The sequence below is a fragment of the Cupriavidus sp. 10L43_2 genome, assembly GCF_056395265.1.
Genome location: NZ_JBFTJE010000005.1, coordinates 280,711 through 335,997, shown reverse-complemented (window position 1 = coordinate 335,997; position 55,287 = coordinate 280,711). Strand labels below are relative to the sequence as shown.

52 protein-coding genes and 1 tRNA gene (2 of these 53 cut by a window edge) are annotated in these 55,287 nt (G+C 67.2%); 27 read left to right on the top strand and 26 right to left on the bottom strand.

Annotation, left to right across the window (positions count from 1 at the left end; translation table 11 throughout):
• Positions 1-1,672 carry the 5' portion of an MFS transporter gene (locus AC1DEL_RS10245; protein ID WP_477125551.1) on the bottom strand. 239 nt of this gene lie to the left of the window's left edge, so 1,672 of the gene's 1,911 nt are visible here — the first part of the coding sequence; it begins with the start codon at positions 1,670-1,672; its stop codon lies off the left edge, out of view.
• A gap of 155 nt (positions 1,673-1,827) precedes the next feature.
• Entirely contained in the window at positions 1,828-2,274 is a 447-nt protein-coding gene (locus AC1DEL_RS10240; protein WP_092292758.1) for a CBS domain-containing protein, read from the bottom strand.
• 223 nt (positions 2,275-2,497) lie between these two features.
• Here AC1DEL_RS10240 and AC1DEL_RS10235 point away from each other — a divergent pair, with 223 nt between their 5' ends.
• Genes AC1DEL_RS10235 through AC1DEL_RS10225 form a run of 3 tightly spaced genes read left to right on the top strand, consistent with a single transcriptional unit; the run spans position 2,498 to position 4,977 of the window.
• Positions 2,498-3,799 carry an O-acetylhomoserine aminocarboxypropyltransferase gene (locus AC1DEL_RS10235; protein WP_477125552.1) on the top strand — a complete coding sequence of 434 codons (1,302 nt, stop codon included), beginning with the start codon at positions 2,498-2,500 and terminating at the stop codon, positions 3,797-3,799.
• Positions 3,799-4,623, top strand: coding sequence for an alpha/beta fold hydrolase (locus AC1DEL_RS10230; protein WP_441592136.1), 825 nt, complete (start codon positions 3,799-3,801; stop codon positions 4,621-4,623). The genes AC1DEL_RS10235 and AC1DEL_RS10230 overlap by 1 nt, the downstream gene beginning before the upstream one ends.
• A gap of 36 nt (positions 4,624-4,659) precedes the next feature.
• A complete protein-coding gene (locus AC1DEL_RS10225) occupies positions 4,660-4,977 on the top strand; it encodes an Mpo1-like protein (protein WP_477125553.1) in 318 nt (105 codons plus the stop codon).
• 24 nt (positions 4,978-5,001) lie between these two features.
• Here AC1DEL_RS10225 and AC1DEL_RS10220 read toward each other — a convergent pair whose 3' ends face one another.
• The gene (locus tag AC1DEL_RS10220) at positions 5,002-6,384 is read right to left on the bottom strand and encodes a YihY family inner membrane protein (protein ID WP_092292750.1); all 1,383 of its coding nucleotides are present in this window, start codon (positions 6,382-6,384) and stop codon (positions 5,002-5,004) included.
• A 118-nt stretch (positions 6,385-6,502) separates the two neighbouring features.
• Here AC1DEL_RS10220 and wrbA point away from each other — a divergent pair, with 118 nt between their 5' ends.
• From wrbA to AC1DEL_RS10205, 3 genes are read left to right on the top strand one after another with little or no spacing between them, the layout of a single operon-like run.
• A complete protein-coding gene (gene wrbA / locus AC1DEL_RS10215) occupies positions 6,503-7,111 on the top strand; it encodes an NAD(P)H:quinone oxidoreductase (RefSeq protein WP_255370744.1) in 609 nt (202 codons plus the stop codon).
• On the top strand, positions 7,108-7,545 hold the full coding sequence (locus AC1DEL_RS10210; protein WP_441592133.1) for a DUF2069 domain-containing protein: 438 nt from the start codon (positions 7,108-7,110) through the stop codon (positions 7,543-7,545). The genes wrbA and AC1DEL_RS10210 overlap by 4 nt, the downstream gene beginning before the upstream one ends.
• Positions 7,542-8,975, top strand: coding sequence for an FAD-binding oxidoreductase (locus AC1DEL_RS10205; RefSeq protein ID WP_477104997.1), 1,434 nt, complete (start codon positions 7,542-7,544; stop codon positions 8,973-8,975). The genes AC1DEL_RS10210 and AC1DEL_RS10205 overlap by 4 nt, the downstream gene beginning before the upstream one ends.
• Here the strand turns inward: AC1DEL_RS10205 and AC1DEL_RS10200 are convergent.
• The 9 genes from AC1DEL_RS10200 to AC1DEL_RS10160 form a co-directional block, all read right to left on the bottom strand.
• A complete protein-coding gene (locus tag AC1DEL_RS10200) occupies positions 8,949-9,344 on the bottom strand; it encodes an ArsR family transcriptional regulator (RefSeq protein ID WP_441592131.1) in 396 nt (131 codons plus the stop codon). The two genes, AC1DEL_RS10205 and AC1DEL_RS10200, sit on opposite strands and share 27 nt — an antisense overlap.
• Positions 9,341-10,783: an aminotransferase-like domain-containing protein gene (locus AC1DEL_RS10195; protein ID WP_092292742.1), complete on the bottom strand. Its 1,443-nt coding sequence runs from the start codon at positions 10,781-10,783 to the stop codon at positions 9,341-9,343. Before AC1DEL_RS10195 ends, AC1DEL_RS10200 begins: the two co-directional genes overlap by 4 nt.
• A gap of 58 nt (positions 10,784-10,841) precedes the next feature.
• The gene (gene fdhD, locus AC1DEL_RS10190) at positions 10,842-11,729 is read right to left on the bottom strand and encodes a formate dehydrogenase accessory sulfurtransferase FdhD (RefSeq protein WP_092292740.1); all 888 of its coding nucleotides are present in this window, start codon (positions 11,727-11,729) and stop codon (positions 10,842-10,844) included.
• Positions 11,726-14,062 carry an FdhF/YdeP family oxidoreductase gene (locus AC1DEL_RS10185; protein WP_441592127.1) on the bottom strand — a complete coding sequence of 779 codons (2,337 nt, stop codon included), beginning with the start codon at positions 14,060-14,062 and terminating at the stop codon, positions 11,726-11,728. The genes fdhD and AC1DEL_RS10185 overlap by 4 nt, the downstream gene beginning before the upstream one ends.
• A gap of 226 nt (positions 14,063-14,288) precedes the next feature.
• A complete protein-coding gene (locus AC1DEL_RS10180; protein ID WP_477106771.1) occupies positions 14,289-15,227 on the bottom strand; it encodes an amino acid ABC transporter substrate-binding protein in 939 nt (312 codons plus the stop codon).
• A gap of 4 nt (positions 15,228-15,231) precedes the next feature.
• Positions 15,232-16,557 carry a dicarboxylate/amino acid:cation symporter gene (locus tag AC1DEL_RS10175; protein ID WP_092292734.1) on the bottom strand — a complete coding sequence of 442 codons (1,326 nt, stop codon included), beginning with the start codon at positions 16,555-16,557 and terminating at the stop codon, positions 15,232-15,234.
• 128 nt (positions 16,558-16,685) lie between these two features.
• On the bottom strand, positions 16,686-19,817 hold the full coding sequence (locus AC1DEL_RS10170; protein WP_477125554.1) for an amino acid adenylation domain-containing protein: 3,132 nt from the start codon (positions 19,815-19,817) through the stop codon (positions 16,686-16,688).
• Positions 19,818-19,937: 120 nt separating this feature from the next.
• Positions 19,938-20,852, bottom strand: a complete 915-nt coding sequence (locus tag AC1DEL_RS10165; protein WP_092292730.1) for a YihY/virulence factor BrkB family protein — start codon at positions 20,850-20,852, stop codon at positions 19,938-19,940.
• Between the two features lie 21 nt (positions 20,853-20,873).
• A complete protein-coding gene (locus tag AC1DEL_RS10160) occupies positions 20,874-21,137 on the bottom strand; it encodes a hypothetical protein (protein ID WP_092292728.1) in 264 nt (87 codons plus the stop codon).
• A gap of 177 nt (positions 21,138-21,314) precedes the next feature.
• Here AC1DEL_RS10160 and AC1DEL_RS10155 point away from each other — a divergent pair, with 177 nt between their 5' ends.
• Positions 21,315-22,388, top strand: a complete 1,074-nt coding sequence (locus AC1DEL_RS10155; RefSeq protein ID WP_477125555.1) for an HAD family hydrolase — start codon at positions 21,315-21,317, stop codon at positions 22,386-22,388.
• A 12-nt stretch (positions 22,389-22,400) separates the two neighbouring features.
• Here the strand turns inward: AC1DEL_RS10155 and AC1DEL_RS10150 are convergent, their stop codons facing one another.
• Entirely contained in the window at positions 22,401-23,534 is a 1,134-nt protein-coding gene (locus tag AC1DEL_RS10150) for a citrate/2-methylcitrate synthase (RefSeq protein ID WP_092292726.1), read from the bottom strand.
• A gap of 108 nt (positions 23,535-23,642) precedes the next feature.
• Between AC1DEL_RS10150 and AC1DEL_RS10145 the strand changes: the two genes are divergently transcribed.
• The 5 genes from AC1DEL_RS10145 to AC1DEL_RS10125 all read left to right on the top strand — a co-directional run bounded on the left by AC1DEL_RS10145 (position 23,643) and on the right by AC1DEL_RS10125 (position 28,480).
• A complete protein-coding gene (locus AC1DEL_RS10145) occupies positions 23,643-24,596 on the top strand; it encodes a 2-hydroxyacid dehydrogenase (RefSeq protein WP_477125556.1) in 954 nt (317 codons plus the stop codon).
• Between the two features lie 9 nt (positions 24,597-24,605).
• Positions 24,606-25,289, top strand: a complete 684-nt coding sequence (locus AC1DEL_RS10140; RefSeq protein ID WP_441643813.1) for a fumarylacetoacetate hydrolase family protein — start codon at positions 24,606-24,608, stop codon at positions 25,287-25,289.
• Positions 25,290-25,325: 36 nt separating this feature from the next.
• The gene (locus tag AC1DEL_RS10135) at positions 25,326-26,084 is read left to right on the top strand and encodes an SDR family oxidoreductase (RefSeq protein WP_477125557.1); all 759 of its coding nucleotides are present in this window, start codon (positions 25,326-25,328) and stop codon (positions 26,082-26,084) included.
• Positions 26,085-26,131: 47 nt separating this feature from the next.
• On the top strand, positions 26,132-27,121 hold the full coding sequence (locus tag AC1DEL_RS10130; RefSeq protein ID WP_092292718.1) for a Bug family tripartite tricarboxylate transporter substrate binding protein: 990 nt from the start codon (positions 26,132-26,134) through the stop codon (positions 27,119-27,121).
• A 144-nt stretch (positions 27,122-27,265) separates the two neighbouring features.
• Positions 27,266-28,480 (top strand): hypothetical protein, encoded by a 1,215-nt coding sequence (locus AC1DEL_RS10125; protein ID WP_477125558.1) that lies wholly within the window; start codon positions 27,266-27,268, stop codon positions 28,478-28,480.
• Between the two features lie 64 nt (positions 28,481-28,544).
• Here AC1DEL_RS10125 and AC1DEL_RS10120 read toward each other — a convergent pair whose 3' ends face one another.
• Positions 28,545-29,144, bottom strand: a complete 600-nt coding sequence (locus tag AC1DEL_RS10120; protein ID WP_092292714.1) for a helix-turn-helix transcriptional regulator — start codon at positions 29,142-29,144, stop codon at positions 28,545-28,547.
• A 78-nt stretch (positions 29,145-29,222) separates the two neighbouring features.
• Between AC1DEL_RS10120 and AC1DEL_RS10115 the strand changes: the two genes are divergently transcribed.
• On the top strand, positions 29,223-29,408 hold the full coding sequence (locus tag AC1DEL_RS10115; RefSeq protein ID WP_092292712.1) for a hypothetical protein: 186 nt from the start codon (positions 29,223-29,225) through the stop codon (positions 29,406-29,408).
• Positions 29,409-29,463: 55 nt separating this feature from the next.
• A complete protein-coding gene (tolA, locus tag AC1DEL_RS10110; protein WP_477112968.1) occupies positions 29,464-30,228 on the top strand; it encodes a cell envelope integrity protein TolA in 765 nt (254 codons plus the stop codon).
• A gap of 54 nt (positions 30,229-30,282) precedes the next feature.
• Here the strand turns inward: tolA and AC1DEL_RS10105 are convergent, their stop codons facing one another.
• Together AC1DEL_RS10105 and prpR are read right to left on the bottom strand one after the other, a co-directional pair.
• Positions 30,283-30,798, bottom strand: a complete 516-nt coding sequence (locus AC1DEL_RS10105) for a metal-dependent hydrolase (protein WP_092292708.1) — start codon at positions 30,796-30,798, stop codon at positions 30,283-30,285.
• Positions 30,799-30,899: 101 nt separating this feature from the next.
• Positions 30,900-32,846 carry a propionate catabolism operon regulatory protein PrpR gene (gene prpR, locus AC1DEL_RS10100; protein ID WP_477125559.1) on the bottom strand — a complete coding sequence of 649 codons (1,947 nt, stop codon included), beginning with the start codon at positions 32,844-32,846 and terminating at the stop codon, positions 30,900-30,902.
• A gap of 219 nt (positions 32,847-33,065) precedes the next feature.
• Between prpR and AC1DEL_RS10095 the strand changes: the two genes are divergently transcribed.
• From AC1DEL_RS10095 to AC1DEL_RS10075, 5 genes are all read left to right on the top strand, one after another.
• Complete coding sequence (locus AC1DEL_RS10095) at positions 33,066-34,265, top strand: CaiB/BaiF CoA transferase family protein (protein ID WP_092292704.1); 1,200 nt, start codon at positions 33,066-33,068, stop codon at positions 34,263-34,265.
• Positions 34,262-35,206: a hydroxymethylglutaryl-CoA lyase gene (locus tag AC1DEL_RS10090; RefSeq protein WP_441592108.1), complete on the top strand. Its 945-nt coding sequence runs from the start codon at positions 34,262-34,264 to the stop codon at positions 35,204-35,206. The genes AC1DEL_RS10095 and AC1DEL_RS10090 overlap by 4 nt, the downstream gene beginning before the upstream one ends.
• A 62-nt stretch (positions 35,207-35,268) precedes the next feature.
• A complete protein-coding gene (locus AC1DEL_RS10085) occupies positions 35,269-36,234 on the top strand; it encodes a Bug family tripartite tricarboxylate transporter substrate binding protein (RefSeq protein ID WP_092292700.1) in 966 nt (321 codons plus the stop codon).
• 9 nt (positions 36,235-36,243) lie between these two features.
• Positions 36,244-37,038: an SDR family oxidoreductase gene (locus AC1DEL_RS10080; protein WP_477125560.1), complete on the top strand. Its 795-nt coding sequence runs from the start codon at positions 36,244-36,246 to the stop codon at positions 37,036-37,038.
• A gap of 93 nt (positions 37,039-37,131) precedes the next feature.
• Positions 37,132-38,115, top strand: a complete 984-nt coding sequence (locus tag AC1DEL_RS10075; RefSeq protein WP_477125561.1) for a Bug family tripartite tricarboxylate transporter substrate binding protein — start codon at positions 37,132-37,134, stop codon at positions 38,113-38,115.
• Between the two features lie 12 nt (positions 38,116-38,127).
• Here the strand turns inward: AC1DEL_RS10075 and AC1DEL_RS10070 are convergent, their stop codons facing one another.
• The 7 genes from AC1DEL_RS10070 to cysS all read right to left on the bottom strand — a co-directional run bounded on the left by AC1DEL_RS10070 (position 38,128) and on the right by cysS (position 45,197).
• Complete coding sequence (locus AC1DEL_RS10070) at positions 38,128-38,685, bottom strand: J domain-containing protein (RefSeq protein WP_477105002.1); 558 nt, start codon at positions 38,683-38,685, stop codon at positions 38,128-38,130.
• A 231-nt stretch (positions 38,686-38,916) separates the two neighbouring features.
• Positions 38,917-39,010, bottom strand: a tRNA-Ser gene (locus tag AC1DEL_RS10065).
• A 138-nt stretch (positions 39,011-39,148) separates the two neighbouring features.
• Positions 39,149-40,399: an aspartate kinase gene (locus AC1DEL_RS10060; RefSeq protein WP_092292692.1), complete on the bottom strand. Its 1,251-nt coding sequence runs from the start codon at positions 40,397-40,399 to the stop codon at positions 39,149-39,151.
• A gap of 103 nt (positions 40,400-40,502) precedes the next feature.
• Positions 40,503-41,960, bottom strand: coding sequence for a tRNA lysidine(34) synthetase TilS (gene tilS / locus AC1DEL_RS10055; protein ID WP_441592103.1), 1,458 nt, complete (start codon positions 41,958-41,960; stop codon positions 40,503-40,505).
• Entirely contained in the window at positions 41,926-42,897 is a 972-nt protein-coding gene (locus tag AC1DEL_RS10050) for an acetyl-CoA carboxylase carboxyltransferase subunit alpha (RefSeq protein WP_092292690.1), read from the bottom strand. The genes tilS and AC1DEL_RS10050 overlap by 35 nt, the downstream gene beginning before the upstream one ends.
• 135 nt (positions 42,898-43,032) lie before the next feature.
• On the bottom strand, positions 43,033-43,812 hold the full coding sequence (locus AC1DEL_RS10045) for a DNA-3-methyladenine glycosylase family protein (protein WP_092292688.1): 780 nt from the start codon (positions 43,810-43,812) through the stop codon (positions 43,033-43,035).
• Positions 43,809-45,197 carry a cysteine--tRNA ligase gene (gene cysS / locus AC1DEL_RS10040; RefSeq protein ID WP_092292686.1) on the bottom strand — a complete coding sequence of 463 codons (1,389 nt, stop codon included), beginning with the start codon at positions 45,195-45,197 and terminating at the stop codon, positions 43,809-43,811. The genes AC1DEL_RS10045 and cysS overlap by 4 nt, the downstream gene beginning before the upstream one ends.
• A gap of 178 nt (positions 45,198-45,375) precedes the next feature.
• Between cysS and AC1DEL_RS10035 the strand changes: the two genes are divergently transcribed.
• From AC1DEL_RS10035 to AC1DEL_RS10020, 4 genes are all read left to right on the top strand, one after another.
• Positions 45,376-46,038 carry a tetratricopeptide repeat protein gene (locus AC1DEL_RS10035; RefSeq protein ID WP_441592099.1) on the top strand — a complete coding sequence of 221 codons (663 nt, stop codon included), beginning with the start codon at positions 45,376-45,378 and terminating at the stop codon, positions 46,036-46,038.
• 96 nt (positions 46,039-46,134) lie between these two features.
• Positions 46,135-46,737, top strand: coding sequence for a peptidylprolyl isomerase (locus AC1DEL_RS10030; protein ID WP_092292683.1), 603 nt, complete (start codon positions 46,135-46,137; stop codon positions 46,735-46,737).
• Between the two features lie 39 nt (positions 46,738-46,776).
• The gene (locus tag AC1DEL_RS10025; protein ID WP_092292681.1) at positions 46,777-47,277 is read left to right on the top strand and encodes a peptidylprolyl isomerase; all 501 of its coding nucleotides are present in this window, start codon (positions 46,777-46,779) and stop codon (positions 47,275-47,277) included.
• Positions 47,278-47,347: 70 nt separating this feature from the next.
• Positions 47,348-48,151 carry a UDP-2,3-diacylglucosamine diphosphatase gene (locus AC1DEL_RS10020; protein WP_092292679.1) on the top strand — a complete coding sequence of 268 codons (804 nt, stop codon included), beginning with the start codon at positions 47,348-47,350 and terminating at the stop codon, positions 48,149-48,151.
• Between the two features lie 34 nt (positions 48,152-48,185).
• Here AC1DEL_RS10020 and cysE read toward each other — a convergent pair whose 3' ends face one another.
• Positions 48,186-48,929: a serine O-acetyltransferase gene (gene cysE / locus AC1DEL_RS10015; RefSeq protein ID WP_092292677.1), complete on the bottom strand. Its 744-nt coding sequence runs from the start codon at positions 48,927-48,929 to the stop codon at positions 48,186-48,188.
• A 250-nt stretch (positions 48,930-49,179) separates the two neighbouring features.
• Positions 49,180-50,103 carry an RNA methyltransferase gene (locus AC1DEL_RS10010; protein ID WP_477125562.1) on the bottom strand — a complete coding sequence of 308 codons (924 nt, stop codon included), beginning with the start codon at positions 50,101-50,103 and terminating at the stop codon, positions 49,180-49,182.
• A 215-nt stretch (positions 50,104-50,318) separates the two neighbouring features.
• Here AC1DEL_RS10010 and AC1DEL_RS10005 point away from each other — a divergent pair, with 215 nt between their 5' ends.
• Positions 50,319-51,143 (top strand): inositol monophosphatase family protein, encoded by an 825-nt coding sequence (locus AC1DEL_RS10005; RefSeq protein WP_441592093.1) that lies wholly within the window; start codon positions 50,319-50,321, stop codon positions 51,141-51,143.
• 57 nt (positions 51,144-51,200) lie between these two features.
• On the opposite strand, the gene AC1DEL_RS10000 is transcribed toward AC1DEL_RS10005, so the two are convergent.
• Complete coding sequence (locus AC1DEL_RS10000; RefSeq protein ID WP_441592092.1) at positions 51,201-51,671, bottom strand: pilin; 471 nt, start codon at positions 51,669-51,671, stop codon at positions 51,201-51,203.
• Positions 51,672-51,920: 249 nt separating this feature from the next.
• Between AC1DEL_RS10000 and AC1DEL_RS09995 the strand changes: the two genes are divergently transcribed.
• From AC1DEL_RS09995 to mutS, 3 genes are all read left to right on the top strand, one after another.
• Positions 51,921-52,256: a BrnT family toxin gene (locus AC1DEL_RS09995; protein ID WP_441592090.1), complete on the top strand. Its 336-nt coding sequence runs from the start codon at positions 51,921-51,923 to the stop codon at positions 52,254-52,256.
• Positions 52,225-52,521: a BrnA antitoxin family protein gene (locus AC1DEL_RS09990; protein ID WP_441592088.1), complete on the top strand. Its 297-nt coding sequence runs from the start codon at positions 52,225-52,227 to the stop codon at positions 52,519-52,521. Before AC1DEL_RS09995 ends, AC1DEL_RS09990 begins: the two co-directional genes overlap by 32 nt.
• A gap of 352 nt (positions 52,522-52,873) precedes the next feature.
• Positions 52,874-55,287, top strand: the 5' portion of a protein-coding gene (gene mutS, locus AC1DEL_RS09985) for a DNA mismatch repair protein MutS (protein ID WP_092293299.1). It continues 202 nt past the right edge of the window; 2,414 of the gene's 2,616 nt are visible here — the first part of the coding sequence; the start codon lies at positions 52,874-52,876; its stop codon lies beyond the right edge, outside the window.

Here is a 55,287-nt window from a genome sequence, read left to right as displayed (position 1 = left end):
ACGGGTTGATGTCGCCGGTAGCCGTGATCTTGCCTTCGGGGAAGATGCAGACGAGGTCGCCGTCCTCAAGTGCGGCGGCCACGGCGTCGTAGGCGCGCTCGAGCATCCTGGGGTCCTCGTGCGCCGGTGCGATGGGAATCGCCTTGGCCTGCCGGAAGAACCACGACAGCAGCGGCACCTTGAAGATCCGGTGATCCATCACAAAGCGCACCGGGCGCGGGCTGGCCGCCATCAGCACCACGGCGTCGGCAAAGCTCACGTGGTTGCAGACCAGCACGGCGGGGCCGTGCTCGGGAATCCGGTCGGCGTTGATCCGGCGCAGCCGGTAGATGGTGTGGACCAGAATCCAGGCGATGAAGCGCAGCAGGAACTCGGGCACCAGCGTATAGATATAGATGGCCACCACGGCATTGAGCAGCCCCACCACCAGGAACAGCTGCGGGATGCTGTAGCCGGCCAGCGCCATGCCCACGCCGAGCAGCGACGCGGCGATCATGAAGAAGCTGTTCAGGATGTTGTTCGCCGCGATGATCCGCGCCCGGTGCGTAGGCAAGCAGCGGCTCTGGATCAGCGCATACAGGGGCACGCTATAGAAGCCGCCGAACATGGCCAGCAGGAACAGGTCCACCAGCACGCGCCAATGGCGCGTATCGTCCAGGAAACCGCCGATGCCGCTCAGCGTGGCGCCGGCCGACTGGCCGTTACTGGCCAGGTACAGGTCCACGGCGAACACGGTCATGCCGATGGAGCCGAACGGCACGAGGCCGATCTCCACGGTGCGGCCGGACAGCCGCTCGCACAGCAGGGAGCCGATGCCGATGCCGATCGAGAACATCGCCAGCAGCAGCGTAACCACGTTCTGGTCTCCGCCGAGCACGTCCCGGGCGAAGCTGAAAAAGGCGGTCAGGAAGGTGGCGCCGAGGAACCAGAGCCAGGAAATGCCGAGCAGGCTCAGGAATACCGTGCGCCGCTCGCGCGCGAGCATCAGGTTGCGCCACGTCTCGGTCAGCGGGTTCCAGTTGATGCGCAGGTCCGGCTGGGGCGGCGGCGAAACCGGCACGCCCTGCGACACCACCCGCCCTGCTACGGCGATCACCACGCAGGCGATGCCCACGTAGAGCGGCCCCACCACGGCGCCGCCGCGCATCACGCCGGCCAACTCCCCGCCGATCAGCGTGCCGATCAGGATGGCAACGAAGGTACCCATCTCCACCAGTCCGTTGCCGCCCACCAGTTCCTGCTGGTCCAGGTGCTGCGGCAGGTACGCGAACTTCACCGGGCCGAACAGCGTGGAATGCAGGCCCATCAGGAATGTACCGAAGTACAACAGCGGCGCGCTGTGCCAGGCAAAGCCGGCCAGCCCCAGCACCATGATGGCGATCTCGAGCGACTTCACGAGCCGGATCAGCCGCGATTTCTCGATCTTGTCGGCAATCTGGCCGCTGGTGGCGGAAAACAGGACGAAGGGTGCGATAAAGATGGCCGAGATCAGGAACGCCGCGCTGCGCGCATCGACGCCGTCGAACAGGGCCGTGTGATAGGTCACCAGCGAGGTGAAGGCGACCTTGAAGACATTGTCGTTCATGGCCCCGAGAAACTGGGTCCAGAAGAACGGCGCGAAACGGCGTTCGCGCAACAGGCGAAACTGACTGGGCTGGCTGTGTTGGCTCATGCAGACGGAAGCGGGCGGAGGCCGCTCGGCGGACTTCATGGACCCCGGACCCGCCGGGGCATCAGTTCGCCGCCATCATGCCAACAGTCTGGAGTGCAGGCAATAAAACTTCTGTTAAATCGCCGCCGGGCCCGCCAGCCCGGGCCAGACCGCGTTCAGTCGGTCTTTTCCTCGGGCCAGTCGCGGATATAGGCCTTGAGCATGCGGTTCTCGAAGCCCTGCTCCTCCACCACCGCCTTGGCCACGTCGTAGAACGAGATCACGCCCATCAGCGTGCGGTTGTCGAGCACCGGCAGGTAGCGGGTGTGGCGCTCCAGCATCATGCGGCGCACCTCGTTGACGTCCGTTTCCGGCGTGCAGGTCAGCGGCGCGTCGTCCATGACCTTGCGGATGCTGTGCGTGCCGAGCGTGCCGTGGTTGGCCGCCAGCGTCTCGATCAGCTCCCGGAACGTCAGCATGCCGACCAGATCGCCATATTCCATGACCACCAGCGAGCCAATGTCGTGCTCGGCCATGGTGTTGATGGCCACCAGCAGGGACGCATCCGGCGTGACGGTGTAGAGCGTATTGCCCTTGATCTGCAGGATGTCGCTGACTTTCATGGTGGTGTCTCCGCTGCCCGGTGTCGAGGCTGGTTCTGGTCTGTGGCCAGAGTTGGCCGATGCGGCGATCCTACCCAAACCGCCGTCTCTCGTAAAGGCGGCAAGTCTCAGCCAGTCTCAATGCGTTTTCAGAATCCTCCCCATTGCCAGGGCGGCGCACGGTGCTACGATGCCGGACGGAGACAACCTGCCGCCTACAACAGCCACTACAAGCGAACTCACCATGTCCGGTACCCGATTCGACACGCTGGCCCTGCACGCCGGCGCCGCCCCGGACCCCACCACCGGGGCCCGCGCCACACCGATCCACCTGACCACCTCCTTCGTGTTCCGGGACAGCGAGCATGCCGCGTCGCTGTTCAATATGGAACGCGCCGGGCACGTGTATTCCCGCATCAGCAACCCCACGGTGGCGGTGTTCGAGGAGCGCGTGGCGGCCCTGGAGAACGGCGCCGGGGCCATCGCCACGGCATCCGGCCAGGCCGCGCTGCACCTGGCCGTGGCCACGCTGATGGGGGCCGGCTCCCATATCGTGGCATCCACGGCGCTCTATGGCGGCTCGCACAATCTGTTGCACTACACGCTGCGCCGCTTCGGCATCGAGACCACCTTCGTCAATCCGCGCGACATGGACGCCTGGCGCGCCGCCATCCGCCCCGAGACGCGGCTGCTGTTCGGCGAGACGCTAGGCAATCCGGGCCTCGACGTGCTCGACATCGAAACCGTGGCGCAGATCGGCCAGGACCACAAGATCCCGCTGCTGGTCGACTCCACGTTCACCACGCCCTACCTGCTGCGCCCGTTCGACCATGGCGCCGGCTTGCTGTACCACTCGGCCACCAAGTTCCTGGGCGGGCATGGCACGACGATCGGCGGCGTGCTGTCCGAGGGCGGCACGTTCGATTTCGAGGCTTCGGGGCGTTTTCCCGAGCTGTCGGAGCCCTATCCGGGCTTCCACAACATGGTGTTTACCGAGGAAAGCACCGTGGCGCCGTTCCTGCTGCGCGCCCGGCGCGAGGGCCTGCGCGACTTCGGTGCCTGCATGAACCCGATGGCGGCGTGGCAGCTGCTCCAGGGCATCGAGACGCTGCCGCTGCGCATGAGCCGGCACGTGGACAACACCCGCCGCGTGGTGCAGTTCCTGGCCGGGCACGCGATGGTCGAGTCGGTGGCCTACCCGGAACTGGAATCCCACCCCGACCACGCACTGGCCAAGCGGCTGCTGCCGCGCGGTTGCGGGGCGGTGTTCAGCTTCAACCTCAAGGCGAACCGCGCGGCCGGGCAGCGCTCTATCGAGAGCCTGTCGCTGTTCTCGCACCTTGCCAACGTCGGGGATGCGCGCTCGCTGGTAATCCATCCCGCCTCCACGACCCACTTCCGCATGGATGCCGACGCCCTGCGCGCGGCCGGCATCGGCGAGGGCACGATCCGGCTGTCGATCGGACTCGAGGACCCGGATGACCTGATCGACGACCTGAAGCGCGGCCTGAAGGCCGCCGAGAAAGCCATGGGAGGAAAAGCCTGATGGAACTGACCGTCTCGGGCCATCCGGCCTATGCCTACACCGGCGGCAAGCCGTTCGATCCCGCCCTGCCCTGCGCCGTGTTCGTGCACGGCGCGCAGAACGACCACAGCGTCTGGGGGCTCCAGACGCGCTGGTTCGCCAGCCATGGCTTTGGCGTGCTGGCGGTGGACCTGCCCGGCCACAACCGCAGTCAGGGCGCCCCGCTGACCCGCGTGGAAGACATGGCCGACTGGGTCATGGCGCTGGTGGCGGCAGCCGGCGTCAAGGCGCCGGCCCTGGTCTTCGGCCACAGCATGGGATCACTGATCGCCCTGGAGTGCGCCGCACGTCACCCGGAAGCCGTCCGCGCCATCGGGCTGCTGGCCACGGCCTATCCGATGAAGGTGTCCGATGCCCTGCTCGACGCCGCGCTCCACCGCGAGGACGAGGCCATCGCCATGGTCAACCAGTGGTCGATCTCGAGCCTCGCCAGCAAGCCGTCGTCGCCCGGGCCCGGCGCCTGGATGCATGGCGGCAGCCAGCGGCTGATGGAGCGCGTGGCGGCGCGCAACCCGGGCGCGCACGTGTTCCACACCGATTTTTCGGCCTGCAACGGCTACGCGCATGGCGAGGAAGCGGCTGCCGCCGTGACCTGCCCGGCGGTATTCGTGATGGGGTCGAAGGACATGATGACGTCGCCGAAGGCTGCCCAGGCGCTGGCCGGCCGGATGCCCAGCGCCACTGTGGTCACGGTGCCAAGCGGCCACGCGATGATGGGCGAGAAGCCGGACGAGGTGCTCGATACGCTGGCCGCCTTCGCGCGCAAGGTTGTGGCGAGCACCTAGACTGGAACCATAACAACACCGATGCCGGAGACGACCATGGCGCAAACCCACAGCCGCGAATTCGAGAGCTTTGCCGCGTTCTATCCGTATTACCTGAACGAGCACCGGGACCGTACCTGCCGCCGCCTCCATTTCGTGGGGTCGACGGTGGCGCTGGCCTGTCTGGTGGCGCTGGTGGTCACCGGCAACGCGTGGTGGCTGCTGGGTGCCGTGGTGTCCGGCTATGCGTTTGCCTGGGTGGGCCACTTCGGGTTCGAGAAGAACCGGCCCGCCACGTTCCGGCACCCGCTCTACAGCCTGATGGGCGACTGGGTCATGTACGCGGACATCCTGCGCGGTCGGATTCCGTTCTAGCTGGAATCCGACCTAGCCGCTGGCTCAGACCTGCCCGTGCCAGCCGGGCGGCACCACCTCGAGCGTGCGGCGCTGCGGGCCGCCCCCCTCCTCTCCGGTATCGCCAGTGCCGCCACTGGCCTCCGCCGCCTCGTTGGCGGCTGGCGTCAGCAACTGCTGGCGGAACACGGCTTCGAGCGGTTGGTCCAGTTGGGGGTTGTCGAGCATCGAACGGAGCAGGTCCACGCCTTGCAACTGGTGCGCCAGCGCCGTGCGCGGCAGGCGCGCGAGGTTCAGCACAAGGCGGTCGTACAGCGTGCGCAGCGTCACCTGGGATGGGTCGCAAAGCATCGCCCAGTGCGCCTGCCCGCGGTCTTGCTGGAGCTTGCCCACGAGGTGCAGGGTCTTGAGCTTGCCGAGCAGGCTGGCCAGGTAGTCGGCCTCCATCCGCAGCTTGCGCCCCATGTCGAGTTCGCCCACGCTGCGCGGCACTTCGTCGCGGGCGCGGTAGAGCAGCAGCAGGATGCCCAGCGCGTCGAAGAACTCGCTGCCGGCGAAGGTGCGGCGGCGCCAGTGGCCTTCCCGGATCACGGGCAGGTTGGCGGCGATGGTCGCCCCGAGCAGCGTGACCAGCCAGCTCACGTACATCCACAGCAGGAACAGCGGCAGGACCGCGAAGGTGCCGTAGACCGCCGTGTAGGTCGGAATATGGGTGATGAAGTAGCCGAACACGCGCTTGGCCACCTCGAAGGCCACGGCGGCCACCACACCGGCCACGATGGCATCGCGCCAGTCCACATAGGCGTACGGCACGGCCATATAGAGGAAGGCGAAGGCCAGCGCCGAGAGCATCACCGGCACGGTGCTGACCATCAGCCCCATGCCCATCGGCATGGAGCCGACGTAGCCCATCGACACGGAAATCAGGTAGGAGCTGACCGAGAGGCTGGCGCCGATCAGCACCGGGCCCAGCGTCAGCACGGCCCAGAACACCAGCACCCGTTGCGCCAGCGGCCGGCGCCGCTTGACGCGCCAGATGGCGTTCAGCGCATCCTCCACGGTCAGCATCGTCAGCACCGACGTCACCATCAGGCCAGCCAGGCCCAGCGCGGTCAGCCCGCGCGCGCTCTTGGAGAACTGGCCGAGGTAGCGCGAGACCGAATCGCTGACATTGCCGCCCGGAATCAGGTTCTGGAACAGGAAGGTCTCGATCTGGCCCCGGAAGTCCCGGAACACCGGAAACGCGGCCAGCAGCGCGAACGCCACGGTCAGCACCGGCACCACGGCCAGCACGGTGGTGAAGGTCAGGCTGGCGGACACCTGGGGCAGGCGGTCCTCGCCGGCGCGGCGCAAGGCGTAGCGCGCGAGCGCGCGCACCTTCTGCAAATTCCACTCCCTGCGCAGGCGGGCGATACGTGCGGCGGTCATGCGGGGGCTAGCTCCTGAGTCTTATAGCGGGGCACAACTATAATACGCGCATTGTTTCGCGGTGCCGGTCCGGGCCGCCCCCTCCCGATCCACGACTGAGCACCGACTCCGCGATACCTTGGCCGCCCTCCCCATCCTGGTCCTGTACTACAGCCGTCACGGCAGCACCCGCAAACTCGCCGACCTGATCGCCACCGGCATCGACAGCGTGCCCGGCGCTCATGCCCGGCTGCGCACCGTGCCGCCGGTGTCCACCGTCTGCGAGGCCACCGCGCCCGACATCCCGCCCGAAGGCGCCCCGTACGCCGAGCTGCGCGACCTCGAGGAATGCGCCGGGCTGGCACTGGGCAGCCCCACGCGGTTCGGCAATATGGCCGCGCCGATGAAATATTTCCTCGATGGCACCGTGGCCCAGTGGCTGTCCGGCGCACTGTCCGGCAAGCCCGCCTGTGTATTCACCGCCACCGGCAGCTTGCACGGCGGCCAGGAAACCACGTTGTTGTCGATGATGCTGCCGCTGTTCCACCATGGCATGCTGGTCATGGGCCTGCCCTATTCGGAGCCCGGCCTGATGACCACCACGGCCGGCGGCACCCCCTACGGCCCGAGCCACCATGCTTTTGTGGACAACCACGGCCCGGTCACCGACCAGGAAGCCGCGCTGGCCACGGCCATGGGCCGGCGGCTGGCCGAGACGGCGCTGAAGCTGGCCGGAGGGTCACGATGACCGCGCCGCGCAACGGCAGCCAGGGTGACGGCGACCTCCACAGCCCGGCGCTCTGGCGCGTCAGCGTAGCCAGCCTGCTGGCGCTGGTGGCGCTGTGCATCGCCTGGGAGTGGTTCCTCGCCCCGCTGCGCCCCGGCGGCTCGTGGCTGATCCTCAAGTTCGTCTTCCTGCTCCCGGTGCTGCGCGGCGTGCTGGCGCGCAACCGGTACACGATGCAGTGGTCGTCGATGCTGATCCTGCTCTATTTCACCGAAGGCATCGTGCGCGCCACCAGCGACCGCGCGCCGTCGTCGCTGCTGGCCTGGGCCGAAGTCGCCCTGACGCTGGTGTTCTTCTTCAGCACCATCCTCTATCTGCGCCCGTACAAGCGTCGCGCGCGGGCACGGCAGCAAGCCATCCAGCCCCCCTCCCCCTCCCCCGACACCCGACCATGACCGCTCCGCACCTGGATTCGTTCCTCGACCTCTGCCGCGCCGCAGTCGGCCCGCAACACGTGCTGACCGAGGCCGCCGACAAGGCCCCTTATCTGACCGACTGGCGCCAGCGCTACACCGGCGACGCCGTGGCCGTGCTGCGCCCCGGCAGCACCGAGGAAGTGGCCGCGCTGGTCCACGCCTGCCACGCCCACAAGCTGGCCGTGGTGCCGCAGGGCGGCAACACCGGCCTGTGCGGCGGCGCCACGCCCGAGGCTGGCCCGGCGGCAGCCGCTGGCGTGGTGGTGCTGTCGCTGCAACGGATGAACCGGGTGCGCCATGTGGACCCGCTCAACAACACGATTACCGTCGAAGCCGGCGTGATCCTCCAGCAGTTGCAGGACGTGGCGCGCGAGCATGGCCGCCTGTTCCCGCTGAGCCTGGCGGCCGAGGGCAGCTGCACGATTGGGGGCAACCTGTCTACCAACGCGGGCGGCACGGCGGTGCTGCGCTACGGCAACACGCGCGAACTGTGCCTGGGGCTGGAGGTGGTAACGGCCAAGGGCGAAGTCTGGGAGGGCCTGCGCGGCCTGCGCAAGGACAACACCGGCTACGACCTGCGCGACCTGTTTATCGGCGCTGAAGGCACGCTCGGCATCATCACGGCGGCGGTCATGAAGCTGTACCCGCTGCCCCGCGCGCGCGTGACGGCGCTGGCGGCTGTGCAGAGCCCGCGCGCCGCGCTGGCGCTGCTGGCCATCGCCCAGTCCCACGCCAGCGCCATGCTCACCGGCTTCGAGCTGATGTCCGCGATGTGCATGGACCTCGTGCGCAAGCACTACCCGCAACTGCGCTACCCCTTCACAGAGGCCCATCCGCAACTGGTGCTGCTGGAGCTGTCCGACAGCGAGGGCGAGGAACACGCCCGGGCGATCTTCGAGACGATGATGGAAGCGGCCTTCGAGGCCGGCGTGGTCACGGACGCCGTGGTGGCCGAGTCCGTGCAGCAGTCGCGCGATTTCTGGAACCTGCGCGAGCACATCCCGATGGCGCAGGTCGAGGAAGGCAAGAACATCAAGCACGACATTGCCGTGCCGGTCTCGCGCGTGGCGGACTTCATCGAGACCACGGACGCGCTGGTGCAGGACGCCTTCCCGGGCGCCCGCATGGTCACCTTCGGGCATCTGGGCGACGGCAACCTGCACTACAACGTGTCGCCGCCGGTGGGGGTGGATCACGAGCAGTTCCTGATCCATCAGGACGCCATCAACCTGATCGTCCACAACAGCGTGCAGTCGCACAATGGGTCGATCTCGGCCGAGCATGGCCTGGGCCAGCTCAAGCGCGAGGAGAACCGGCGCTACAAGAGCGAGGTGGAACTGGGGATGATGCGCGCCATCAAGCAGGCGCTGGACCCGCAGGGGCTAATGAATCCGGGGAAGGTGCTCTGACCGGCCCGGGTCTTCATCGTCATCGGAATCCTCTGGATCCTCTAACGAATCCAGATCGGGCAGCGCGCCGGGGGTCTCGAACAGCTCGTCGCACAGCGCGCGACCCTCGGCGGTCAGCTGGGCGGTGCCCCGGCCTGACTCGTCGATCTCGGCTTCAGCCAGGTCCGCCTCGGCCAGTTGCGTCAGCACGCGCCGCAGCACGCTCATCTGCACTGATGCGCGCTTGCTGAGGCGGGCCAGCGAGAGCGGCCCGCCACCGGGCTCCCGGGCCGCCTGCCACAGGGCAGCCAGGATGCCGGCCAGTACCGGATCGAGCGTGTCCTCATCGGCATCGGCGCCGTCGTTCCCGGTATCTTCTTCTTGGTTCATGCGCTTGTCTCCTTGTCTGGCGCCGCTTCTGCGAGCGACGTCACCAGTTTGCCCAGCGTCACCACGGCCGCTTCCACCTCGGCCGACCATGCGCTGCTGTAGTTTAGGCGGATGTAATGCGTGTACGTGGGCACGGGCGAGAAGATGTGCCCCGGCGCCACGGTAATCCGCCGCTCCAGTGCCGCGTGGTACAGCGCCATGGCGTCCACGCCCTCGGGCAACTCCACCCAGAGCACATAGCCGCCGGCCGGCCGCGACACCCGCGTGCCGGCCGGGAAGAAGCGCCGCACCGCCGCCGCCATGATATTGGCCTGCTGCGCATAGGTCTTGCGCACGCGCCGCAGGTGGTAGTCGTAGCCGTCGTTCTTCAGGAATTCGGCGATGGCTAGCTGGGGAATCGCCGGCGTGGTCAGCGTGTTCAGGAACTTGAGCCGCTCCACCTGATCCCGGTAGCGCCCCGGCAGCGCCCAGCCGATGCGGTAGGCGTTGGTCAGCGTCTTGGAGAACGACGAGCAGTGCAGCACGATGCCGGCCTTGTCGTAGGTCTTCAGCGAGGTGGGATGCGCATCGCCGTAATACAGCTCGCCATAGACATCGTTCTCGATGACCGGAATGTCGCGCTCGGTTAGCAATTTGACGAGTGCCTGCTTGCGTTCGTCCGACATCTGGAAGCCGAGCGGATTCTGGAAATTCGGCATGACCATGCAGGCAGCCACGGGCCGCTCGTCGAACAGGCGGGCCAGCGCCTGCACGTCGATGCCTTCCACGGGGTCCGTCGCGACCTCCACGGCGCGCATGCCCAGCCGTTCGATGGCGTGCAGCATCGCATAGTAAGTCGGCGATTCCACGGCGATGGTGTCGCCCGGCTTGGCCACCGCCTGCAGGCACAGGTTGATGGCCTCGGTGGCGCCAATCGTCACGATCACCTCGTTCGGGTCCACCGCCTGGCCGTTTTCCAGGTAGCGCCGCGTGATCTGGCGGATCAACTGGGGCGAGCCGGGCGGCAGGTCGTCCAGCAGGCTCCACGACTCGTAGCGCTTGCCGATGGCGTTGGCGTACTGGATGATCCGCTGCCACGGGAACAGCTTGGCGTCGGGATAGGGGGAGCCGAGCGGGATGGCGTCATCGGCGCGGATCGAGCGCAGCGTGGACAGCACCAGCGCGCTCACGTCCACCGGCGACGGGCGGGCCGCCGGGCGGGTCGGCTGGAGGTCGATGGCCGGCTCGCCGGGCCGGGCGCGCACGAAGTAGCCGGACTGCGGCCGGCTCTCCAGCATGCCGCGCGACTCCAGCAGCAGATAGGCCCGGATGACCGTGGTAATGCTCAGGCGATGATGCTGGGCGGCCTGCCGGACCGACGGAATCTTCTCGCCGGGCAGCAGCACGCCTTGCTGCACCAGCGCCTCGATCTCGGCCGCGAGCTTTTCATACAGGGTCACACCGCCAACCTTTCGCCACGTCAGGGTTCATCGGAACGCTGGCGGGGTGGGGGCTGCCCTATTCGGTCACCTGGGCCGCCGCTGCCAGCGGCTCAGATCGTAATACGGATTGGGATTGTCCGGGCGGCGACGTGTACTCGACGAAGCCGTCCTGCCGGCAAAAGCTCAGCAGCCGCAGCCCGGCCTGCTCGGCGATGCGGATGGCGAGCGAGGTGGGCGCCGAGATCGTCGCCAGCATCTGGATATGCATGCGCGCGGCCTTGCGCACCAGCTCGTAGCTGGCGCGGCTGGACAGGAACACGAAGCCCTCGTCCATCACCACGCGGCGCCGGGCCAGGTGGCCGATCAGCTTGTCCATGGCGTTGTGCCGCCCCACATCCTCGAAGGCGTGGAGCACCTCGCCATCGGGCCCGCACCAGGCGGCGGCATGCACGCCGCCGGTGGTGCGCATCAGCATCTGGTGGGCCGGCAGGCCGGCGGCGGCGCGCTGGATCACCTCGCGCGACGGCACGATGCGGTGGCGCGGTACCGGCATCGGCACGGGCTGGAGGTCAAGCAGTTGCAGGCTTTCCACGCCACACACGCCACAGCCAGTGCGGCCGGCCAGCGAGCGGCGGCGGTCCTTCAGCGCCATGAACGCGCGCTGGCTGATTTCGATGCGGACCTCGATGCCGCTTATGCCATCCAGGTCATCGGTCCCGCAAGCCGGCTGCACCTCGACATCGTAGATCTCCTTGATGCTGTCCACGATGCCTTCGGTCAGCGAGAAGCCGACCGCGAACACTTCCAGGTCCAGCGGCGTGGCCATCATCACGGCATGCGAGATGCCGTTGTAGACCAGCGCCACCGGCACTTCCTCGGCCACATAGTCCAGGTCGACCGTGCGGGCGTCGCCCTTGTGACGGGCGACCTGCCGCTGGGCGTAGCCCAGTTCCCCTTCGCTCATGCCGCCGCTTGCGCCGACGTTTGCACCGAGGCGGCCCGGGCCAACAGCACCGGGATCGACTTCGACGTCGGCGTGCCCGAGCGGTCGCCGATACTTTCCAGCGGCACCAGCGGATTGGTTTCCGGGTAGTAAGCGCCCAGGCAGCCGGTCGGGATGTCGTAGTCCACCAGCAGGAAGTCCTTGGCATGACGCGTCACGCCGTCTTCCCAGACGCTGGTGATATCCACGCGCTCGCCCTCGGCAAACCCCAGCCGCGCGCGGTCCGCCGCGTTGATGAACACCACCCGGCGCAGGCCGAACACGCCGCGATAGCGGTCATCCAGCCCGTAGATCGTGGTGTTGTACTGGTCGTGCGAGCGGGTGGTCATCATCACCAGCAGGTCGTCGCCGTAGCGGGCGCGAGCGCGCTGGATCGGGGTGTCCTTGTCGATCGCATGGACCAGGAACTGGGCCTTGCCGGACGCGGTGCGCCACACGCGGTTGCGCGAGGCCGGCGTCAGGTGGAAGCCGCCCGGCTGCGCCACGCGTTCGTTATAGCGCTCGAAGCCCGGGATGACCTTTTCGATGGCATCGCGGATGCGCGCGTAGTCCTGCGCGTACCAGTGCCAGTCCACCTTCTCCGAACCCAGCGTGGCGGCGGCCATGCCGGCCACGATGGCAGTCTCGGACAGCAGTTCCGGCGAGGCCGGCTTGTTCATGCCGTAGGAGATATGGACCATGCAGACCGAATCCTCGACGGTCACGCCCTGCGCCACGCCGTTCTGGAGGTCGATCTCGGTGCGGCCGATGGTCGGCAGCAGCAGCGCGTCCTTGCCGATCACGAGGTGGCTGCGGTTCAGCTTGGTCGCGATGTTCACGGTCAGGTCGCACTGGCGCAGCGCTTCCCAGGTGCGCGGGGTGTCTGGCGTGGCGATCGAGAAATTGCCGCCCAGGCCGATGAACACCTTGACCTTGCCGGCCAGCATCGCGTTGATGGCGGCCACCACGTCCTGGCCGTGCGCGCGCGGCGGCTCGAAGTCGAACGCGGCGCCCAGGCGATCCAGGAAGGCGTCGTCCGGCTGTTCCTCGATACCCATCGTGCGGTCGCCCTGCACGTTCGAATGCCCGCGCACCGGCATCAGCCCGGCGCCGGGGCGGCCGATATTGCCGCGCAGCATCATCACGTTGGACAGCAACTGGATCGTGCTGACCGAATTCTTGTGCTGCGTAATGCCCATGCCCCAGCAAGCGATGGTGCGCTCGCTCTTGACGTAGACGTCCGCCAGCGCGTCGATGTCCTCACGCGTGACGCCCGATTCGGCCACGATGTCGGCCCACGATTCGGCGCGCAGGTCGGCCGCGAAGGCCTCGAAGCCGGCCGTGTGCTCGGCCAGGAAGTCCACGTCCACCACGCGCTTGCTGCCCGTGGCGATGGCTTCGTCATCGAGTTCGATCACGCGCTTGCCGAGGCCCTTGATCAGCGCGAAGTCGCCGGCCAGCTTGGGGCGGACGAACATCGACGCAATCTTGGTGCTCTGCCCCGTCACCATCTCGGAGACGTGCTGCGGGCTCGTAAAACGCTGAAGTCCGCGCTCCTTGAGCGGGTTGATCGACACGATGGCCGCGCCCCGCTTGGCGCAGTCGCGCAGCTCGTTCAGCATGCGCGGGTGGTTCGTCGCCGGATTCTGTCCAAAGACGAGGACGGCGTCGGTGAGCTGGAAGTCGTCGAGCAGCACCGTGGCCTTGCCCACGCCCACCGTTACCGGCAGGCCACGGCTGGTGGCCTCGTGGCACATGTTCGAGCAATCGGGGAAGTTGTTGGTGCCGACCATCCGCACGAACAACTGGAACAGGAACGCGGCCTCGTTGCTGGCGCGGCCCGAGGTGTAGAACGTGGCGGCGTCGGGGTTGTCCAGCCTGTTCAGATGCTGGGCGACCAGCGCGAACGCGTCCTGCCAGGCCACCGGCTGGTATTTGTCGGTGGCGGCGTCGTAGACCATCGGGTGGGTCAGGCGGCCGTGCTGTTCGAGTTCGAAGTCGGACTGGGCCATCAGCGCCGTCACGGTGTGATCGGCAAAGAACTCGGGCGTGACGCGCTTGCTGGTGGCCTCGGCGGCCACGGCCTTGACGCCGTTTTCGCAGAATTCGAAGGTCGAGGCATGCTGGCGGTCAGGCCAGGCGCAGCCGGGACAGTCGAAGCCGTCCGGCTGGTTCTGCTTGAACAGGGTCTTGTACTTGCCGCCGCCAACCTTCTCCTTGATCAGGTTGACTGCGACTTGCTTCAGGGCGCCCCAGCCGGCGGCCGGGTGCGTGTAGGGGGCAACATGCCCCTTCTCTGGGGTAGGGGTACTCATCGGGGGGCGACTCGCAATCAAGTGCTCGGAGCGCGGCCCGGTTATCCGTGATGTCGGCGCATCCGCAGCGATTGATGCAGACTAGGCGCGATTGATGAGTGGAGGGACGTACAGAACACCTGCGGGCGGAAGAGTACAGTTTGCGTCATCGCGGTGCAACAATCGAAAACTGTACTTAGGTGTGAGCGGACGCTAACCCGCTATGTGTTGACTGGCATGCCTCGCCCTAATCCGGCTGTTGTGGGGTGGCGCTGATGATGTCTTCCAATTGTGCACTCATCGGGATGTTCAGCCGCTCCCCGGTGGGCAGCCGGCTCAGGAACCACTGCTTGTAGAGCCGCTCCAGTTCGCCCGTGGTGATCAGGTCGCGCACGGCCCGGTCCACCACGGCCGCGAACTGCGGATCGCCCTTGCGCAGCATGACCCCGTAGGGGTCGTAGGACAGGAAATCGCGCGTCACATCGAACTGCTTGCCCGCGCCGGACTTGGCCAGGAAGCCGTAGAGCAGTACGTCGTCGCCGGCATAGGCATCGGCGCCGCCGTGGCGCAGTACCTCGAAGGCATCGGCATGGTCGCGCGCCCGGATCACCTTGAGGTTCAGCGCGAAGCGCGTGGAAAGCTTCTCCAGCGCATCGGCATTGGTCGTGCCCGCCGTGGCCACCACGGTCTTGCCCTTGAGGTCGCGGAAGGTCTTGATCGGGGAGCCGCGCGGCACCATCAGCTTGGTCCCGGCGATAAAGATCACCGGCGAGAACGCCACCACCTTCAGCCGCTCGGCGTTGCGCGTGGTGGAGCCGCATTCGAGATCGACCTTGCCCGAAGTGACCGCGTCGAAGCGGTTTTCCGAAGTCACCGGCACCCACTGGATGGCGAGGTCGCGCCCCACCTCTGCCGCCGCGGTCTGGACGATGGCCGTGCAGACATCGATGGAATAGCCGATCGGGCGCTGCGCCTGGTTCAGGTAGGAGAACGGCAACGACGATTCCCGGTAGCCGATGATCAGGCTGCCGGTGTCCTTGGCCTTGCGCAGCGTGCCGCTCAGCTCGCCGGTGTCCTGCGCGACTGCAGCGCCGAGACAAGCGAGCCAGCACACGGCCGCCGCCGCCGCGCCGGCCAGCCATCGGGGCGAACCACCGGATCGAAAATGAAGACGGGGGATGGACATGGCATCAGGCCTGTGCGGTCCCCGGCTTGTGCAGCGGCGGCCCGCCGCCTGGGTCCACGCCGCCCTCGCTGCCCTCGCCCCGATCCCCGAGCGTGGATTCGCTCGACAACTGCCCTTCCCACTTCGCCACCACGGCCGAGGCAATCGAGTTGCCCACGGCATTGGTAGCCGAGCGGCCCATGTCGAGGAACTGGTCCACGCCCATGATCAGCAACAACCCCGCCTCGGGGATGTTGAACTGGTTCAGCGTGGCGGCAATCACCACGAGTGACGCACGCGGCACCCCCGCCATGCCCTTCGAGGTCAGCATTAGCAACAGCAGCATCGTGATCTGGGTGGCCAGCGGCAGGTGGATGTCGTACGCCTGGGCAATGAACAGCACGGCGAACGTGCAGTACATCATCGACCCGTCCAGGTTGAAGGAGTACCCCAGCGGCAACACGAAGCTGGAAATCTTGCGATTGACGCCGAAGCGGTCCAGCGCGTCGAGCATCTTCGGATACGCCGCCTCCGAACTCGCCGTCGAGAAGGAAATCAGGAACGGCTCCCGGATCAGCCGGATCAGGGTGACGATGCGCCTGCCCAGGAACACCCAGCCGGCCAGCGCCAGCAGCGCCCACAGCACGAACAGCGACAGGTAGAAGCTGCCCATGAACTTGGCGAAGGTCAGCAGGATGCCCAGCCCCTGCGTGGTCACCGTCGAGGCAATCGCCGCGAACACGGCCAGCGGCGCCATCCACATCACGGCGCCGGTGATCTTCAGCATCACCTGGGCCAGGTCTTCGATCACCCCGGCCATGCGCGCGCCGCGCTCGCCCAGTGCCGCCAGCGCCGTGCCGAAGAAGATCGAGAACACCACGATCTGCAGGATCTCGTTGTTGGCCATCGCCTCGGCGACGGATTTCGGCACCAGATGCGCGATGAAATCCTTGAGCGTGAAGGCGTTGGTCTTGAGGTTGGTGGCGGCGCCCACGTCGGGCAGCGGCAGGCCGATGTTGATGCCGGGCTGGAGCACCGTGGCCATGATCAGGCCCAGCGTCAGCGACACCAGCGAGGCCGTGATGAACCACGCCAGCGCCTTCACGCCCACCCGGCCCACGGTGCTGGCGTCCCCCATATGGGCGATGCCCATGACCAGCGTGGAGAAGACCAGCGGCGCGATGATCATCTTGATCAGCCGCAGGAAGACATCGGTGATGACGGAGATGTAGCCGGCCACGTCCTTGGCCAGCTTGGGGTCGGGGAAGGCCGTGTGGCACGCGTAGCCGACCACGCCGCCCAGGATCATCGCAATGACGATATAGGTCGTGATACTGGACTTCTTGCTCATGACGACTCCTTGGGCTGCCGCATCGAACAGGTCCTGCGCCGGGGCCGGCACTTAACGATAGGACGCGGATGCGAAATGCCCAAATACGAAGTCACGCGGATGGTGCATGTGGACCGGACAGCACCCGGCTACCGGGTGTCAGGAACCGGTCGCTGCCCCATCCAGACGTCGAGATAGCGCGCCATCAGCGCGCGATCGAGCCGGGGAAAGGCCAGCCCGCCGGCCACCGCCAGGGCGCGAGCCGTATGCGTGGCGTCGTAGCGCGGCATGCCCTCGTAGACTTCCCAGCGGGTGAGCCGGCCGTAGACCGGTTCCGTCAGCAGCGGCAGCAGCGGCCGCAGCGGATTGCCTGCCAGATCGGCCGAGTCTGCCAGCCGTTGCAGCCAGTCGGCATACGGCAGTGACTGCAGCGGATAGCCGCAGGCGCGCAGCATGCCGAAGAACGCGAGCAGGTCGGGCTGGTCGGCCTCGCGCGGCGGCACCAGATGGTAGGCACGGCCAAGGTTGCTGCCGTCGGCGGCGATACGCAGCAGCGCGGCGCTGACATAGTCGACCGGAACGATTTCCTTGCGCTGGTGCGGCAGGTGCGGATACGCCCCGATCGCGATGCAGCCCCGCACCAGCCGCGCGACGAAATCATTCCGATTGCCCGCCCCGCTGGCGCTGTCGCCCAGAATGAAGCCGGGGCGATACACCGCCGCCGGCACGCCCCGCCGGATCGCGGCGGTGACCAGCTGATCAGCCACCCATTGGCTGGCGGCATAGCCCATGTCGAACATCAGCCCCGGCAGGTGTCGGGCGAGATCGTCATTCTCGTACAGCGTCTTGGTGGGGGCCAGTAGCCCGGCCGGGCCGAACGCCGCGATGCTGGACACGTAGTGGAGCGCCTTGGCGCGCCCGCTGGCGACGAAGCGCAGCACGTGCAACGTACCCGCGACGTTGGCGGCGCGATGCAGGCTGTAGGGCTCGATGTAGTTGACGTGCGCGCCCAGGTGGAACACCACGTCGCAGCGATTCGCCCATGCCTCGAAGCGCGCTGCGCCGAGACCGAAGTCGCCCAGAGCGAAATCGCCCGCCAGTGGCCGCAGCAGCGTGGTGAAGCCCTCGTGCCAGAGACCGTACTTGCAGAGGTTTGCGCGGAGCCGCCGGCCAGCCTCGTCATCGGACGGTGCGCGTACCAGACAAATCACCTCGCTGACCCCGGGCCAGCGCAGCAGGTCGCGCAGCAGGAACGCGCCGAGGAAGCCGGTCGCGCCGGTGAGGAAGACCCGGCCCCCGCCCGCGCCGCACCACGGCGCCGGCGGGCCGAATACTGGGCCCGATACGGGACCGGACACGGGGCCGATATCGTCGGGCAGCCGGGCATCGGCCAGCAGGCGCGCACGCTCGGCTGCGCCGCTGCCCGCCTGGGCCTCGTCACCCCCGCCCTGCCCGTGGCGCTGGAGCCAGGTGGCCAGCTTCGCCGGCGTCGGGGCGTCGTAGAGGGCCTGCACCGGCAGCGGGCGGCCCAGCCGCTCGCCGAGCAGCAGGATCAGGCTGGCGGCCTGAAGCGAATCGCCGCCGAGCGCGAAGAAGTCGTCATCGTCGGCCACGCTGTCCAGATCGAGCGCGCACCGCCAGGCATCGCGCAGCATCGCCTCCGTGGTTCCCCGCACCGCCATCGCTTGGGGGTGCGAATCATGGAGCGGGTCATGGAGCCGGTCACGGAGCGCGCGCCGGTCCACCTTGCCGTTGGCCGTCATCGGCAGGTCGTTCACACCCACCAGGCGCGGCCGCATGTCCTTCGGCATCCGTCGGGACACGTACGCAGCCAGCGCCGCCGTCCCGGCTTCCCCAAGCTGCGGCACGATGAAGGCGAGCAGGTACGGGTCGCCCAGCGCGGTCTGCTGCACGGTGGCCACAGCCTCGCGCACCATCCCGCTTTCGCGCAGGACCGCCTCCACCTCCTCCAGCTCGATGCGGTGGCCGCGAATCTTGACCTGGTTGTCGCGCCGGCCATGGAAGGCCAGCGTACCGTCCGGCCGCCACGCGCCGAGATCGCCGGTCCGGTACAGCCTCAGCGGCCTGCCTTCGGCCAGGTGATCGACCTCGACAAAGCGCTCGCGCGTCAGCGCAGGACGCTGCCAGTACCCACGCGCCAGCCCCGCGCCGCCGAGATGGATCTCGCCGATCTGGCCTGGCGACACCGGCTGCCGGTCGCCATCGAGCACATGGACCACGGTGTCGTCGATGGCCTGGCCGATCGGGATCGCGCCGGTCTCTGCGTCATGCAGCGTGATGGCGTGACAGGTGGCGAAGGTCGTGCATTCGGTCGGGCCGTAGGCGTTCAGCAGCCGGGCCGGCGGCGCGCTGCGCAATACCGCGCAAATGGCCTGGGCGTTGAGCGCTTCGCCGCCGACCAGCAGCGTACGCAGCGTGGCGAACGCATCGGGGCACGCGTGCACGGTATGGTTGAACAGCGCGCTGGTGATGAACATCGTCGTCACGCCTTGCGCGCGCAGGCTATGCCGGAAAGTGGCGGGGTCGATACAGGTCTGCCGGGGCAGGAACACCACGGTGCCCCCGTTCAGCAGCGCCCCCCAGGTCTCGAACAGGGCGGCGTCGAAGGTGGGATTCGCGATGGCCGCGATCCGGTCGTCGGCATTCAGCGATACATAGCGCGGTTGCCAGGCCAGCCGCACAATGCCACGCGCCAGGATCTCCACGCCCTTCGGCTGGCCGGTGGTGCCCGAGGTGTAGAGGACATGGGTCCGATGCGCGAGACCCGCTGCCGGCATGGCGATGCTGCCGGCGGCCTCGGCCCCCGGCGTCAGGTAATCGGCCGGGCAATCGGCCGGGCAATCGGCCAGGCAATCGGTCAGGCAATCGGTCAGGCAATCGGTCAGGCAATCGGCCACCGCGCCCAGGCGGGCGCGATCGCCGGCCGTCGACACGGCGATCCGCACGTCGAGGTCGTCCAGCATCAGCCGAATCCGTGCGTCGGGCGCATCGGGATCCAGCGGCAGGCAACTCCCGCCCGCGCGGATCACGGCAAGCTGGCAGATGGTCTGGTCGATGCCGGCGGGCAGGAGGATGCCGACCGGCGTCTCCGCCCTCACGCCCCGGCTGGCGAGCGTACGGGCAACGCTGTCGACCCGGGCATCGAGCGCGGCATAGGACACGTGCCGCCCGCCGTAGACCAGCGCGATGGCGTCAGGCCGCTGCCTGACCCGACGGCGGAACCATGCGTCCAGGCCACTTACCTCGGCAGATGCATCCATCTTCGCCCCCTGGCAATTCAGGCCAGCGAGTATAGATCCGCTTCGGCTGCATGATCGCGACCTCTGCGGTGTCAGTCACGCCGCAGTCATGCACGGCGCAGCGGCTGACAAGGAGAAGAATCAGTGCACCCGGGTCGGTGTGGCGGATGGCGCCGGCACCTCGCGCGGCGCGGCGTGCTTGAGCGAGCCGTAGCGGTTGGCGTAGAGCCAGGTAAATTCCGCCCCCAGCAGGAAGATCTGCGCGGAGTAGTAGACCCACATCAGCAGCACCACGAGCGAGCCGGCCGCGCCATAGCCGGACGCCACGCCGCTCTTGCCGATGTAGAGACCGATCAGGAACTTGCCGATGCTGAACAGCACGGCGGTGACGGTGGCGCCGAGCCAGACGTCCGGCCAGCGCACGGCGGCGTGGGGCATGATCTTGTAGATCATGGCGAAGACGACGGTCACCAGCACCACGCTGACGAGCAAGTCGAGCGCATGGCCGAGCAGTTCGCCCTCGAACAGCGGCCCCCACACCCGCCCGAGCGCGGCGAGCCCGGCGCTGGCCAGCAGCGAGACGATCAGCAGGAAGCCAATGCCAAGCACCATCCCGAATGACAGCAGCCGCGAGCGCAGCAGTTCGAGAATGCCGGACGCCTTCCTCCGCTCCGGCACCTGCCAGATGCGGTCCAGCGCGCTCTGGAGTTCGGCGAACACCGTGGTGGCGCCAATCGCCAGCGTCACCGTGCCGACCAGCGCGGTCAGCGTGCTGAGACCGGGGTCGCTCAGCGCGAGGAGCATGTTCTCGATGGCTTCCGCGCCCTCCGCGCCGATCAGCCCGGAGAATTCGCTCATCACCGCCCCGCGCGCCGCCTCGGCCCCGAAGACCATGCCGGCCACCGAGATCACGATCAGCAGCAGCGGCGCGATCGAAAACACCGTGTAGTAGGCCAGCGCGGCGCCCATGCTGGGCGCGTAGTCGTCCATCCACGCGGTCACGCTGTCGCGCATCAGGCCGTAGGCTTGATGGAGGGAGATAGGTCTCCAGCGCATCGCTGCCCCAGGTTTGTCGATTTACTTCTTCGGCTGGTCGTGTCCCACCGGCACCGGCCCCTTGCCCGGCACGTTCTTCACGAGGTCGGACGTGGCCCAGTCGCTGCCGTGGTCGCGCGGCTTTTTCAGGTCGCGGTTGTCTTCGCCATAGTGCGGCGGCCCCGAGGCGGGGTCGCGCGGCGTGCCATCGGGCCAGACGCCGCCGTCGCTGCGGCGGTGGACACTGTGCGCATCGCCGTGTTCAGTGGGCTTGCCGGCGGGCTTTCCATCCTCTGGTTTGGTCATTTCGCGTCTCCGGTCATGACATAGCGGAATCAAGAGAAGCGAATTTCATACCCGGCGGCGGCGCACGGCCCAGCCGGGCGGGACGGGCCCGGTGGCGCCCGCCAACCGGCAAAAACTACACACCCGCCCGCGCGCCGCCTATATTGGGATGTATCCAATCCATCACAGGAGACCTCGATGCGCTTCCCTTCGCGCTGGTGCCAAGCCGATCTGCCACGTGTCGCCGCCACCGCCGCCATGCTGCTCGCGCTGGCGGCGTCCGGAGTGGGACTGAGCGGATGCTCGACCGCGCCCGCGGACCCGGCCGCCAACTCGGCGACCCCCTCCGCCCAGCAGACGGACGCCCTGCCCTCCTGGCGCGACGGCCCCGCGAAGCAAGCCATCGTCAAATTCGTCACCGACGTGACCCGCCAGGGCTCGCCTAACTTCGTGCCGACCGAGCAGCGCGTGGCGGCCTTCGACAATGACGGCACGCTGTGGAGCGAGCAGCCGCTCTACTTCCAGTTCTTCTTCCTGCTCGATCAGGTCAAGGCCGCCGCGCCGCAGCATCCGGAATGGCGCAACAACCCCGCCTTCAAGGCCCTGATGGCCAACGACATGGCCAAGGTGATCGCCAACGAGAAGCAGTTGTTGCAGCTGATTGCCGTCGCCAACAGCGGCATGAATGTGGATGACTACGACAAGACCATCCGCGCGTGGATCGCCAGCGCGCGCCATCCGAAGTTCAACCGGCCCTACACCGATCTGGTCTACCAGCCGCAGCTGGAACTGCTGTCCTACCTGCGCGCGAACGGGTTCAAGACCTATATCGTGTCCGGCGGGACCATCGAGTTCATGCGGCCGTGGGTGGAGCAGGCGTACGGGATTCCGCCCGAGCAGGTGGTGGGCTCATCGCAGGCGCTGCACTATGGCACGTTGAATGGCAAGCCGGCGCTGGTGCGTGACCCGAAGATCGAGTTCATCAACGATGGCCCGGGCAAGCCGGTTGGCATCTATCGCCATATTGGCCGCCGGCCGATCCTGGCCGTGGGCAACTCGGATGGCGACTTCCACATGCTGGAATACACCACCACCGGCGACGGCCCGCGCCTGGCCGTGCTCGTCCATCACGACGATGCCGAGCGGGAATTCGCCTACGACCGCGCGTCAAAGATCGGCAAGCTGGACAAGGCGCTGGACGCCGCGCAGGCGCGCAACTGGACCGTCATCAGCATGAAGCAAGACTGGCAGGTGGTGTACCCGAAGCGATAACCTTCCCGCCCGCTACGGCATGATCCCGATGTAGCGCCCGCGCGGGCGGATCACCTGCCCCACCCCCAGCTGCTCCAGACTGTGCGCCAGCAGGCCGATGCTGCGCGCCGTGGCGAACATGGCGAACGCGGCGTCGTCCGGCAGGCGGTAGTGGATGGACAGCGCCGCCAGCGCCACGTCGATATTGGGCTGCAGGCCGGTCAGCCGGGTGGCTTTCTCGATAAAGCGCGTGATCACGTCGGGCGGATCGAACAGGGCCAGCAGCGCCATCGCGCGCGGATCGCCATCGGGATAGAGATGATGGCCGAACCCGGCCAGCGGCAACCCGGTGGACAGGTAGTGGGCAATCACCTGATCCTCGCCCAGCCGCTCCACCTCATTGAACAGCGCCTTGACGCGGCCGGACGCATCGCCGTGCAACGGCCCGGACAGCGTGGTCAGCCCGGCCAGCAGGCAGGCCGGCAGCGAGGCGCCCGTGGATGCCGCGATACGCGTGGCGAAGGCCGAGCTGGTCAGCTCATGGTCCACCAGCAGCACCATCGCGGTCCGCAGCAGATCCGCCACCTTCGGCGATTGCTGCCACCCCTGCGCAAAGCGGAGGTGCAAGGGCTGCTGCCCCGCCTGCGCGCCGAAGGCATTGGCCAGCTGGCCCACCAACTCCTGCGCTTCCAGATGCAACACCCGCGTCATGCGCCCATGTGTGGAATGGCCCGTGGCCGCCAGCGTGGCCAGCGTATGGAAGGCCGCCACGCGCCCGGGCTCGGCGACGCCGGCCATCGATGAGAAGTCGACGACCTGCTCGGCGTCCCACAGCAGGTGCGCCACCTCTTCCAGCGTGGCGGATCCGGCCAGCGTCACGGCGTCCTGCCCCCGGTAGTACAGCCGCTCGCGCACGAAGGTCGAGAGCGCGGTGGGGATGCTCGGCTCCGCGCCGAACAGCGTGTTGGTGGCCAGCGTCTCGTGCTTGCGCCCGGCCTGCTTGCGCCTGGCGAGGCCGGCCACATCCTCGGCCCGATAGAGGCTGCGCCGTGTGTCGGCGGGATCGGACATGACCTCCAGCTTGCCCCGGCTGACATAGGCATAGAGCGTTTGCGGCCGCACGCCAAGTCGGCTGCACGCCTCATCCATCGATATCCAGGTTCCCATGTTGACGCTTCCCGTGCGAATTTATATTGATTTTATATATCAATCTTGCCTCGTGAATCAACTATTACATACCATGCATCCATCATCAACACCCAAAGCCTCACGCACATGAAGCCGCAAATCCTCCAGCTGAACCCGATCCTGATCCCGGCGGCCAATGACGAACTGGCCAGCCGCTACGTGGTGCACAAGTACTTCGAGATTGCCGACCAGGCGGGCTGGCTGCGCGAGCACGCCGCATCCATCCAGGCGGTGATCACCGGCGGGCACACCGGGATTTCGCGGGCGATGCTGGAGCAGTTGCCGGCCCTGAAGGTGGTCGCCATCAATGGCGTGGGCACCGATGCGGTGGACCTGGCCTACTGCCGCGAACGCGGTCTTGCGGTGACCGCCACGCTGGGCGCGCTGACCGAAGACGTGGCCGATCTGGCCATCGGCCTGCTGATTGCCGCCTGCCGCAATATCTGCGCGGGCGACCGCTTCGTGCGGGACGGCCAGTGGGAACTGCATCCGCAGCCCAGCGCCATCCCGCTGGCGCGCCGCTTCAGCGGCATGCGCGTGGGCATCGTCGGCATGGGCCGCGTCGGCCGCGCCGTGGCTACGCGGGCGGCGGCCTTCGGCTGCCCCATCCGCTACACCGACCTGCGCGCGATGGACGACGTGCCGCACACCTTCGTGGCGGACCTGCTGGATCTGGCCCGCGAGAGCGATGCGCTGGTGATGTGCGCCGCCGCCGACAAGGCCGAGGGCATCATCAATGCCGCCGTGCTGGAAGCGCTCGGCCCGCAGGGCTACCTCATCAACGTGGCGCGCGGCCGGCTGGTCAATGAAACGGATCTGGCCGATGCCATCGCCGCCGGGCGTATCGCGGGCGCGGGCCTCGATGTGTTCGTCGACGAACCGCGCGTGCCGCTGGCGCTGCGCCAGTCGGACCGCACCACGCTGCAGGCCCACCGCGCCAGCGCCACCTGGGAGACGCGCGGCGCCATGGTGCAGATGGTGCTGGACAGCGTGGCGCAAGGCCTGGCGGGCGAGCGTCCCGCCATGAGCCTGACCACCTGAGCGATCACGATGGATTTCGTCTTCCCACCTGCCCCGCCGGTCTCGCTGCCTGTCTCGGGTGACACGGCGCGGTTTCCCATCGCCCGGGTCTTCTGCATCGGCCGCAACTATCGATGGGACCCGGCGGAGCCGGCGCCCACCGAGATGCCCGCCTGGTTCATGAAGCCGGCGACCGCCGTGGGGCCGGCCCGGGGCGAGCTGCCTTATCCGCCGGAGACGACCGAGTTCTGCCACGAGGTGGAACTGGTCGTGGCCATCGGCCGGGGCGGGCGTGACATCGACCCGGCGCAGGCCGAGGCGCAGCACATCTGGGGCTATGCCGTCGGGCTGGACCTGACCCGGCGCGACTTGCAGCAGCAAGCCAAGCGCGTCGGCGGCCCCTGGGAGCCCGCCAAGGCCTTCGACCACTCGGCGCCGTGCAGCGCCCTCGTGCCCGCCGCGACTTGCGGCCATCCGCGCGAAGGGACGATCCAGCTCGCCGTGAACGGTGTCGAGCGGCAGCGCGCGGACCTCTCCGGCCTGCTCTGGTCGGTGCCGGAACTGGTGGCGATGCTGTCCCGATCCGTGGCGCTGATGCCGGGCGACCTGATCTTCACCGGTACGCCGGTCGGCGTCGGGCCCTTGCAGCCCGGCGATGTCATCCAGGCCAGCGTGGCAGGCATCGGCGAGCTAGCGCTGACCGTCGCCCGCTGAAGGCCATCCGCCACCATATATATATAGGAGACCCCCTTGAACGCACCCCGCAAGATCGCCCTCGTCACCGGCGCCGGCAGCGGCGTAGGCCGCCTGACGGCCATCGCCCTGCTCAATGACGGCTGGACCGTCGTGCTGGCCGGCCGGCGTGCCGAGCCGCTGCAGGCGCTGGCCGCCGAGGCCGCCGAACGCGGCCAGCCCGCCATGGCCGCGCCCACCGATGTGACCGACGCGGCCAGCGTGCAGGCCCTGTTCGACACCATCGAGCGCGAGTTCGGCCGGCTGGACCTGCTGTTCAACAACGCCGGCGTCAACGCCCCGGCCGTGCCGATGGACGAGCTGCCGCTGGACAAGTGGTTCAACGTGATCAACACCAACGTCACGGGCGTCTTCCTGTGCGCGCGGGCCGCCTTCGGCCTGATGCGCCGGCAGTCCCCGCAGGGCGGGCGCATCATCAACAATGGCTCGATCTCCGCGCACACGCCGCGCCCGTTCACGGCGCCGTACACGGCCAGCAAGCATGCCGTCACCGGGCTGACAAAGGCGCTGGCGCTGGACGGCCGCGCCTACCACATCGTGGCCAGCCAGATCGACATCGGCAACGCCCTGACCGAACTGTCCGAACGCATGACGCGCGGCGTGCTGCAGGCCAACGGCACCACCGCGCCGGAGCCGATGATGGATGCCACCCACGTCGCCAATGCCGTGCGCCACATGGCCTCGCTGCCGCTTGAGGCCAACGTCCTGACCATGACCGTCATGGCCAGCGCGATGCCCTTCGTCGGGCGCGGCTGACATCACAGAGTTAACAAGAGTTGACCAGAAATCGAACGGAGACAACGATGCAATTCACCCCTTTCATCAAGACCCTTGGCCTGTCCGCTGCGCTGTCCACCACGCTGATCGTGGCGCCGGGGATGGCCTCGGCGCAGCCCAACTACCCGAGCCGCCCGGTCACCATCATCGTCCCGGCCCCGGCCGGCGGCGGCATCGACCTGATCGCGCGGGTCGTGGGCGAGAAGCTCTCGGTCAAGTTCGGCCAGCCGTTCATCGTCGAGAACCGCCCGGGCGCCTCCAACAACCTCGGCACGGCGGTGCTGGCCAACGCCAAGCCGGACGGCTACACCATCGGCATCGTGGGCGGCAGCCACAACATCAACAAGTTCCTGTTCAAGAACCTCGGCTGGGACCCGCAGAAGAGCTTCGAGCCCATCGTCTACACCCACGAGATTCCGCTGGTGTTCGCGATCTACCCGAAGCTGCCGGTCAAGACCATGCCTGAACTGGTGACGTGGATGAAGGCCAACCCGGGCGAAGCCAAGGTGGCCACGTCCGGCCGTGGCAGCGCGCAGGAGATGGCCGCCGAGATGTTCCGCATGGTCAGCGGCGCGCCGGTGCTGCTGGTGCCCTACAAGGGCTCGTCCGCCGCCCACCCAGATCTGGTGGCCGGCCGCACGGCGCTCTATATCGACACCATCAGCGCCATCCAGGAGCAGGTGAAGGCGGGCAACGTGCGCGCCGTGGCGGTCTCCACCCGGAATCGCTCCAAGACCCTGCCCAATGTGCCGACGGCCGAGGAACAGGGGCTCAAGGGCTACGACGCCAACACCAACGGCGGCTTCCTGGCCCCGGCCGGCACGCCGAAGGAGATCGTCGCCAAGCTCAACACCGAGATCAACGCGGCGCTGAAGCTGCCCGAGGTGCGCGCCAAGCTGGAAGCGGCGGGTATCGAGGTGCAGGGCGGCACGCCGCAAGCCTACGCGGCGGTGATCCAGTCCGACCTGACGAAGTGGGGCAAGGTCGTGAAGCAGGCCGGGATCGAGGCGGAATAACCGGCCCAGCCAGCGACCTTCGACCAGCGCCCCTCTGATTAGCAGGATGGTGAGGCGCCCCGGATCCTTGTTACCGTTTGCTCCCGCCGCCAGCTACGTCTGGCGTCGACAAGACAAACGAACAATGGGAAGAAGGGGTTAGTCATGCTGAAGTGGAAATATCTGATGGGCGCGCTGGTCGTGGGGGCTGCCCTGGCCGGCTGCGGGGGCAGCGACGGGCAGGCGCCCGTGCAAACAGAGACGCCGGCGGCTCCCGCCGAGCCGCCGGCGCCAGTACCGGTCAAGTACTCGGGCACGCTGTCCTTCGGCGACACCATCGCCCTCACCGTGGACGCCCCGTCGCGCGGCAAGCTCACCCTCAGCTTTATCGATTCGGCCTTCGGCCTGCGCGGCACGGTCATCGGCAACTACACGAACACGGAAGGCAATTTCACCGTGAGCGGCCTCGTGGCCGATAGCGCGGACCCGCCCCCGGCCAACCTGACCGCCAAGCTGGCGGGCATCGGCCTGAGCTTCCACCAGGGGGCCGACGGCCTGGTTGGCGAGATCACCGGCCTGCCGAACCTGCTGGGCACCAGCACGGGCCTGCTGGCCGGCGATATCGCCGCGAGCGCGGTCACCATCGACCCGCCGGCGCTGAGCAGCCTGGCCGGCACCTACAACGTGCTGATGAACTTCGCCATCTACGACCAGGCCACCGGCAAGCCGCTAGCGGGCCCCGCGAGCACGCCGGCCGGCATGCGCTTCGACACCGACGGCAACGTGCAGCTTTGCAACAGCGCGGACCTCGTCACCTGCGCCACCCCGCAACTGGGCAAGCTGACCCTGGCCGACCAGACGCGCTTTCCGGGTGCATTCGACCTGGTGATGAACGGCGGCGGCTACTTCCGTGGCCGGCTGTTCGTCAACCCGAACGGCGGCATGCGCTTTGACATGAACTACGCCGAGGCGGGAGCGGTCGCCACCGGCACCTGGACCATCCAGCCCGCCCGCGCGCTGGTGGCCGGGGAGCTTGACGGCACGTGGGCCTGCTCTTACGCCAACCGCGTTGTGGACGGCGCGACGGCAGTACTGGACGGCACAATGGTGCGGGAGACGCTGACCGTCGCCGGTGGCAAGCTCACCGTCGCCAGCAGGGCGCTCACGCTGCCGCTGATGCTGAACAGGTTCCAGGATGACGTCACGCTGAACGGTGTGGCAATCGCCGCCGATGGCGACCTGGATGCCGAGCCGGGCGACCCGGCCGCCGATCCGCCCACCTTCGCCCATGTCTTCCTGAAAACGGGCACCGACTCGCTGGCGTGGCTCAACCTGTCGCTCGGCAGCATCCTCCAGGGCACGTGCCGCCGCGCGTCCTGACATCGCGCAACATCCGGGCATCACTCTGCGCCGGCCTTCGGGCCGGCGTTTTTTTGCCGGGGCGTCAGTCGTGCAGCAGGTGCCGCAGCCACAGGCTCATCAGCCCCGCCCGGCCGCGCACGCCGAATTTGCGATAGATGCCGGTGATGTAGGAGTGCGTGGTGGAGACCGCCAGCCCGAGCTGTTCGGCGATCTGCTTCTCGCCGGCTTCGGTCAGCAGCAGGTTCAGCACCCTGCGTTCGTGGGGGGCGAGCGCGTCGAGCCGACTGGCATGGTCGGGGGGATGCGGAGGGATGGCCGGCGTCTGCCGCTGCGCGGTCACGTCCCGGGCCACGCCGATGCGCAGCTCGTGCGCCGCGTGCCATTGGGCCGACCAGGACAGATGGACGTCCGCACCGTTTCGGTGCCGGTAGCGATTCTCGAAGCCCACGCGCTTGTTGCCAGCCAGGACCCGGCCGGCCTCGCGCAGCGTCTTCTCCCGGTCCGCCGGCACCACCAGTTCGAGCACCAGCTGGCCGACCAGATCGGACTGCCGGTAGCCGAGGATCTCCTCGCACACCGTGTTGGCGTAGCGGATCTGCCCGGTCTGGTCGACCAGGAAAACAGCGTCGGGGATGCTGTCTGCCAGCGCAATCGCGCCGTCCTCCTTGAGAAGTTTCGTCATCGGTTGGGGGCGATGGCGTTGCGGAGACGCAACTGCCGTGCGCGGGGGCGATCAATCAAATAGTGTGCGGGGGTCAACATGGCCGCTCGCGACAATAGCGCAGCGCCGCGCAGCATCCTATCCGAAATCGCTCATCTGCTCATGGCCGAACCGAAGCGCCTCCCCGACCGGCACATTCCCGGCTGGCTGGACGTTGCCACGTCCGACGCGGACGACGCCGCGCGCATCCAGCGCCAGTGGAAAGGCGCCTCCGGGGCAGGTTGAAATCGCCCGACGGCGGGACTATGGTCAGATCAAGGGCATGAATCGCGGAGATGCCATGTCAGGTCGAAAGCCACTGGAACGGGGAACCCTGCCGAGCTTCCTGCTGGCCCTGTTTATCCACGTGCTGCTGGGCTTGTGGCTCTATTACGCGGTCCATTGGCAGAGCCGGACCCCGGTCGGCGTGGAAGCCGAGTTGTGGGACGCGATCCCCGAAAATCCGCCGCAGACCGTGGTCGAGACGAAGCCCGTGGTCCCGCAGCCGGAACGGAAGCTGGAACGGAAGCTGGAACCCGAGCTGAAATCGGAAGACAGGCCCGACATTGCCTTGCAGGCCGAGAAACGCCGTGCGGCAGCCAAGGCCGCCAAGGCACTTGAAGCCACGAGGGCAGCCGAAGCCGCGAAGGCTTTCGAAGCCGCCGCGCAAGCGCAGCAGCGTGAGCAAAACCTCCGCGACGCCGAGCGTCAGGCCGCTGCGGCCACCGCAGCCGCCACAGCCAGTGCAAGCGGTGCAGGCAGCCGCCCCGGCGACGGTGCCGGCACAGGCGGCACCACGTCGCCGGGCTATGCGGACAAGGTGCGACGCCGGGTCACGCCCAACATCCTCTTCGATGGAGACCTGCCCGACAATCCCACCGCCGTGGTCGCAGTGCATCTGGCACCGGACGGCACCGTGCTGGAGGCCCGGCTGGCCCGCTCGAGCGGACACACCGGCTGGGACAACGCCGTGCTGCGCGCCGTGGCACGCTCCAACCCGCTGCCGCGCGACGACAACGGCGTGGCGCCCGCCCACATCAATCTTTATTTCCAGCCGAGGGAATAGGAAGACCGCGATCTTCCGGCGATGCTAGCGGCGCCGGATCACCGTCCCGGCGTGTCAGAAGTGCGTCCGCAGATGCCGGACGATTGCGAGGGGATGGCCGCCATGCAGCCAGAACTCGCGGGATACCGCGAGGGCGATCAGCCATGAAGCCGCGACGATGAGAAGGTCGCACCGCCCGCTCTTCCACCAGTTCAGCGAATGGCGCCCCGCGATCCACGGTACGCCCAGCGGGTTCGGCCAGTCGGCCAGCAAGTGCATGACGCCCCCGCAGGCAAAGCCGAATGCGGGTGCGGCCAGCGGATGGGTGCCCAGCGCGTGGTAGGCCCATAGCAGGAGGCCAATCCACGCGATGCCCCAATGCGTCCAGGTGCGATGGGTAATCCACAGCCGACGCGACCTCGACCACCATGCCACTTCCATCCAGTCTGGCGCGGTGCTGCCCAGCATCGCCGCCACAAACCCCGCTATGCTGGCCCAGCCCCACCCTTCGCTGCCGGTCTTCGCGATGACCACTGCAGCGATGACGGCCGCCGCCCATCCGGTGGCGTGGTGAGCTTTGCTTGAGGCCATGAGACTGCGCGAGTTCGCCGGTGATCTTAGAGGGGGCGCAATCTTGGCAGATGTGCGCGAGAAACTCCAGCACTGGATCGATCGCGTCGCGCGGAGCGAGCCTATCCAACCTGTGCCGTGGCCGCCTTCTCCCAACGCCACAACGTCGCGCGGCTCACGCCCAGCCGTTGCGCCGCCTGCTGACGATTGCCGCCACACTCGGCCAGCACTTCCAGCACGCGTGCACGGGGCGCGGTCGATGATGACGGCGCAAGCTCGGGTGGTGGCGCCATGATGCTGGCCGCCCCGAACAGTTCCGGGCAATCGTGATGCAGTTCGTCGAACGCAATGTGCTCCAGATCCTCCCATTGCGAGAAGAACACCGCCATCCGCTCGCAGATATTCTCCAGCTCACGGATATTGCCCGGCCAGGCGTGCGCCTGCAGCCTTGGCAGCAAGCGCGCGACCAGGGCCGGTGCGTCGAGGCGCGAGTCCAGCCGGTCCAGCGAGCGCCGCAGCAGGAATGTGGCGAGCAAGGCGATGTCCTCGCGGCGCTCGCGCAGCGGTGGCAACGCCAGTTGCAGCGTGTTGATACGGTAGTAGAGATCCTGACGGAACTGCCTGGAGGCGATCAACTGCGGCAGCGGCTGATGCGTCGCCGCGATAATCCGCACGTCGACCGGAATCGGTATGGCACCGCCCAGACGCAGGATCTCGCGCTCCTGCAGCACGCGCAGCAGCCGCGTCTGCAGCGAGACGGGCATATCGCCAATCTCGTCGAGAAACAGCGTGCCGGTATGGGCCGATTCGAACAGCCCGCGCTTGCCCCCACGGCGCGATCCGGTGAAGGCGCCCTCGTCGTAGCCGAACAGCTCGCTTTCCAGCAGCGCCTCCGGGAAGGCCGCGCAGTTGATGGCGACGAACGGCTTGGCGGCGCGCTTGCTCTCGTTATGAATCGCTTGCGCAAACTGCTCCTTGCCCACCCCGCTCTCGCCAGATAGCAGCACCGTGAGATCCGTCCCGGCATAGCGCCGCGCCGTCGCGCAGGCGCGTTCGAAGGCCGGGTTGGCGCCGATCAGGTTGTCGAAGCGGTTGCGCGCATTGCGCGGATGCCGGCGCTGCTGGCTGCGCAGGCTGGCATCCGCATCCTGGATATTGCGCGCGTCATAGAGCGTAATGGCCGCGCCCACCGTGTCGCCATGCTCGCGGATCGGGGTGCGATTGGCGATCCAGTCGCGCTGCGCGAAGCGAAACACGCTGCCCCGCTCCTGCATGCCGCTGGCCAGCGTGGATTGCAGCGACAGCGCCGGCTCGATGTCCTCCAGATGCTGGCCGATCATTCTCGCCTTGACGCGGCCCAGCAGCATTTCCATCGGCGGGTTGACGGCAATCACGCGATTGTCGCGGTCGACGGCCAGCACGGCCTCCTGCAGGTTGTGCAGCACGCCGTTGAGCTGGTCATAGCGCCCCGCTTCCAGGCGGGCCACGCGCGCCAGTTCGATGGCGTCCTCAATCCCCTGGCGCACCGCATTGATCGAGTAGGCCAGGCGCCCCTGGATGCCGTACTGCTCCGCCAGCTCCATGACGATGCTGGAACCCACCACCACCTCATAGCCGTCACGCACGAGCCGCTCGAAGCACTGCCGTGCCTCGTCAGGGGTGCGGTACGCGTACTGCGCCACCTCGATATTGAGCAACTCGCGGACCGCATCCAGTTCGGGAATGCACTCGCCGTACATCACCACGCCTACCCGGTTCGAAATATGCCGTGCCTGGAGGAGCGCCACCAGAATGTCGAAGCCACTGAGCTTGATGGTGGCGACGGGTGCATCGAGCGCGTTGCGCAGGATCGTGGCGTTCGCCCCGGCGCTGACGAAGACGTCAGCCGCCCCCTCGCGCAGGCGCTCGTGCGCGGCGTCCAGTGCGGCCTCGAATGAACCATTGACCACCTCGATCGTGGCGCGGTCGGCGAACTCGTCCAGCACCGTCATGGCGAAGCGGCTGAGGTGCTTGTAACTGATAAAACAAAGCCGCGGCAGGCTGCCGCGCTCAGGGGAAGTGTTGCGCATGGGTCTCCTCGTCGGCCGCCTCCGGGCGCTGCGGCGCCTCTCGTGACCATCGCACGAGCGTTTCACGGCCGTTTCATGAAATGTCTCAACAGTGTTTCATGAAACATGCGGAACGTCATCCTTCCTCTCCCATTCCGTTATGAATCAGTTACTTAGCGAACTCCTCAGGCACTGGCACACCGATTGCACTGAACCCTCCATACGAACACGGAGGAAGCCATGCAGGCGCTAGGACACATCACCGTACTTGACCTGACCCATATGCTCTCGGGCCCGTACGGCACCATGCTGCTGGCCGACCTGGGTGCCCGCACGATCAAGGTGGAGCCCCCCGGCACCGGAGAGGGCACGCGCAAATTGCTGGCGGAGAGCGAGGACTACGCCCGCGACGGGATGGGTGCGTACTTCCTCACGCTGAACCGCAACAAGGAAAGCGTGTGCGTGGACCTGAAGTCCGAGGCAGGCCGGGCGGTGTTTCTGGATCTCGTGCGCAATGCCGACGTTGTCTTCGACAATTTCAGCGCTGGCGTGACGGAGCGGCTGGGTATCGATTACGCATCGCTCTCCAAGGTCAACCCGCGCATCATCACCTGCTCCGTCACCGGCTTCGGCCAGACCGGGCCGGACCGGCAGCAGCCCGCGTTCGACCAGGTGGTGCAGGCCATGGGTGGCGGCATGTCCATCACCGGCATGTCGGATGGCCCGCCGGTACGCAGCGGCATCCCCGTTGGGGATCTGGGCGGCGGGGTATTCGGCGCCATCGGCGTGCTGGCGGCGCTGGCGGCGCGCGAGCAGACCGGGGTGGGCCAGCACGTGGACATCTCGATGCTGGACGCCCAGATCTCGCTGCTGAACTACATGGCGACGATGCACCTGATGTCCGGCCTGGTGCCCGAACGTATCGGCAACAGCCATTTCGTGCACGTGCCGTACAACACCTATCCGACCAGCGACGGCCACATCATCATTGCCTGCATCGGCGACGCGTTCTTCGAACGCTTCCTGAGCGTGATCGATCATCCCGAACTGCGCGCGCCCGAGTACCTGAAGCAGCCGGGCCGCTATGCCGACAAGGCGCGGATCGACGCCATCATCACCAACGAACTGCGCGCCGAGTCGTCGGCCTACTGGCTGGCCCGTTTGCGGCAGGCGCGCATTCCGTGTGGGCCCGTCAACGATTTCGCGCATGCGTTGCGCGAGCCGCAGGTGGAGGCGCGCGACATGATTGTCGAGGTGCCCCTGAAGACCGGCGAGACCGTGCGGATGCCCGGCAATCCGGTGAAGCTTTCCGGGGTGACCACGGCCGCCTATACCTGTCCGCCCGCGCTGGGCGAGCATACGGCCACGGTGCTGCGCGACACGCTGGGCTATGACGACGCACAGATTGCGCGGCTGCGCGAAGCCGGAGCCGTGGCATGAGCGACGCACAGCGCCACGCCACGCCGGACATCGTCATCACTGACGTCGCACCGCGCGACGGGCTGCAGAACCAGGCCGTCGCCATCTCCACCGATGCCAAGGTAGAACTGATCCGCCTGCTGGCGCGTGCCGGCGTACGGAGCGTCGAAGCCACCAGCTTCGTCTCACCGAAGGCCGTGCCGCAGATGGCCGACGCGGCGGACGTGGTCCAGCGCGCTGCGGCGCAGTGCCCGGACCTGCGGCTCTCCACGCTGGTGCCGAATCTCAAGGGCCTGGAACGCGCGCATGGCGCCGGCGCCACCGAGATCGCGGTGGTGCTCTCCGCCACCGAGACGATGAACCAGCGCAACATCAATATGGGGCTGGACGCGGCCACCGATGTCAGCGAACAGACACTGGTGCGGGCGCGCGAACTCGGCCTGCGCACGCGTGCCTATGTGGCGGTCGCGTTCGACTGCCCGTTCGAAGGCCCCGTCGATCTCGATACGGTGTTGCGTCTGGCCTGCCGCATGCGGGACGCCGGCGCGGAAGAGATCGTCATCGCCGACACCATCGGCGCTGCAGCGCCCGCCGCCGTCAAATGGCGCATGGCTACGTTGGCACAAGCACTCGACCCCGGCACGCTGGCCGTGCATCTGCATGACACGCGCGGCCTGGGCGTCGCCAACGCATGGGCCGCGCTGGAGGCTGGCGTGCGCCGCTTCGACGCCAGCGTGGGCGGCATCGGCGGCTGTCCGTTTGCCCCCGGCGCGGCAGGCAACCTGGCCACCGAAGACCTGGTGCTGATGGCCGAGCAGTGCGGCCTGCGTACCGGGATTTCGCTCGACGGACTGCTCGATGCGGTGACATTCGCCGAATCGCTGCTGGATCGGCCCCTTGGCGGCCGCTCCATCGCATGGCTGCGGCGCCAGCAGAACCAACGCGGTAAAAGCGGCACGTAAGGCCGACACGGATGCCGCCGAGCATCCGGTCAGACAAGACCCATATAGGAAGGAGACACCTGATGAAGAACATTCGCTGGATTCGAGGCGTGCTGGGCGCCATGGCCTGTACCGCCGCGCTGGCTTCTGGCCACGCCGCCGCGAAGTGGCCGGAAAAGACCGTCACGCTGGTCGTGCCCTATGCGCCCGGTGGCGGCACCGATATCGTCAGCCGCCTGGTCGCGCAGAAGCTGTCCGAGCGTTGGGGGCAGTCGGTGGTGGTGGACAACCGGCCCGGCGCCAACGGCGTGATCGGCTCCAGTCACGTTCACAAGTCCGCCCCGGACGGCTACACGCTGCTGATGGTGGTGGGCTCGCACGCGATCAATCCCGTGCTGATGAAAAGCCTGCCCTACGACACGGTGCGTGGCTTCTCCCCCATCACACGCCTCGCCATCTCGCCGATGGTGCTGGTGGTATCGAAGTCCAACCCTGCGAAATCGCTGACCGACCTCGTCAGTGCCGCCCGTAGCCAGCCGCTCGGCATCGGTTATTCGGAAGGCCAAACGCGACTGACCGGCGAGCTGCTGCGCCAGGCGGGCAATCTCAAGACCATTCCGGTGTCGTACAAGGGCGGCGCACAGATCATGGTCGATGTCATCGGCGGCCATGTCGGCGCCGGATTCACCAGCGTGCTGACGGCATTGCCCCACGTGCAAAGCGGCAATCTGCGCGTGATCGGCGTGGCGGCGGATCAGCGCATGTCCCTCTTCCCCGATGCGATGACGTTCAAGGAGGCCGGACTCGATGGCGTGGAATCGCTGAACTGGTATGGCCTGTTCGGGCCGGCGGGCATGTCTCCGGCCATCGTGGAACAGATCCATCACGACCTGCAGCAGGTCACGCAGGACCCGGCACTCGCCAAGCAGATGAAAGACCAAGGGGCTACCATCGTCCTGACCCCACCGACGGAGTTTCGCGCCTTCCTCGACAAGGAAACGCGGAAATGGGCCGACGTGGCCAAACGCGGTGGCATCCAGCCCGAATAGGAAAACCCCATGAATCTTGAACTGACCGAAAAGCGCGTACTGATCACTGGCGGCAGCCGCGGCATTGGGCTCGCTTGCGCTCAAGCGTTCCTGCGTGAAGGTGCCAAGGTCGCGATCATCGGACGCAGCGAGGCCAATCTCGCCGCCGCGCGGAGCGCACTGGTGGCCGATGCGCCGGGCGCCGATCCCTTCACGGTTGCGGCCGACCTCAGTGACGCGGCGCAGGCCGCGCACGCCGTCGACGCCGCAGCCGCCGCACTGGGCGGGATCGACATCCTGGTCACGTCCGCCGGGGGTGCGCGCCGCACCCCGCCTGCGGAGCTGACGCCCCAGTCGTGGCGCGATGCGATGGACGCGAAGTACTTCAGCTACATGCACGTCATCGACCCGGTCATCAAGCGGATGGCCCAGGCCGGCCACGGCGCCATCGTCAATGTCGTCGGCATGGGCGGCAAGGTGGCGAGCCCGACCCATTTGCCTGGCGGCGCCGCCAATGCCGCCCTGATGCTGGCCACGGCAGGGCTGGCCAGCGTGTATGGCCGGTCCGGGGTGCGGGTGAACGCCCTCAACCCGTCAGCCACCCGCACCGAGCGGCTTCAACAGGGCCTGGAAGCCGAAGCGAAGCTGGCTGGCACAACCGTCGACGAGGCCCTCGGCAAGGCCAACGAACGCACCGGGCTCGGGCGGCTTGCCGCGCCCGAAGAGATCGCCGATGCCGTGCTGTTTCTCGCGTCGGCGCGCGCGTCCTACATCTCGGGGGCGATCCTGTCGATCGATGGCGCCACCACGCCCATCGTCGTCTGATCGCACAGAAGCCGTACCCGTGGTTCCGCAGCACCAGATTGCAGATAACAGGCGAATACCGCCGAACTCACTGTTGCATCAGGAGGAGACCCTATGCACCGCCGTACCCTCGTCAAGGCGCTATGCGCCATTGCCGTCGCCACGCCTGCCCTATCTGGCACCAGCGCCTTCGCGCAAGAGTACCCGTCGCGCCCGATCCGGCTGATCGTGCCGTTCGCGCTGGGCGGCGTGTCGGATACCAGCGCGCGCGTCATTGCGGACAGGCTGGGCCAGCGCCTTGGCCAGCAGATCGTGGTCGACAACAAGCCCGGTGCCTCGGGAAATATCGGCAGCGCGATGGCGGCCCAGTCGGCGCCAGATGGCTACACGCTGCTACTCGCTTTCGACGGCACCATCGTCATCAATCCGCATGTCTTTCCGAAAGTGCCGTTCGACCCGGTCAAGGACTTCGTGCCCATCGGCAAGATTGGCGATGCGGCGCTGATCCTGATTACCCACCCGTCCGTACCGGCAAAGAACCTGAAGGAACTCGTCGCGTATTCGCAGACCCGGCCTGAAGGGTTGTCATACGGTAGCGCCGGCACCGGCAGCACGCCGCACCTGGCCGGCGAGCTGCTCAAGGCCCGCACCGGACTGAAGATGACGCACATCCCCTACAAGGGCGGCGGCCAGGCGATGGGTGATCTGGTGGGCGGCACGCTGCCGGTGCTGTACACGGCCGTGGCCGGCGCGCAGCAATATGTGAAAACCGGCAAGGCCACCGCGATTGCAGTCTCCGGCGCGAGCCGCGTATCGACGCTGCCGGATGTGCCAACGCTGGAGGAATCCGGCGTCACAGGCCTGGTCAACGACTCGTGGGTGGGATTGCTGGCCCCCGCCAAGACGCCAAAAGAGATCGTCGACCGACTGTCGAAGGAGTTGAACGTCGTGGTCAACCAGCCTGAGACGCGCGAACGGCTCGCCACGCTGGGCATCGTGCCGGTCGGCAATTCATCGGAGGCGTTTGGCAAGCAGATCCAGGCGGACCTGAAGAAGTACGGCGAGGTCGTCAAGACCGCCAACATCAAGGTCGAGTGAGACGCGGGGCGGCTAGCGGAACCGGAACATCCCCTGCCAGAACGTCTCGAACGCACTGACGGGCTTTTCCGCTTCCGCAGGGGCGGCCTCGGGTGACGGGGCGGCTGCGTCCGCGGCCTTGCGCGACTCGTGCAGCGCCCAGACGCTGTCGGCAATGCGTCCGGCAAGGTCCGCCTCGCAATCCCGGCCCAGTAGCACACCGAACAGAACGTCGCGGGTGTGCCCATCGTCGGCAAAACGCATGGCGACGGCGACCATCTTCTCGTAGTGCTCCTGTGCCGCACGCCTGGCCGCTTCCTGCACCTCGCGCGCCTCGGCTTCCTCGGCCGCATGCTCGGCTTCCCAGCGGCGCGTTTCGCGTTCGAAGACGTCGTCGTAGACCTGTCGCTGCTCGGCATCGGACAGGATCGAATAGGCATCGCGAATCTGCTGGAAGGCGGCATGCGCCTCGGTTTCGCGACCGGGGTTGCGGTCCGGATGCCACTTCATCGCCGCGCGGCGATAGGCGAGCTTGATCTCGTCGAGCGTAGCATCGGACGGTACGCCAAGCGTCGCGTAGAGCGTATTCATGGGGGCGGGGCAGCGCGAAAAACGGAGGCGTCCATCCTAGCATGCCGCACCGCATCAAACCTCGCCGCAGGCCGCCGCCAGATTCATGCGCGTCTGCATGGCCGCCCCGATTCGCTTGAGCGGGTCGGGCGGAATCGGCCTCGTCAGTGTCGTGTCCGAAAAACCCGCGCCAGAAAAAACAAAACCCCGGAAGACCGCGATCTTCCGGGGTTCGCCGCCATTACGATGTAGTGGCGGAGACGGAGGGATTCGAACCCTCGATCCAGGTTTTGGCCCGGATGCTCCCTTAGCAGGGGAGTGCCTTCGACCTCTCGGCCACGTCTCCCAAACTTGCGTTGTGCGAGGGAGGCCGCACAACGAAGCGCGTATTCTAGCGGGGTCGTCTCAACTGGTCAATGACATTTCCATGACCAATCGCGCAAAAAACGCGACACCTACCCCGCCAGACACAACACTCACCAGATCACGCCTGATCCAGCTCGAACACCTTGTGGAGCGCGCGCACGGCCAGCTCCATGTACTTCTCGTCGATCAGCACCGAGATCTTGATTTCCGAGGTGGAGATCATCTGGATGTTGATGCCTTCTTCCGACAGCGTGCGGAACATCTTGCTGGCGATGCCCACGTGCGAGCGCATGCCCACGCCCACTACCGACACCTTCGACACCTTCGGGTCGCCGGACACGCTGGCGGCGCCGATATGGCCCTTCACGCTGTCGGTCAGGATGGTCAGCGCGCGCTGGTACTCGCCGCGCGGCACCGTGAACGTGAAGTCGGTCTTGCCGTCCACGGACTGGTTCTGGATGATCATGTCGACGTCGATATTGGCGTCGGCGATCGGGCCCAGGATCTGGTAGGCGATGCCCGGCTTGTCCGGCACGCCCAGGACGGTGATCTTGGCTTCGTCACGGGCAAAGGCGATGCCGGAGATGACGGCTGCTTCCATGTCAGACTCTTCCTCAAAAGTAATCAGCGTGCCCGAGTGCATTTCCTGCTCGAGCGGCATCAGGGGGTCGGTCAGCGACGAGAGCACGCGCGTCTTCACGCGGTACTTGCCGGCGAACTCCACCGAGCGGATCTGCAGCACCTTCGAACCCAGGCTGGCCATTTCCAGCATTTCCTCGAAGGTGATCTGGTCCAGGCGGCGGGCGTCCTCGACCACACGCGGATCGGTCGTGTACACGCCGTCCACGTCGGTATAGATCAGGCACTCGTCAGCCTCGATGGCGGCGGCGATGGCCACGGCCGAGGTATCGGAGCCACCACGGCCCAGCGTGGTGACGTTGCCGCTGTCGTCGATGCCCTGGAAGCCCGTGATCACGACCACGCGGCCGGCGTCCAGGTCACCCAGGATGCGCTCGTCGTCGATCGACTCGATCCGCGCCTTGGTGTAGGCCGAATCGGTCTTCACCGGCACCTGCCAGCCCGTGTAGCTGACCGCGTTGATGCCTTCGCCGTGCAGCGCGATGGCCAGCAGGGCCACACTGGCCTGCTCGCCAGTGGAGGCCAGCATGTCCAGTTCACGCGGGTCAGGCTGCGCGGAAATTTCCTTGGCAAGGCCCAGCAGGCGATTGGTTTCACCCGACATGGCCGAAGGCACCACGACAACGCGGTGACCGGCGCGGTGCCACTTGGCCACGCGCTTGGCGACATTCTTGATGCGTTCCGTGGAACCCATCGAAGTGCCGCCGTATTTGTGAACGATGAGAGCCATCTTCTTGTCGACGCCAGCGATTGTGCAAAGCCCTTGAAAATACACGATCGCCGGCCGTCAGGCAAGGCTGTGGCGGGGCGCAGCCCTTGCTCCCGATGGGAGCCTAGTCGAGTTCCACCCACTCCACGCGCCAGCGTGGCGCATGGGGCGCATCGGCCGGCCAGCGGCGATGCATGCCGAGCCCGGCTGCCAGCACGACTTGGGCGCCGCTCCACAGCAGCGGCAGCCAGGCGCGCCGCCACGCCGGCACGGCGGCCTCCTGGTAGGCCTGCTTGAGCGCGCGCGCCGGGCCGCCGGGCCGCAGCACGATCCGTTCACCGCCCTGCCGGGCCGCCAGCCGCAGCGGGCCGTGCAGCACCGCTTCCGGCACGCCGAAGGTGTCGTCGCGCGTGAATCGCAATGCACCCCGCCATGCCGGCACCACGATGCGTTCCTCGCCGTGCCAGAGGAATTCGAACGCTGCCGGCGCGGCGTCCGGCACCGCGCGGCAGGCCAGCGCCTTGTCGCGGAAACGCCGCAGCACCAGTCCGTCATGCGCGATGGCGGGCTCGCCGCCGTCACGCTCGATCAGTTGTGCCCGCATCGCGGCCAACCGCGCTGTGGAAGGCGGTTGCGCGCCGAGGTCGCGCAGCCAGTGGCGCAGCACGGCGTCGGCGTGGCCGGAGGGCAAGGCACGCAGGCCGGCCAGATCGAGTTCAGCAAGGGTGTCCGCGTCGCGCCCCGGCGAGACGAGACGGGCCAGCTCACCGGCCGCGAGCCCGTCGAGCATGGCCGCTGCCTGGCCGAAATGCGAGGCGGCCTGGAGCACGTTCTCGACCAGCGCGGGGAAGGCCTCGCGCAGCGCCGGCAGTTGTGCGCGCAGGGCATTGCGGACGAAGCGGGTATCGGCATTTGAAGGATCTTCGATCCACGACAGCCCGTGCGCGGCGCAATAGGCGTCGATCTCGTCGCGCGAGACATCGAGCCAGGGCCGTAGCAGTTGCACGTCGCCCTGCGCGTCCAGCGGCCGCCGCGCGGGCATGCCGGCCATACCAGCCACGCCAGCGCCGCGGAACAGCCGCATCAGCACCGTTTCCACCTGATCGTCGCGATGATGGGCGAACAGCAGCAGCGCGGCGCCGTGCGCCCGGCACATACGCCCGAGCGCGGCATACCGGGCCCGGCGCGCGGCGGCCTCGATGCCCTCGCCCGCCAGCGCCTGCACGGTCACGCGCTCGGTGACCAGCGGCACCTGCGCCTCGCGGCACAGCGTCGCGCAGAAGTGCTCCCAGTCGTCGGCCGGCGCCTGCAGGCCGTGATGGACGTGCAGCGCCACCACGCGCACGGCCGAGGCCAGCGCCGTGCCTTGGGCCACCGCGGCGCGCGTGGCATGGAGCAAGGCCACCGAATCGCGCCCGCCCGAGAGCGCCACGGCCACCGTGACCGGCGCCGCGCCGCCAGAAACAACAAAGGCCGCACCGGCCTGGAGAGCCCGTGCGACCTTGTCGGTCAGGGGTGCGGTCAACGGCACCACACCGGCGCGCCCGTCATTCCTGGGCGCCGGTTTCCTTGAACTTGCCATAGGCCATCAGCCGTTCGTGCCGGCGTGCCTGCAGTTCCTTGACGCTCATGCCCTGGAACTGGCGCAGCGATTCCGCCAGCGAGCGCTTGAGCATCGTCGCCATGTTCTTCGGATCGCGATGCGCGCCGCCCAGCGGCTCGCTCACGATCTTGTCGATCAGGCCCAGCGCCTTCAGGCGGTGCGCGGTCAGGCCCAGTGCCTCGGCGGCTTCCGGTGCCTTCTCGGCGGTCTTCCAGAGGATGGAAGCGCAGCCTTCCGGCGAGATCACCGCATAGGTAGCGAATTGCAGCATCTGCACCACGTCGCCCACGGCAATCGCCAGCGCGCCGCCCGAGCCGCCTTCGCCGATGATCGTGGCGATCAGGGGCACCTTCAGGCCGGCCATCACAAACAGGTTGTGACCGATGGCTTCCGACTGGCCGCGCTCCTCGGCGTCGATGCCCGGGAATGCGCCCGGCGTATCGACGAAGGTGAAGATCGGCAGGCCGAACTTGTCCGCCAGCTCCATCAGGCGCTTGGCCTTGCGGTAGCCCTCGGGCTTGGACATGCCGAAGTTGCGCAGCGCGCGCTCCTTCGTGTCACGGCCCTTCTGGTGGCCAAGCACCATGCACGCCTGGCCATTGAAGCGGGCCAGGCCGCCGACGATGGACAGGTCGTCCGCGAAAGCGCGGTCGCCGTGCAGTTCATGGAAGTCGGTGAAGATCTCCCGCACGTAGTCCAGCGTGTACGGACGCTGCGGATGGCGGGCGATCTGCGCAACCTGCCACGGGGTCAGGTTGGCGTAAATGTCTTTGGTCAGCTGCTGGCTCTTGCCGGCCAGCCGCGAAATCTCTTCGGAAATATCTACAGCCGAGTCATCCTGCACAAAGCGCAGTTCTTCGATTTTTGCCTCGAGCTCGGCAATCGGCTGTTCAAAATCCAGGAAGGTGGTTTTCATAGAAACACGGACCTGTCTGTGAAGGGGCGCATTCTACCGGAAAAAATACCGGTTTCGACCGCCCGATATGTTGATTTTCAAGCACTTATGCGCAAAATCAACGCCGTCACTGCCTGTTGATGGACTGCGTGGTTCCTAGTAAGTCACCGGTAGGGGGTCGAGGCTGCGCCACATGTACCACGTGGCCACCGTGCGCCACGGTTCCCAGTTGGCCGCCACCTCGCGCGCCTCGCTGCGGGTGACGGGTTCGCCACTAAAGTAGTTGGCGGAGATCGCGTTGATCAATCCGACATCATCGAGCGGCAGCACGTTCGGCCGCATCAGATTGAACATCAGGAACATCTCGGCCGTCCAGCGGCCGATGCCGCGGATCTGGATCAACTCGGCGATCACCGCCTCGTCGTCCATCGCTGCCCACTCTTTCACATGGACGCGCCCGGCCTTGAAATGTTCAGCCAGATCGATGATGTATTCGGCTTTGCGGCGAGAAAGGCCACAGGTAGCGAGCTGCTCGGCGCCGGACTTCAGGAACTGGGCCGGCGTGAGCTTCGGACACATCGTGACCAGGCGCTCCCAGACCGACTGCGCGGCCTTCACCGAGATCTGCTGGCCGACGACGGAGCGCGCCAACGTGACGAATGGATCACCGCGCGAGATCAGGTGCGCGGGGCCATACGTCGGAATCATCTTCTTGAGGATGCGATCGCGCTTCATCAGGTCGGCGCAGGCCTCGTCCCAATAGGCGGGACGTACTGCGTCGACGACCGTCTCCACCGGCAGCGGCACCGCCTTGGCTTCGGGCAATGCCGGCTTGGCGGCCTTGCCGGCCGCCTTGGTCGACTTGGTCGCCACCTTGCCGGGCACCTTGGCAGCCGGCTTCCCGGCCACCTTCGGCTTGCGCGCGGCAGCGTTCAAGCACGCCTCCACTCGGTGGCACCGCCTGGCTTGTCCTCGAGCACCACGCCGGCCGCGAGCAGTTCGGCACGAATGCCGTCCGCCTCGGCGAAATTGCGCGCGGCCTTGGCGGCCTTGCGCGCAGCGATGCGCTCCTCGATCTGCTCGGCCGTGGGGCCATCGGCCACCTTGCCGCCCTGCAGGAAGGTATGCGGATCGCGCTCGAGCAGGCCCAGCGTGCCGGCCAGCGACTTGAGCTGGCGCGCCATCTGTGCCGAGCCGGAGCGATTGACCTCGCTGGCGAGGTCAAACAGCACCGCCATCGCGATCGGCGTGTTGAAGTCGTCGTTCATCGCCTCGGCGAAGCGCTTGGCGTGCGGCTCCTCCCAATCGACCGCGCAGCCGCCGGGCTGCGTTTCCTTGAGCGCCGTGTACAGGCGCGTCAGCGCGTGGCGGGCGTCGTCCAGGTGGGCGTCGCTGTAGTTCAGCGGGCTGCGGTAGTGGGCGCGCAGGATGAAGAAGCGCACGACTTCCGGGTCGTAGGCCTTCAGCACCTCGCGGATCGTGAAGAAGTTGCCGAGCGACTTCGACATCTTTTCGTCGTTCACGCGCACGAAGCCGTTATGCATCCACATATTGACGAACGGCTTGCCGCTCGCGCCCTCGGACTGGGCGATTTCGTTCTCGTGGTGCGGGAACTGGAGGTCGGCGCCGCCGCCGTGGATGTCGAAATGCTCGCCCAGCAGCGTGCAGCTCATGGCCGAGCATTCGATATGCCAGCCCGGCCGGCCGCTGCCCCACTTCGAGTCCCATTTGGTCTCGGGCGGCTCGGTCGGCTTGGCGGACTTCCACAGCACGAAGTCGAGCGGGTCCTGCTTGGCGTCGTTGGCGGTCACGCGCTCACCGGCGCGCAGGTCTTCCAGCGACTTGCCGGACAGCTTGCCGTAGCCCTGGAACTTGCGCACCGAGTAGTTCACATCGCCATCGGCCGCCTGGTAGGCCAGGCCGTTGGCCTCGAGCTTCTCGATCAGGTTCAGCATCTGCGGCACGAAGTCGGTGGCGCGGGGCTCGTGATCGGGGCGGATGATGCCCAGCGCGGCGGCATCCTCGTGCATGTACTGGATGAAGCGCGTGGTCAGCTGGCCAATTGTCTCGCCATTCTCGGCCGCCCGGCGGATGATCTTGTCGTCGATGTCCGTGATGTTCTGCACGTACGTCACGTCATAGCCGGCGGCGCGCAGCCAGCGGTGCACCATGTCGAACACCACCATCACGCGCGCGTGGCCGACGTGACAATAGTCGTACACGGTCATGCCGCACACATACATGCGGACCTTGCCCGGTTCGATTGGCACGAAAGGCTGCTTTTCACGCGCGAGCGTGTTGTAGATGTTCAGTTGCTGCATGAAGCGATCGAAGAGTGAAGGAGGACGCACCGGCACCGCGGGACGCCGTTCGGCGGACGCGCACAAGCATGCGGGCCACGGCGTGCGGGCCCCATATCTTACCGGAAGGCCCTGCGGCCTGTGCTGCACGTCCTGCCGCTTTGCTAGAATGCCGCGGAGTATAACGGACCGCCCTTACATGAGCCTGCTTCTGCCCACCCCGACCATGACCTCCCGCCCCGCCCCTGCCGCCGGCCGCCGTGCCAGCCCCTTCCGCGCCGTGGCGGGCGTACTGGCCATGGCCGGCGCCCTGCTCGCCGCCCCGGCGTTCGCGCAGGGCCCGCGGTATCTGGAGGCGCCGCCGGCACCCGGTACTGGCCCCCGCTCGGCGGACCCCGGCATGGTTCCGGCGGAAAAAGCCGTGAAGGACAAGCGCTACGACGACGCCGTAGAGGGCTTCGACCGCGTGCTGGCCGCCAACCCGCGCAACGCGCAGGCGCGCTTCCAGCGTGCCTGGTCGCTGGCCCAGGCCGGGCGCGAGGACGACGCCATCAAGGCCTTCTCGGAAATGGCCCAGGACTTCCCCGAGCTGCCCGAGCCGCACAACAACCTCGCCCTGCTCTACGCCAAGCGCGGCGACCTGAAGCGTGCCGAAGCCGAACTGCTCGCCGCGCTGGATTCGCGCCCCGACTATGCCATCGCCTATAGCAATCTGGGCGATGTGTACCGGCGCCTGGCCGAACAGGCCTACGCCCAGGCCGTGAAGCGCAATCCGAAGGACACCCGCGCCGCCGCTGCACTGCAGCAGGTACGCCCGGCTGCGGCAGCGCCTGCGCCGGCCAGTGCCCCGGCGGCACGCTGATCATCCACCCCTAGCAGGCTTGCGGGCGCCGGCGATCGTTTCCGAACGTTTGCCAGGCGCCGCCAGCCCCCAATCCCGCATCACGGAGTCCAGAACATGACCGTTTCCCGCCGCATCGTCCTGGCTGGCCTGATGGCCGCCGCCGCCCTGTCTCCACTGGCCGCGATGGCCCAGGGCGCCAGCCCGGCCGCCGCCGCGCCCAAGACCGAGCGCGTGCAGTTCGTCACGAACGCCGGCAAGTTCACCATCGAGGTGTACCCGGAAGCCGCGCCCAAGACCGTCTCCAATTTCATGGAGTACGTGAAAAGCGGCTTCTACGGCGGCACGATCTTCCACCGCGTGATCAATGGCTTCATGGTCCAGGGCGGCGGCTTCGACCGCGACATGAAGGAGAAGCCAACGCGCGCGCCGATTCCGCTCGAAGCGCAGAACGGCCTGAAGAACAAGGCCGGCACCGTGGCCATGGCCCGCACGTCCAATCCGAACTCGGCCACCGCGCAGTTCTTCGTCAATGTGGTGGATAATCCGAACCTCGACTACCCGCAGCCCGATGGCAACGGCTACGCCGTCTTCGGCAAGGTGGTGGAAGGCATGGACACGATCGACAAGATCAAGTCGATGCCCACCACGGCCTACGGCGCCATGCGCAACGTGCCGGCTGCGCCGGTCGTGATCGAATCGGCCACTGTCGTCAAGTAACACCCCGAACACCAACCGCCATAGAACAGAGGTAACGCCATGTCCAAGGTACAACTGCACACCAACCAGGGTGTCATCACCATCGAACTCGACGCCGAAAAGGCACCGAAATCGGTCGAAAACTTCCTGTCGTACGTGCGCAAGGGCCACTACGACAACACGGTTTTCCACCGCGTGATCAAGAACTTCATGATCCAGGGCGGCGGTTTCGAACCCGGCATGAAGCAGAAGGACACCGACGCCGCGATCGAGAACGAAGCCGGCAACGGCCTGAAGAACGACAAGTACACCGTGGCGATGGCCCGCACCAACGCGCCGCATTCGGCCACGGCCCAGTTCTTCATCAACGTGGTGGACAACGACTTCCTGAACTTCAGCTCGCCCACGCCGCAAGGCTTCGGCTACGCCGTGTTCGGCAAGATCGTGGAAGGCACCGAAGTGGTCGACCAGATCAAGGCCGTGCGCACGGGCAGCTCGGGCTTCCACCAGGACGTACCGGTGGATGACGTGGTGATCGAAAAGGCCGTTGTGGTCGAATAAGTGTCTTTGCACCAATCCTGTTGCAATTAATGCTCTCCGCTGGCGGCATGATCCCGAACCCTCGACGCGCATGACCGCCACGCCCCGCCCGCCGGCGTCCGCGCCCCTGCCCTTGCAGGTGCCGGCGCCGGCGTGGTTCATTTCCGACCTCCATCTCACGCCGGGCATGCCCCGCACGCTGGCCGCGTTCCGGCGTGTGCTGGACCGCGCCGCGCAAGACGCGCGCGCGCTGTTTATCCTTGGCGATTTCTTTGAATTCTGGGTCGGCGACGAAGAAACGGCCTCGCCGTTCGCCGCCGATGTGGCTGCGTCGCTACGGCGCCTGGCCGATGCCGGCGTGTCGGTGTACCTGATGCACGGCAACCGCGATTTCCTGATCGGCGCGCACTTCGCGGCGGCTGCCGGCGCCACGCTGCTGCCCGATCCCACGCTGATTGAGTGTGCCGGCCAGCGCGTGGTCCTGAGTCACGGCGACATGCTCTGTACCGATGACGTCCGCTACATGCGCTTCCGCCACTGGACGCGCAAGCGCTGGGTGCAGCGGCTGTTCCTGGCGTTGCCGCTCTCGGCACGCATGGCCGTGGCGCAACGGCTGCGCGCGGACAGCGAGGCAGGCCGCGCGCGGCAACTGGCCAATCCGGCCGCCACCCCACCCACCTACGGCGATGCCACGCCCGCCGCCGTCGCCGCGCTGCTGGACGTCCATGGCGCCGCCACGCTCGTCCACGGCCATACCCACCGGCCCGCGCGCCATGCCCACGGCGAGACCGTGCGCTGGGTGCTGACCGACTGGGATCTCGATGGCCGCCATCCGCGCGCGGCCGTGCTGCGGCTTGGCGCGGATGGCTTCACGGTGCTGCCCCAACTCGACTAGGTCGACTAGGTCGACCGAGGCAGCGATCCGTTGCCTACTTCATCATCTTGCGCAGTTCGCTCGCGTCGAAGCGGTCGTTCGGTGTGTTTTCGAGATGCTCGCCAAGACGGTCGAGCGCGGCCAGCACGGCCTCGATGCGATCATGCTGCTTGGCGGCGTTGTCGATCAGGCTTTTGAGCGCCAGCGAGACCGGGTCGTCCGCGTTCGGCGTGATGCCGTAGGCCGAGAACTCCTGCTTGGCGCCCTGCTGCGCCGCTGGCGCGTCAGGCATGATGATGCGCGCGGGAATGCCCACGGCCGTGGCGCCAGGCGGCACCGGCTTCAGCACCACGGCGTTCGAGCCCACGCGGGCGCCATCACCCACAACGAAGCCGCCCAGCACCTTGGCCCCGGCGCTGACCACCACGCCCGCGCCCAGCGTCGGATGCCGCTTCTGGCCCTTGTATAGCGAGGTGCCGCCCAGCGTCACGCCCTGGTAAATCGTGCAGTCGTCGCCGATCTCGGCGGTCTCGCCAATCACCACGCCCATGCCGTGATCGATGAACACGCGCCGGCCCAGCTTGACCGCCGGATGGATCTCGATGCCGGTGAGAAAGCGCGACCAGTGCGAAATCCATCGGCCCAGCCAGTGCAGGCCACCGCGCCAGCACACGTTGGCCACGCGGTGGAATATCACGGCGTGCAGCCCGGGATAGCAGGTCAGCACTTCCAGACGGCTGCGCGCGGCGGGATCGCGCAGCATGATCGTGTCGATATCTTCCTTCAGGCGAGTGAACATCTTTATCGTGTCGTGAGCGGTCGCCGGCGCCGTGTTTGGCCGGAGCGCTTTTTTTAGTATCAAGGGACAGGACTCGGGGGACGTCCAGGCGCGCGAGCAGGGAGTGTAAGAGATTTGTGAGCCTGCCGCCCGGCCATGGGCGCCGCCCCCGACGTCGTCAGGGACTTTGCGCGGGGCCCGGGTTCAACATCGTGCCGGCGTGGGTGCCAGAGATGCAGGGATCAACACTGCCGCGATAGTCGTCACAGTCTTACGGTTCCTTGTCAGTCTCGCCGGGCTTATCGGACGTCTTGGACGGTTGGGACGTTTTGGAGGTTTCGATCTTGTCCGATGGGTCGCCCGCCGCGATCATCATCCGCTTGGCAATGCCGCGCAGGATATTGACCTCCTCGCGCTCCAGCCCGGCCCGCGCGAACAGGCGCCGCAGACGCGACATCAGCTTGCGCGGGTTGGTCGGATCGAGAAAGCCGATGGCCGCCAGGCCCGCCTGGAGGTGACCGAACATCGATTCGATCTGCTCGGCCGTGGCGGGCTCCCCAGCATAGCCGATATCACGCGAGGCGTCCGGGCGCGCCTCGGGCGCGACCAACAGCGCCAGACGCATCTCATAGGTGATCAACTGCACCGCCTGGGCGAGGTTCAGCGAGGCATACGCCGGATTCGCCGGAATGTGGGTCACGGCGGCGCAGCGCTCCACCGCGTCGTTGGGCAGGCCGTAGCGCTCGTTGCCGAACACGAAGGCGATCACGGCATCGGGTGCTGCTGCCAGCACTTCATACCCGCGCGCTGCGGCATCGCGCGGCAGCAGGCGCGGCGGGCCGAACTCGCGTTGGCGGGCGGTCATCGCCACGGTATAGGCCGCGTCAGCCAACGCGGATTCGATATCCGGGACGATTTGTGCATCAACAAGCACATCGCCAGCGCCGCTGGCCATCGCCACGGCATCGGGGTGATGGCGCACGTCCGGCTCGCGCGGGTTCACCAGCACAAGGCTGCCGGCCCCCCCGCCAAAGCCCATGGTCTTCATCGCCCGCGCGACCGATCCGACATTGCCGGGGTGGCTGGTTTCGATGAGCACCACGCGCACACGGTGAAAAATGGAAAACGCATCACTTACAGGCGTCGATCCGTCTGGCAGGGTCTTTTGGGTTTCCGAAGCGGAGTCTTTGTTCATTCAGTGGAGTTCAGGTAGCCGGGCTCGTGCGGTGGGCCGGCTTCCTATACAATGCAGCCTTCAAATTTGTGGGTGCGGCGCCGGTTGTCCGGGCGGCGTGCCTCGTTCTTCTACAATTCGTTGTGTTGTTCGGCCGGTTATTGGGCCCCCCGCACGCGCCGCCGCGAGGCCTGGCGTGCCGGTGCGCGCCCCTGCCCCGCCGCCTGGAGAGATTCATGCATCCGATGCTCAATATCGCCGTCAAGGCGGCCCGCAAGGCGGGTTCCATCATCAACCGCGCGTCCATGGACGTCGATCTCGTGCGCGTTTCGCGCAAGCAACACAACGATTTCGTGACCGAGGTCGATCGCAGCGCCGAAGCCGCGATCATCGAGATTATCCGCACCGCCTATCCCGAGCACGCCATTCTAGCGGAAGAGTCCGGCCAGTCCTGGGTCGACGGCGATCCGGAAGCCGAATACACGTGGGTCATCGACCCGCTGGACGGCACCACCAACTTCATCCACGGTTTTCCGCAGTACGCGGTCTCCATCGGCCAGTTGCACAAGGGCGTGCCCGTGCAGGCCGTGGTCTACGACCCCACGCGCGATGAACTGTTCACCGCCAGCAAGGGCGCCGGCGCGTTCCTGAACAACCGCCGCATCCGCGTGACCCGCCGTGACAAGCTGGCCGACTGCCTGATCGGCACCGGCTTCCCGTTCCGCGACCTGGAAGGCGTGGACGAATACCTCGAAATGTTCGCGCTGATGACGCGTAGCTGCGCCGGCCTGCGTCGCCCGGGCGCCGCCGCGCTGGACCTGGCCTACGTGGCCTGCGGCCGCCTGGACGGCTTCTTCGAACGCGGCCTGAAGCCGTGGGACATGGCCGCCGGCATGCTGCTGATCACCGAGGCTGGTGGCCTGGTGGGCAACTACGCGGGCGAATCGCGCCAAATGGAACAGGGCGAAGTGCTGGCCGGCAACCCGAAGGCGTTCGCGCAGATGGTGCGTCTGCTGTCGCCCTTCTCGTTGGACAACGCCAAGCCGTCCGCCGCGATCTAAGCGACCCACGCGGCTCGCTGCACGCTACAACAGGCGCCTCCGGGCGCCTGTTTTTCGTTAACTCTCGAGCGTGCAACCGCTCGGCAACACCATCGACGTGAGGCCATCGCCGCGCACGGCACAGGTCCATCCACCGTTCGTGAGCCTGCCAACCGTGATCCGTGCACCGCGCACCAGGGGATGCACCTCGCCATCGAGCAGCACGACGATCGCGCCCGAGCCATCGGCATTGAACGCGAAGGTATCGGCCGTCGCCGTCAGCGTCGAGCGCACGTAGCCAAGCGTGCCCACCGGGTCCGGGAACGCGAACACGCCGTTGTGAATGCGCTCCTCCACGGCCGTCTTGTAGTTCGCGGCCTCCCAGAACCCGCGTGAGATCTGCGTCTTGATGATGTATTGCTGATAGGCCGGAATCGCCAGCGCGGCAAGGATGCCGATGACGGCCACGACGATCATCATTTCGATCAGCGTAAATCCCCGGCGCAGCCGCTGGGGCAGTCGGGGGTTGTCTGTTGGGATGTTTGGCATCGCGCGATTCCGGCAGGTTGACCGCCTACTCCTATCCAAACTACGTGCCAGCCGCGAAAAGCCCCAAAAGTGACAGGATTTGGCGCAATTCCGCCGCCGAACCGGCGTGGGTGACAGTTTGCCGCGTGACATATCCGCCGCCTGACAATTCTCGTCAGGCGCGCCGACGTTTTTTCAGAATCCTCCCAAAGACCTTGGGCTGCCCGGCCCCTACGATGGGTTGCACCAGACAATTCCCATATTTTATGCATGGGCAAAAAATATCTTGACCCGTTTCTTTGTTGTCCATACACTAATTCCGTCTTCATCGAGTTCGATGCCGCCAAGGATCTCGTCAACCGCTTCAAGCATGGCGTGTCGCTGGAGGTGGCAGTCATGCTCGATCTGGACGCCGCGCAGGTCGTCATCGACACCCCCTACGACTACAACGAGGCCCGCACGATTGCGGTGGGTCCGATTGGTCAACGGATCTACGTGATGGTCTACACGATGCGCGGCAATGTGATGCGGGTGATCAGCCTGCGCAAGGCAAACCGCCGAGAGGTCTTGAACTATGTCGACAAAGCAAACGATCCACATTCCTGACGATGCCGAGGACGCCGCGATCACGCGCGGCGCACTCAGCGCCCCCGACAACCCGCCGCTGACCGACGCGCAGCTCGAGCAAATGCGCCCGGCCCCGCGCCGCGGGCGCCCCGCCCTGCCGCCGGAGGCCCGCAAGGTCACGCTGAACATGCGCGCGGACCGCGACGTGGTGGAGGCGTTCAAGGCCACCGGCGACGGCTGGCAGACGCGCATCAACGAGATCCTGCGTGCCTATGCACACACGCACCGGATGCTGCCGCGCTGAGCGCGGCGTGATTTCCGACAAGAAGGCCAGCGCTGAGAACATTTCTCACGCATTTTCAGAATTTGCCTCAAGGTGCGGGCACGGGCAGGCAGTAAAATGCCGCTTTGTGCCGTGGCGGAGGCAATCCGCCTGACGGCAATCGATATACCGGCGACCCACCGTGGCCGCCCGAGAGGAATGCATGTCCGTAGAAGCCCTTTCCGCCGATCGTGATGCCGGGGACGCCCTCGGCCCCACCCCTGACGTGCCTGCCACGCCAGACACGTCCGCCGAGGCGGCGCCTGGAGACACCACCGCCGCGCCGGACACCAAGTCCACCGCGAAGCGCGGCGCGCCCGAGAAGCACACGCCGATGATGATCCAGTACCTCCGCATCAAGGCGGATCATCCGGACACGCTGCTGTTCTACCGGATGGGGGACTTCTACGAGCTGTTCCATGACGACGCGGAGAAAGCCGCGCGGTTGCTGGACATCACGTTGACGTCGCGCGGACAGTCCGGCGGCGTGCCCATCCGCATGGCCGGTATCCCGTTCCATTCGGTCGACCAGTACCTGATCAAGCTCGTCAAGCTGGGCGAATCGGTGGCGATCTGCGAGCAGATCGGCGATCCGGCCACGAGCAAGGGCCCGGTGGAACGCAAGGTGGTCCGCATCGTCACGCCGGGCACGCTGACCGACGCCGCGCTGCTGCCGGACAAGGTCGACACGTTCCTGATGGCCGTGCACCAGCAGACCACGCGGCGCGGCATCAGCAAGACCGGCCTCGCCTGGCTGAACCTCGCCAGCGGCGAACTGCGGCTGATGGAGTGCGAGGCGGCACAACTGGGCCGCGAACTCGAACGGATCCGCCCCGCCGAACTGCTGTTTGCCGATGGCATCGACCTGCCGGCGCTGACCTGCGCGCGTACCCGGCTGCCGGAGTGGCATTTCGACCAGGATGCCGGCACGCGCCGGCTGCGCGAGCAGATTGGCGTGGCAAGTCTGGAACCGTTCGGCTGCGCGGGCCTCGGCGCGGCGCTTGGCGCGGCCGGCGCGCTGCTGAATTACGCGGCGGCCACCCAGGGCCAGTCGCTACGGCATGTACAGGGCGTGACCGTCGAACGCGAATCGGAATTCGTGGGCCTCGATTCGGCCACGCGGCGCAACCTGGAACTGACGGAAACGCTGCGCGGCGGCGAATCGCCGACGCTGTTCTCGCTGCTCGACACCTGCGCCACGGCGATGGGCAGCCGCGCGCTGCGCCACTGGCTCCATCACCCGCTGCGCGACCCCGCGCTGCCGCGTGCGCGCCAGCAGGCCATCGGCGCGCTGATCGCCCAGGACCCGGACGCCCTGCGCACCAACCTGCGCCGGCTGGCTGACGTCGAGCGCATCACGTCCCGGCTCGCCCTGCTGACGGCGCGGCCCCGCGACCTGTCGTCGCTGCGCGACACCCTGCGCGCGCTGCCCGACGTGCGCGCCACCGTGACGCTGGCCGACGACGCCCCGCTGCTGGCGCAGACCCTCGACGACCTCGAAATCCCGGAAGACTGCCTCGGCCTGCTGGTGCGAGCCGTCGCCGAGGAACCGTCCACGGTGCTGCGCGACGGCGGCGTGATTGCGCGCGGCTACGATGCCGATCTGGACGAACTACGAGACATTTCCGAGAACTGCGGCCAGTTCCTGATTGACCTCGAGGCACGCGAGCGCTCCCGTACGGGCATCGCCAACCTGCGCGTGGAGTACAACCGCGTGCATGGCTTCTATATAGAGGTGACGAACGGCCAGGCGGACAAGGTGCCCGACGACTACCGCCGGCGCCAGACGCTCAAGAACGCCGAGCGCTACATCACGCCAGAGCTGAAGTCCTTCGAGGACAAGGCGCTGTCCGCACAGGACCGCGCGCTCGCGCGTGAGAAGGTTCTCTACGAAGCGCTGCTCCAGGCCCTGCTGCCGCATATCTCCGCCCTGCAACGCGTGGCGGGCGGGCTGGGGCGGCTCGATGTGCTGGCAGCACTGGCCGAACGGGCCCGCACGCTCGACTGGGTCCAGCCCGAGCGCGTGAGCGAGAACGTGATCGACATCGTGCAAGGCCGCCACCCGGTGGTCGAGGGCCAGCTAGCCGCCGATTCGACCGAGTTCATCCCCAACGACTGCCAGTTGACCGAGGCGCGCAAGCTGCTGCTGATCACCGGCCCGAACATGGGCGGTAAGTCGACGTTCATGCGCCAGACCGCGCTGATCGTGCTGCTGGCATGTGTGGGCGCCTGGGTACCGGCGCGGCGCGCCGTGATCGGTCCGGTCGACCGCATCTTCACGCGGATTGGCGCAGCAGACGATCTTGCCGGCGGCCGTTCCACGTTCATGGTGGAAATGACCGAGGCGGCGGGCATCCTGCACCACGCCACGCCGTCCAGCCTTGTGCTGATGGACGAGATCGGCCGGGGCACCTCGACGTTCGACGGGCTGGCGCTCGCCTGGGCCATCGCCCGCCACCTGCTCTCGCACAACCGCAGCCACACGCTGTTCGCCACCCACTATTTCGAGCTGACGCAGCTGCCGCAGGAGTTCGCGCAGGCGGCCAACGTGCACCTGTCCGCCGTGGAACATGGCGACGGCATCGTGTTCCTGCACGCCGTGCAGGACGGCCCGGCGAGCCAGAGCTATGGCCTGCAGGTCGCCCAACTGGCCGGCGTGCCGCAGCCGGTGATCCGCGCCGCGCGCAAGCATCTGGCCTGGCTGGAACAGCAGTCCGCCGATGCCACCCCCACGCCGCAACTCGACCT

What these genes read in the sequence shown, in the direction of transcription:
- AC1DEL_RS10240 (WP_092292758.1), bottom strand. Translation starts at nt 2,274, where the DNA reads ATGAAAGTCAGCGACATCCTGCAGATCAAGGGCAATACGCTCTACACC.
- AC1DEL_RS10235 (WP_477125552.1), top strand. Translation starts at nt 2,498, where the DNA reads ATGTCCGGTACCCGATTCGACACGCTGGCCCTGCACGCCGGCGCCGCC.
- AC1DEL_RS10230 (WP_441592136.1), top strand. Translation starts at nt 3,799, where the DNA reads ATGGAACTGACCGTCTCGGGCCATCCGGCCTATGCCTACACCGGCGGC.
- AC1DEL_RS10225 (WP_477125553.1), top strand. Translation starts at nt 4,660, where the DNA reads ATGGCGCAAACCCACAGCCGCGAATTCGAGAGCTTTGCCGCGTTCTAT.
- AC1DEL_RS10220 (WP_092292750.1), bottom strand. Translation starts at nt 6,384, where the DNA reads ATGACCGCCGCACGTATCGCCCGCCTGCGCAGGGAGTGGAATTTGCAG.
- AC1DEL_RS10210 (WP_441592133.1), top strand. Translation starts at nt 7,108, where the DNA reads ATGACCGCGCCGCGCAACGGCAGCCAGGGTGACGGCGACCTCCACAGC.
- AC1DEL_RS10205 (WP_477104997.1), top strand. Translation starts at nt 7,542, where the DNA reads ATGACCGCTCCGCACCTGGATTCGTTCCTCGACCTCTGCCGCGCCGCA.
- AC1DEL_RS10200 (WP_441592131.1), bottom strand. Translation starts at nt 9,344, where the DNA reads ATGAACCAAGAAGAAGATACCGGGAACGACGGCGCCGATGCCGATGAG.
- fdhD (WP_092292740.1), bottom strand. Translation starts at nt 11,729, where the DNA reads ATGAGCGAAGGGGAACTGGGCTACGCCCAGCGGCAGGTCGCCCGTCAC.
- AC1DEL_RS10185 (WP_441592127.1), bottom strand. Translation starts at nt 14,062, where the DNA reads ATGAGTACCCCTACCCCAGAGAAGGGGCATGTTGCCCCCTACACGCAC.
- AC1DEL_RS10180 (WP_477106771.1), bottom strand. Translation starts at nt 15,227, where the DNA reads ATGTCCATCCCCCGTCTTCATTTTCGATCCGGTGGTTCGCCCCGATGG.
- AC1DEL_RS10175 (WP_092292734.1), bottom strand. Translation starts at nt 16,557, where the DNA reads ATGAGCAAGAAGTCCAGTATCACGACCTATATCGTCATTGCGATGATC.
- AC1DEL_RS10170 (WP_477125554.1), bottom strand. Translation starts at nt 19,817, where the DNA reads ATGGATGCATCTGCCGAGGTAAGTGGCCTGGACGCATGGTTCCGCCGT.
- AC1DEL_RS10165 (WP_092292730.1), bottom strand. Translation starts at nt 20,852, where the DNA reads ATGCGCTGGAGACCTATCTCCCTCCATCAAGCCTACGGCCTGATGCGC.
- AC1DEL_RS10160 (WP_092292728.1), bottom strand. Translation starts at nt 21,137, where the DNA reads ATGACCAAACCAGAGGATGGAAAGCCCGCCGGCAAGCCCACTGAACAC.
- AC1DEL_RS10155 (WP_477125555.1), top strand. Translation starts at nt 21,315, where the DNA reads ATGCGCTTCCCTTCGCGCTGGTGCCAAGCCGATCTGCCACGTGTCGCC.
- AC1DEL_RS10150 (WP_092292726.1), bottom strand. Translation starts at nt 23,534, where the DNA reads ATGGGAACCTGGATATCGATGGATGAGGCGTGCAGCCGACTTGGCGTG.
- AC1DEL_RS10145 (WP_477125556.1), top strand. Translation starts at nt 23,643, where the DNA reads ATGAAGCCGCAAATCCTCCAGCTGAACCCGATCCTGATCCCGGCGGCC.
- AC1DEL_RS10140 (WP_441643813.1), top strand. Translation starts at nt 24,606, where the DNA reads ATGGATTTCGTCTTCCCACCTGCCCCGCCGGTCTCGCTGCCTGTCTCG.
- AC1DEL_RS10130 (WP_092292718.1), top strand. Translation starts at nt 26,132, where the DNA reads ATGCAATTCACCCCTTTCATCAAGACCCTTGGCCTGTCCGCTGCGCTG.
- AC1DEL_RS10125 (WP_477125558.1), top strand. Translation starts at nt 27,266, where the DNA reads ATGCTGAAGTGGAAATATCTGATGGGCGCGCTGGTCGTGGGGGCTGCC.
- AC1DEL_RS10120 (WP_092292714.1), bottom strand. Translation starts at nt 29,144, where the DNA reads ATGACGAAACTTCTCAAGGAGGACGGCGCGATTGCGCTGGCAGACAGC.
- AC1DEL_RS10115 (WP_092292712.1), top strand. Translation starts at nt 29,223, where the DNA reads ATGGCCGCTCGCGACAATAGCGCAGCGCCGCGCAGCATCCTATCCGAA.
- tolA (WP_477112968.1), top strand. Translation starts at nt 29,464, where the DNA reads ATGTCAGGTCGAAAGCCACTGGAACGGGGAACCCTGCCGAGCTTCCTG.
- AC1DEL_RS10105 (WP_092292708.1), bottom strand. Translation starts at nt 30,798, where the DNA reads ATGGCCTCAAGCAAAGCTCACCACGCCACCGGATGGGCGGCGGCCGTC.
- prpR (WP_477125559.1), bottom strand. Translation starts at nt 32,846, where the DNA reads ATGCGCAACACTTCCCCTGAGCGCGGCAGCCTGCCGCGGCTTTGTTTT.
- AC1DEL_RS10095 (WP_092292704.1), top strand. Translation starts at nt 33,066, where the DNA reads ATGCAGGCGCTAGGACACATCACCGTACTTGACCTGACCCATATGCTC.
- AC1DEL_RS10090 (WP_441592108.1), top strand. Translation starts at nt 34,262, where the DNA reads ATGAGCGACGCACAGCGCCACGCCACGCCGGACATCGTCATCACTGAC.
- AC1DEL_RS10085 (WP_092292700.1), top strand. Translation starts at nt 35,269, where the DNA reads ATGAAGAACATTCGCTGGATTCGAGGCGTGCTGGGCGCCATGGCCTGT.
- AC1DEL_RS10080 (WP_477125560.1), top strand. Translation starts at nt 36,244, where the DNA reads ATGAATCTTGAACTGACCGAAAAGCGCGTACTGATCACTGGCGGCAGC.
- AC1DEL_RS10075 (WP_477125561.1), top strand. Translation starts at nt 37,132, where the DNA reads ATGCACCGCCGTACCCTCGTCAAGGCGCTATGCGCCATTGCCGTCGCC.
- AC1DEL_RS10070 (WP_477105002.1), bottom strand. Translation starts at nt 38,685, where the DNA reads ATGAATACGCTCTACGCGACGCTTGGCGTACCGTCCGATGCTACGCTC.
- AC1DEL_RS10060 (WP_092292692.1), bottom strand. Translation starts at nt 40,399, where the DNA reads ATGGCTCTCATCGTTCACAAATACGGCGGCACTTCGATGGGTTCCACG.
- tilS (WP_441592103.1), bottom strand. Translation starts at nt 41,960, where the DNA reads ATGGCAAGTTCAAGGAAACCGGCGCCCAGGAATGACGGGCGCGCCGGT.
- AC1DEL_RS10050 (WP_092292690.1), bottom strand. Translation starts at nt 42,897, where the DNA reads ATGAAAACCACCTTCCTGGATTTTGAACAGCCGATTGCCGAGCTCGAG.
- cysS (WP_092292686.1), bottom strand. Translation starts at nt 45,197, where the DNA reads ATGCAGCAACTGAACATCTACAACACGCTCGCGCGTGAAAAGCAGCCT.
- AC1DEL_RS10035 (WP_441592099.1), top strand. Translation starts at nt 45,376, where the DNA reads ATGAGCCTGCTTCTGCCCACCCCGACCATGACCTCCCGCCCCGCCCCT.
- AC1DEL_RS10030 (WP_092292683.1), top strand. Translation starts at nt 46,135, where the DNA reads ATGACCGTTTCCCGCCGCATCGTCCTGGCTGGCCTGATGGCCGCCGCC.
- AC1DEL_RS10025 (WP_092292681.1), top strand. Translation starts at nt 46,777, where the DNA reads ATGTCCAAGGTACAACTGCACACCAACCAGGGTGTCATCACCATCGAA.
- AC1DEL_RS10020 (WP_092292679.1), top strand. Translation starts at nt 47,348, where the DNA reads ATGACCGCCACGCCCCGCCCGCCGGCGTCCGCGCCCCTGCCCTTGCAG.
- cysE (WP_092292677.1), bottom strand. Translation starts at nt 48,929, where the DNA reads ATGTTCACTCGCCTGAAGGAAGATATCGACACGATCATGCTGCGCGAT.
- AC1DEL_RS10010 (WP_477125562.1), bottom strand. Translation starts at nt 50,103, where the DNA reads ATGAACAAAGACTCCGCTTCGGAAACCCAAAAGACCCTGCCAGACGGA.
- AC1DEL_RS10005 (WP_441592093.1), top strand. Translation starts at nt 50,319, where the DNA reads ATGCATCCGATGCTCAATATCGCCGTCAAGGCGGCCCGCAAGGCGGGT.
- AC1DEL_RS10000 (WP_441592092.1), bottom strand. Translation starts at nt 51,671, where the DNA reads ATGCCAAACATCCCAACAGACAACCCCCGACTGCCCCAGCGGCTGCGC.
- AC1DEL_RS09995 (WP_441592090.1), top strand. Translation starts at nt 51,921, where the DNA reads ATGGGCAAAAAATATCTTGACCCGTTTCTTTGTTGTCCATACACTAAT.
- AC1DEL_RS09990 (WP_441592088.1), top strand. Translation starts at nt 52,225, where the DNA reads ATGTCGACAAAGCAAACGATCCACATTCCTGACGATGCCGAGGACGCC.